The organism is Comamonas sp. F1-6, from assembly GCF_039581415.1.
Taxonomy (GTDB): domain Bacteria; phylum Pseudomonadota; class Gammaproteobacteria; order Burkholderiales; family Burkholderiaceae_C; genus Comamonas; species Comamonas thiooxydans.
Genome location: NZ_JBCPWN010000021.1, coordinates 1 through 57,671, shown reverse-complemented (window position 1 = coordinate 57,671; position 57,671 = coordinate 1). Strand labels below are relative to the sequence as shown.

The 57,671-nt window shown below is 61.8% G+C and carries 49 protein-coding genes and 1 pseudogene (1 of these 50 running past the window's edge); 11 read left to right on the top strand and 39 right to left on the bottom strand.

Annotated elements, in window-relative coordinates; genetic code table 11:
• From AAIL66_RS19065 to arsC, 7 genes are all read right to left on the bottom strand, one after another.
• Positions 1-468, bottom strand: the start of a protein-coding gene (locus AAIL66_RS19065; RefSeq protein ID WP_034378160.1) for a sensor domain-containing diguanylate cyclase. It extends 555 nt beyond the left edge of the window; the window shows 468 of its 1,023 coding nt (coding positions 1-468); the start codon lies at positions 466-468; its stop codon lies off the left edge, out of view.
• Positions 469-624: 156 nt separating this feature from the next.
• Positions 625-1,992, bottom strand: a complete 1,368-nt coding sequence (locus tag AAIL66_RS19060; RefSeq protein ID WP_343497459.1) for an ATP-binding protein — start codon at positions 1,990-1,992, stop codon at positions 625-627.
• Positions 1,989-2,648, bottom strand: a complete 660-nt coding sequence (locus AAIL66_RS19055) for a response regulator transcription factor (protein ID WP_034378164.1) — start codon at positions 2,646-2,648, stop codon at positions 1,989-1,991. The genes AAIL66_RS19060 and AAIL66_RS19055 overlap by 4 nt, the downstream gene beginning before the upstream one ends.
• A 146-nt stretch (positions 2,649-2,794) precedes the next feature.
• Entirely contained in the window at positions 2,795-3,199 is a 405-nt protein-coding gene (locus AAIL66_RS19050; RefSeq protein WP_063664748.1) for a hypothetical protein, read from the bottom strand.
• An 85-nt stretch (positions 3,200-3,284) separates the two neighbouring features.
• The gene (locus AAIL66_RS19045) at positions 3,285-4,868 is read right to left on the bottom strand and encodes an ATP-binding cassette domain-containing protein (RefSeq protein ID WP_343497458.1); all 1,584 of its coding nucleotides are present in this window, start codon (positions 4,866-4,868) and stop codon (positions 3,285-3,287) included.
• A 283-nt stretch (positions 4,869-5,151) separates the two neighbouring features.
• Entirely contained in the window at positions 5,152-6,693 is a 1,542-nt protein-coding gene (locus tag AAIL66_RS19040; protein ID WP_034378226.1) for a Do family serine endopeptidase, read from the bottom strand.
• A 171-nt stretch (positions 6,694-6,864) separates the two neighbouring features.
• Positions 6,865-7,245 carry an arsenate reductase (glutaredoxin) gene (gene arsC / locus AAIL66_RS19035; protein WP_343497457.1) on the bottom strand — a complete coding sequence of 127 codons (381 nt, stop codon included), beginning with the start codon at positions 7,243-7,245 and terminating at the stop codon, positions 6,865-6,867.
• Positions 7,246-7,378: 133 nt separating this feature from the next.
• On the opposite strand from arsC, the gene AAIL66_RS19030 reads away from it, so the two are divergent.
• On the top strand, positions 7,379-8,389 hold the full coding sequence (locus AAIL66_RS19030) for a tripartite tricarboxylate transporter substrate binding protein (protein WP_343497456.1): 1,011 nt from the start codon (positions 7,379-7,381) through the stop codon (positions 8,387-8,389).
• Between the two features lie 18 nt (positions 8,390-8,407).
• Here AAIL66_RS19030 and AAIL66_RS19025 read toward each other — a convergent pair whose 3' ends face one another.
• The 9 genes and pseudogenes from AAIL66_RS19025 to AAIL66_RS18985 all read right to left on the bottom strand — a co-directional run bounded on the left by AAIL66_RS19025 (position 8,408) and on the right by AAIL66_RS18985 (position 17,550).
• Positions 8,408-9,763 carry a nucleobase:cation symporter-2 family protein gene (locus AAIL66_RS19025; protein ID WP_034353916.1) on the bottom strand — a complete coding sequence of 452 codons (1,356 nt, stop codon included), beginning with the start codon at positions 9,761-9,763 and terminating at the stop codon, positions 8,408-8,410.
• 286 nt (positions 9,764-10,049) lie between these two features.
• Positions 10,050-11,438, bottom strand: a complete 1,389-nt coding sequence (locus tag AAIL66_RS19020; RefSeq protein WP_343497455.1) for an 8-oxoguanine deaminase — start codon at positions 11,436-11,438, stop codon at positions 10,050-10,052.
• A gap of 103 nt (positions 11,439-11,541) precedes the next feature.
• Positions 11,542-12,450 (bottom strand): LysR family transcriptional regulator, encoded by a 909-nt coding sequence (locus AAIL66_RS19015; protein WP_343497454.1) that lies wholly within the window; start codon positions 12,448-12,450, stop codon positions 11,542-11,544.
• Between the two features lie 50 nt (positions 12,451-12,500).
• The gene (locus AAIL66_RS19010) at positions 12,501-13,262 is read right to left on the bottom strand and encodes a lysophospholipid acyltransferase family protein (RefSeq protein ID WP_052053008.1); all 762 of its coding nucleotides are present in this window, start codon (positions 13,260-13,262) and stop codon (positions 12,501-12,503) included.
• A 187-nt stretch (positions 13,263-13,449) separates the two neighbouring features.
• A complete protein-coding gene (locus AAIL66_RS19005) occupies positions 13,450-14,742 on the bottom strand; it encodes a dihydroorotase (protein WP_343497453.1) in 1,293 nt (430 codons plus the stop codon).
• A gap of 207 nt (positions 14,743-14,949) precedes the next feature.
• Positions 14,950-15,903: pseudogene (locus AAIL66_RS19000) on the bottom strand (aspartate carbamoyltransferase catalytic subunit); the annotation flags it as partial.
• Between the two features lie 11 nt (positions 15,904-15,914).
• A complete protein-coding gene (gene pyrR / locus AAIL66_RS18995) occupies positions 15,915-16,445 on the bottom strand; it encodes a bifunctional pyr operon transcriptional regulator/uracil phosphoribosyltransferase PyrR (protein WP_003071172.1) in 531 nt (176 codons plus the stop codon).
• The gene (gene ruvX, locus AAIL66_RS18990) at positions 16,442-16,954 is read right to left on the bottom strand and encodes a Holliday junction resolvase RuvX (protein WP_343484345.1); all 513 of its coding nucleotides are present in this window, start codon (positions 16,952-16,954) and stop codon (positions 16,442-16,444) included. Before ruvX ends, pyrR begins: the two co-directional genes overlap by 4 nt.
• Entirely contained in the window at positions 16,951-17,550 is a 600-nt protein-coding gene (locus tag AAIL66_RS18985; protein WP_003051525.1) for a YqgE/AlgH family protein, read from the bottom strand. The genes ruvX and AAIL66_RS18985 overlap by 4 nt, the downstream gene beginning before the upstream one ends.
• Before the next feature lie 22 nt (positions 17,551-17,572).
• Here AAIL66_RS18985 and AAIL66_RS18980 point away from each other — a divergent pair, with 22 nt between their 5' ends.
• Positions 17,573-19,063 carry a deoxyribodipyrimidine photo-lyase gene (locus tag AAIL66_RS18980; protein ID WP_343497452.1) on the top strand — a complete coding sequence of 497 codons (1,491 nt, stop codon included), beginning with the start codon at positions 17,573-17,575 and terminating at the stop codon, positions 19,061-19,063.
• 180 nt (positions 19,064-19,243) lie between these two features.
• Here the strand turns inward: AAIL66_RS18980 and AAIL66_RS18975 are convergent, their stop codons facing one another.
• The 6 genes from AAIL66_RS18975 to AAIL66_RS18950 are packed head-to-tail and all read right to left on the bottom strand — an operon-like array spanning position 19,244 to position 29,684.
• A complete protein-coding gene (locus tag AAIL66_RS18975; RefSeq protein WP_343497451.1) occupies positions 19,244-25,849 on the bottom strand; it encodes an Hpt domain-containing protein in 6,606 nt (2,201 codons plus the stop codon).
• 59 nt (positions 25,850-25,908) lie between these two features.
• A complete protein-coding gene (locus AAIL66_RS18970) occupies positions 25,909-28,152 on the bottom strand; it encodes a methyl-accepting chemotaxis protein (protein ID WP_034353939.1) in 2,244 nt (747 codons plus the stop codon).
• 19 nt (positions 28,153-28,171) lie between these two features.
• Complete coding sequence (locus AAIL66_RS18965; protein ID WP_034353942.1) at positions 28,172-28,699, bottom strand: chemotaxis protein CheW; 528 nt, start codon at positions 28,697-28,699, stop codon at positions 28,172-28,174.
• Positions 28,700-28,714: 15 nt separating this feature from the next.
• Positions 28,715-29,077, bottom strand: a complete 363-nt coding sequence (locus tag AAIL66_RS18960) for a response regulator (protein ID WP_003071159.1) — start codon at positions 29,075-29,077, stop codon at positions 28,715-28,717.
• Positions 29,077-29,481: a response regulator gene (locus tag AAIL66_RS18955; RefSeq protein ID WP_003071158.1), complete on the bottom strand. Its 405-nt coding sequence runs from the start codon at positions 29,479-29,481 to the stop codon at positions 29,077-29,079. Before AAIL66_RS18955 ends, AAIL66_RS18960 begins: the two co-directional genes overlap by 1 nt.
• Before the next feature lie 50 nt (positions 29,482-29,531).
• Positions 29,532-29,684 carry a rubredoxin gene (locus AAIL66_RS18950; protein ID WP_034399566.1) on the bottom strand — a complete coding sequence of 51 codons (153 nt, stop codon included), beginning with the start codon at positions 29,682-29,684 and terminating at the stop codon, positions 29,532-29,534.
• Between the two features lie 115 nt (positions 29,685-29,799).
• Here AAIL66_RS18950 and AAIL66_RS18945 point away from each other — a divergent pair, with 115 nt between their 5' ends.
• From AAIL66_RS18945 to AAIL66_RS18935, 3 genes are all read left to right on the top strand, one after another.
• A complete protein-coding gene (locus AAIL66_RS18945) occupies positions 29,800-30,768 on the top strand; it encodes a bifunctional hydroxymethylpyrimidine kinase/phosphomethylpyrimidine kinase (RefSeq protein WP_012839730.1) in 969 nt (322 codons plus the stop codon).
• Positions 30,752-32,056: a glutamate-1-semialdehyde 2,1-aminomutase gene (gene hemL / locus AAIL66_RS18940; protein ID WP_034353945.1), complete on the top strand. Its 1,305-nt coding sequence runs from the start codon at positions 30,752-30,754 to the stop codon at positions 32,054-32,056. Before AAIL66_RS18945 ends, hemL begins: the two co-directional genes overlap by 17 nt.
• Positions 32,057-32,218: 162 nt before the next feature.
• Entirely contained in the window at positions 32,219-33,991 is a 1,773-nt protein-coding gene (locus tag AAIL66_RS18935; protein WP_045838679.1) for an alkaline phosphatase D family protein, read from the top strand.
• 33 nt (positions 33,992-34,024) lie between these two features.
• Here AAIL66_RS18935 and AAIL66_RS18930 read toward each other — a convergent pair whose 3' ends face one another.
• The 8 genes from AAIL66_RS18930 to AAIL66_RS18895 all read right to left on the bottom strand — a co-directional run bounded on the left by AAIL66_RS18930 (position 34,025) and on the right by AAIL66_RS18895 (position 41,826).
• Positions 34,025-34,660, bottom strand: a complete 636-nt coding sequence (locus AAIL66_RS18930) for a DNA-3-methyladenine glycosylase I (protein WP_034378230.1) — start codon at positions 34,658-34,660, stop codon at positions 34,025-34,027.
• A 138-nt stretch (positions 34,661-34,798) separates the two neighbouring features.
• Positions 34,799-36,283, bottom strand: a complete 1,485-nt coding sequence (locus AAIL66_RS18925; protein ID WP_045838641.1) for an amino acid permease — start codon at positions 36,281-36,283, stop codon at positions 34,799-34,801.
• Positions 36,284-36,593: 310 nt separating this feature from the next.
• Positions 36,594-37,289 (bottom strand): hypothetical protein, encoded by a 696-nt coding sequence (locus AAIL66_RS18920; protein WP_343497449.1) that lies wholly within the window; start codon positions 37,287-37,289, stop codon positions 36,594-36,596.
• A gap of 113 nt (positions 37,290-37,402) precedes the next feature.
• Positions 37,403-37,855 carry a c-type cytochrome gene (locus AAIL66_RS18915; RefSeq protein WP_343497448.1) on the bottom strand — a complete coding sequence of 151 codons (453 nt, stop codon included), beginning with the start codon at positions 37,853-37,855 and terminating at the stop codon, positions 37,403-37,405.
• Positions 37,856-38,037: 182 nt separating this feature from the next.
• Positions 38,038-39,636: a bifunctional phosphoribosylaminoimidazolecarboxamide formyltransferase/IMP cyclohydrolase gene (gene purH / locus AAIL66_RS18910; protein ID WP_343497447.1), complete on the bottom strand. Its 1,599-nt coding sequence runs from the start codon at positions 39,634-39,636 to the stop codon at positions 38,038-38,040.
• A gap of 87 nt (positions 39,637-39,723) precedes the next feature.
• Positions 39,724-39,957, bottom strand: coding sequence for a Fis family transcriptional regulator (locus AAIL66_RS18905; protein WP_003071135.1), 234 nt, complete (start codon positions 39,955-39,957; stop codon positions 39,724-39,726).
• A complete protein-coding gene (gene dusB / locus AAIL66_RS18900) occupies positions 39,954-41,018 on the bottom strand; it encodes a tRNA dihydrouridine synthase DusB (protein WP_343497446.1) in 1,065 nt (354 codons plus the stop codon). Before dusB ends, AAIL66_RS18905 begins: the two co-directional genes overlap by 4 nt.
• A gap of 154 nt (positions 41,019-41,172) precedes the next feature.
• Positions 41,173-41,826: a M15 family metallopeptidase gene (locus AAIL66_RS18895; protein WP_034353957.1), complete on the bottom strand. Its 654-nt coding sequence runs from the start codon at positions 41,824-41,826 to the stop codon at positions 41,173-41,175.
• Between the two features lie 290 nt (positions 41,827-42,116).
• Between AAIL66_RS18895 and AAIL66_RS18890 the strand changes: the two genes are divergently transcribed.
• Complete coding sequence (locus tag AAIL66_RS18890; protein WP_042437679.1) at positions 42,117-42,638, top strand: YqaA family protein; 522 nt, start codon at positions 42,117-42,119, stop codon at positions 42,636-42,638.
• Positions 42,639-42,645: 7 nt separating this feature from the next.
• On the opposite strand, the gene AAIL66_RS18885 is transcribed toward AAIL66_RS18890, so the two are convergent.
• The 5 genes from AAIL66_RS18885 to AAIL66_RS18865 all read right to left on the bottom strand — a co-directional run bounded on the left by AAIL66_RS18885 (position 42,646) and on the right by AAIL66_RS18865 (position 48,094).
• Positions 42,646-43,338, bottom strand: a complete 693-nt coding sequence (locus AAIL66_RS18885; protein ID WP_045838645.1) for a hypothetical protein — start codon at positions 43,336-43,338, stop codon at positions 42,646-42,648.
• Positions 43,339-43,598: 260 nt separating this feature from the next.
• The gene (locus tag AAIL66_RS18880) at positions 43,599-44,597 is read right to left on the bottom strand and encodes a tripartite tricarboxylate transporter substrate binding protein (protein ID WP_343497445.1); all 999 of its coding nucleotides are present in this window, start codon (positions 44,595-44,597) and stop codon (positions 43,599-43,601) included.
• A gap of 103 nt (positions 44,598-44,700) precedes the next feature.
• A complete protein-coding gene (nadC, locus tag AAIL66_RS18875) occupies positions 44,701-45,570 on the bottom strand; it encodes a carboxylating nicotinate-nucleotide diphosphorylase (protein ID WP_034353963.1) in 870 nt (289 codons plus the stop codon).
• Positions 45,571-45,720: 150 nt separating this feature from the next.
• A complete protein-coding gene (locus AAIL66_RS18870) occupies positions 45,721-46,659 on the bottom strand; it encodes a hypothetical protein (RefSeq protein WP_343497444.1) in 939 nt (312 codons plus the stop codon).
• Between the two features lie 46 nt (positions 46,660-46,705).
• Positions 46,706-48,094: a diguanylate cyclase gene (locus AAIL66_RS18865; protein WP_343497443.1), complete on the bottom strand. Its 1,389-nt coding sequence runs from the start codon at positions 48,092-48,094 to the stop codon at positions 46,706-46,708.
• Between the two features lie 1,278 nt (positions 48,095-49,372).
• Here AAIL66_RS18865 and AAIL66_RS18860 point away from each other — a divergent pair.
• From AAIL66_RS18860 to AAIL66_RS18850, 3 genes are all read left to right on the top strand, one after another.
• Positions 49,373-49,762, top strand: a complete 390-nt coding sequence (locus AAIL66_RS18860) for a hypothetical protein (protein WP_045838649.1) — start codon at positions 49,373-49,375, stop codon at positions 49,760-49,762.
• A 34-nt stretch (positions 49,763-49,796) separates the two neighbouring features.
• Positions 49,797-50,795: a catalase family peroxidase gene (locus AAIL66_RS18855; protein ID WP_343497442.1), complete on the top strand. Its 999-nt coding sequence runs from the start codon at positions 49,797-49,799 to the stop codon at positions 50,793-50,795.
• Between the two features lie 204 nt (positions 50,796-50,999).
• A complete protein-coding gene (locus AAIL66_RS18850; protein ID WP_343497441.1) occupies positions 51,000-51,593 on the top strand; it encodes an HD domain-containing protein in 594 nt (197 codons plus the stop codon).
• Between the two features lie 499 nt (positions 51,594-52,092).
• Here the strand turns inward: AAIL66_RS18850 and AAIL66_RS18845 are convergent, their stop codons facing one another.
• The 3 genes from AAIL66_RS18845 to AAIL66_RS18835 form a co-directional block, all read right to left on the bottom strand.
• Entirely contained in the window at positions 52,093-53,010 is a 918-nt protein-coding gene (locus AAIL66_RS18845; protein ID WP_343497440.1) for a nitroreductase, read from the bottom strand.
• A gap of 195 nt (positions 53,011-53,205) precedes the next feature.
• On the bottom strand, positions 53,206-53,490 hold the full coding sequence (locus AAIL66_RS18840) for a hypothetical protein (RefSeq protein WP_012839761.1): 285 nt from the start codon (positions 53,488-53,490) through the stop codon (positions 53,206-53,208).
• A gap of 379 nt (positions 53,491-53,869) precedes the next feature.
• A complete protein-coding gene (locus tag AAIL66_RS18835) occupies positions 53,870-54,187 on the bottom strand; it encodes a LysR family transcriptional regulator (RefSeq protein WP_003071090.1) in 318 nt (105 codons plus the stop codon).
• A gap of 844 nt (positions 54,188-55,031) precedes the next feature.
• On the opposite strand from AAIL66_RS18835, the gene AAIL66_RS18830 reads away from it, so the two are divergent.
• Positions 55,032-55,493 (top strand): cupin domain-containing protein, encoded by a 462-nt coding sequence (locus AAIL66_RS18830; RefSeq protein ID WP_034378205.1) that lies wholly within the window; start codon positions 55,032-55,034, stop codon positions 55,491-55,493.
• Between the two features lie 185 nt (positions 55,494-55,678).
• Complete coding sequence (locus tag AAIL66_RS18825) at positions 55,679-55,984, top strand: heavy-metal-associated domain-containing protein (protein WP_072248220.1); 306 nt, start codon at positions 55,679-55,681, stop codon at positions 55,982-55,984.
• A gap of 270 nt (positions 55,985-56,254) precedes the next feature.
• Here AAIL66_RS18825 and AAIL66_RS18820 read toward each other — a convergent pair whose 3' ends face one another.
• Positions 56,255-57,487, bottom strand: a complete 1,233-nt coding sequence (locus tag AAIL66_RS18820; RefSeq protein ID WP_034404913.1) for a DUF4382 domain-containing protein — start codon at positions 57,485-57,487, stop codon at positions 56,255-56,257.
• Positions 57,488-57,671: the final 184 nt, after the last annotated feature.

Below are 57,671 nucleotides of genomic sequence, written 5' to 3'. Positions count from 1 at the left end.
CTCGCGCTCGGCAAAGCCTGCAATGATCTTGGCAAACAGGCGCAGCAGATCCTCGGCCTCCGCTGCCAGCGCGACTGAATGGTCGCTGGCTGCACACAAAGTGCCGAACAGCGCACCATTGGAAAAACGCACGGGCGTGCTCACATAAGTCTGGATACCCAGTTGACGCGCTGCATCCGAGTCGCCCCAGCACTCGCCAACGTTGTCAGTAAAGGTACGCCCTTCGTCGAGCGACCGTTTGCACAAGGTGTCGTGCCAGGGCACCTCCAGCCCTTCGGGGATCTTCATCTCTCCCGTATTGAGGGAATACAGAACATTCTGAATACCGCGCGCCTCATCCACGGTGGTGAGATAGGCCGACTCCAGATCAGTCACTTCCACCATGATTTCCAGAAGAGGTCGCGTGAAGCTGGGCAGATTCTGAGATGCGGAGACGGTCTGGGAAAGGCGTTGAATAATTGATGGCATGGTGCAATTTGGGGGTACGGCCGCACGACCAGTGCGGCAGCTCAAGCAAAGCCTAAAGCCTAGGCATCATCACTTTCATTCGACTGAGACTATCGTTCAATCATGCAATGAAAGCCAGATCCCAACGTCTGTATTTTCAAGCAATCGATTGTCAGACTATGACTGAGGCCACAGGACCCTGACACGCAGACCGCCCAGTTGCGGCGACTCGTCAAGCCACAGCTGGGAACCGCTGCTTTGCGCAATGCTTTGCGCAATGGCCAGCCCCAGGCCACTGCCGCCGGCCATGCCACCAGCCCCCTGACCGCGAACAAAGCGCTGCAGGACGCGTTGGCGCTCGGCCGGTGCAATGCCTGGACCCGAATCCTCCACCACCAGTGCACGTCCGTGCTCGTCCTGCAACCAGCCCACATCAACTCGCCCCCCGGCGGGCACGTATTTGATGGCGTTGTCCAACAGATTGCGCAGCAGCACCGCCAATGCCTCGGCGTCTGCGGCCACGCTGAATGCGGACTGCTGCTGCGGGTCTTCACTAAGACCCATGTCCAGCCCCTTGGCCTGGGCAGCCGGCGCGGCATCAGCCAGGGCCTGCTCGACCAGCACGCGCAAGTCAGCCAGCGGCGCATCTTCAGTCTGCGGCCTGGCTTCCTGCCTGGCCAATGCAAGCAACTGCTCCACCAGTCGCCCGGCGCGCTCGATTCCTTGCGCCAGACGGGCCTGCGCTGACTCGCGCTCGGAGCTGTCCGTCGCTTTGCGCAGCAGTTGCAATTGCAGCTGCAACGCGGCCAGCGGCGAGCGCAGCTCATGCGCAGCATCTGCCACGAAATTCTGCTGTGCCTCAAAAGCCTGCCGTACGCGCTGCAGCAGGCTGTTGAGCTCCTCTACCAGCGGGCGCATCTCATCCGGCAGATCATGCTCCGCAACGGGTGCCAGATCCTGAGGCTGACGCATGGCCAGCTCCCTGCGCACCCGCTGCACGGGAGTCAGTGAATGGCGAATCACCCACCACACGGCCAGCGCCAGCAGCGGCAACAGCAGCACCACAGGCAGCAAGCTGCTCCAGGCGGCTTCACGCGCGAGGATCTGACGCACGCGCATGTCCTGAGCAATCTGAATCACCTGAGAGCGTGTCTGCAGTGAAAACACACGGTAGGTCGTGCCACGCGCAGGCACATCGGCAAAGCCCAGCACTGCCATCTGGGGCAAGGCATCACCCAGAGCCGACTCGAAAATTCTCAGTCCCTCATTGGTCCAGACCTGGACGATGAACTCGTTGTTTTCATCTTCGGGAGGCGTTCCCTGCGGTCTGCCTTTGGCATCGACCGGCAGACCCGCCCGCAGTGCAAACGCCGTCTGCTGCATCTGGTAGTCGAACAGGGTATCTGTCTGCGCCAGTGCATTGCGATAGGCAAACACCCCTTGCAGCACGGCCACCAGCAAAATCGCCATGCCGATGAAAAGCAACAGACGCCCGCCCAGCGAGCCGGGCAGCCTCAGCCGCTGCAATGCTTGGTTTTCGCTCATGGCCTGGGCACCATATAACCAAGACCGCGCACATTGAGCACTGCGGCAGCGCCGAGCTTTTTACGCAACCCGTGGATATAGACCTCCACGGCATTGCTGCTGACCTCGTCGCCCCAGCCATAGAGTTTGTCTTCGATTTGCTGACGTGACAGCGTGGCCCCCGGCCTTGCCAGCAATGCCTGCAGCACCGCCCATTCACGACCAGACAGAGTGACCGGCTGGCCATTCACGCTGGCCTCGCGAGTATTGGGGTTGAGCATGATTCCCTCATGCTCGTACACCGCATCCAGATGCCCTGCCGCACGCCGCGTTAGCGCGCGAATGCGGGCCAGCAGCTCATCCATGTCATAGGGTTTGATAACATAGTCATCGGCCCCGGCGTCCAGCCCCGCAATGCGGTCACGCACGGCATCCCTGGCGGTCGCCACCAGCACCGGCGTGGCATCCTTGCGCGCACGCAACTGGCGCAGCACCTGCAAGCCATCAAGCTTGGGCAAGCCCAAGTCGAGCAGCACCAGATCGTACTGGTGGCCATGCAAGGCTGTATCGGCCTGGGCGCCATCCTGAACCCAGTCCACCACATAGCCTTCACCGCGCAGCAGCGCCAGCACGGCCTGGCCGATCATGGTGTCATCTTCAACGAGCAGTAAACGCATGGAGCAAGGATAGCGCCGCTACAGCGGGAATGCCCAGCACCAGAAACAAAGGATGCATCGCACGCAGCCTGCATGCCCGCAAGGCGGCAAGCGAGGCAGCTCCACCCCAAGCGGGCAAGCCGCCACCTCACATGAAGGGCTGCCGATTACACCGCAGCTTCAATGCCCGGCATCGCCATACGTGCCTTGGTCAATGCCATGCCCAGGTTGACGGTACGGCGGCAGACAAAGACTGCCACATAGTCGGGCACTGCCTTGCTACGCAGAAAGACGTGAATCAGGTTGTCACTGTTGACGATGATTTCCTGAAAATAGTGGTGACCATCATCGCTGAGGCCGCGCGAACGCTTGAACATGGTCTCGATCATGGAGACATTGGGGCCGTTGAACAGGTCGGCCGTAGCAGCCGCCACCAGATCAATCACCTCACGCGGATGGGAATCCACGGTACGGATCGACAGCAACATGCCCGAAGCAGCATCCACATAACCAGCGGCCAGGCACTCGGGGACCGAAGCCACGGCCTGCGTCAACACGGTATCCAAACTCATTACGCTCTCACTTTCCTATTGCTAATCTTTCGCGTCATGGCCGTTTGCAGTCCGCAGCGCCCATGCTTTGGTGGTCTTGAAAACATCACGCCATCTTTTGCAGCAATGCGTTTTCGAATTGATAAAGAAGCGCTTCCTGTGCCTCGGATTGCACATACTGAGCGTCAATCAATCGCACACGGCGCAGCGCCTCTTCGGCAGTCAGGCCCTCGCGTACCAGCCAGGCGGCAAGCACGGTTCCGGTACGGCCCAATCCTGCAAGGCAGTGCACGGCAAGCACCTCTCCACGGCGCAGGGCGACCGACATGCGTGCCAGCAGCATCTGCATCTGTGCCACTGTCGGTGGCTCGTGGTCATAGACCGGCAGGTGAAAGTTCTTGAGCCCATTGCGGGCCAAGGCATCCTGCGGGAAGTCCTTTTCCGTCAACGTGATCAGCATGGTGACGCCGCAACGATTCAAGGCCTTGAGGTCGGCGTCCATGTCATGGACCACGCCCGGCCAGGGCGTACCTGCCAGCCTCCCTGGCACCAGCCAGGAAAATCCGTTCGGGCCGCGGCTGGCTGGCATGGCATTTTCAGCAGCCAGCAGTGGCTGCATTTCCATCAGCACAGCCGCATTCACGGTGCGAGGCTGGTAGCTGGTTGCAGAGTACAGGCCAGATGCCGCGACCGCTGCCGGTTGCGACAGTGCAGGTGCAGGTGCAGGTGCAGGTGCAGGTGCAGACGCAGAGACCGACGTTGGCACAGGCAGCACGGGCTCCAATTTGAAGGGAGCCACGACCTCACTCACTGCGGCCGAAGATGCAGGCAGGTCGGAAAATTCGGCAATGGCCGCCAAGGCGGCGTCAGGCAAGGGAGGTGGCGGCAGCACATCGTCAGCCAGCTCACTCAAAGGCGTACCCGGCATGGGGACAGCGCAGCTGCCAGTACGCAGGAATTGCTGACCGGCGGCACTGAGCGGCCGCTGAGTGAACGCAGCCATTGCTGCGGCTTCCTGGATCCGCCCGCCTGCGAGCAACAGCATCTGCTGCGCAGCAGCCTGGGCATGCTGCTGCTGGTGCGTGATCAGCAGCACACTGCGCTGCTGACCGATCTGCTTGATCACGTCCAGCAGCAAAAATGCCTCATAGCCTTCCAGATCAGCCGTGGGCTCATCGATCATCAACACCGCCGGCTTGGCCCAGGCCTCGCGCAAAATGGCCACGGCGCGTTGCTGCACCGCGCTCAACAGCATGGTGGACTTGTCCAGAGCCTGGGCCAGCTCGGCAAAGCCATAGTGCTGCAGCTGTTCAGTCACCCACTGACGCCACTCCAGTGGCGCACGTGACTCGCTCTGGCGCGCCCTCTCGATCAGTGCATCCAGGGTGTTGGCGCGCATGAGCCGGGCATGCTGCTGTACCAGGCGCGGCAAGACCTGCACGCCATCGGCGCTCAAAGGCATACGCAATGGATGAGCGCAATAGACCACCTGCCCCCAGCTGCGAAAACGCGGATTGACCGCATTCAGTCCGGCCAGCGTGCGCAGCAGCGTGGATTTTCCTGTACCCGCAGGGCCCAGCAATGCGGTTACGCCTGATTGCGGAAGTGTGAAATCCACTTCGGCCAAAACCACGCGTGGACCATATGAAGCGCCCAGGCCTTGCACCTGCAGACTGTGTTGCTGATCCAAAAAATCTTCCCCTCGCAGCGCCTGCTCCGAGGGCCGTCACGATGTATTTGCGGTCACGCCAAATCGCCACCAAACGGCGTCAAAAAGACGAATGAATGCTTTGGCCCGGCAGTCTATGGCATTACTTCTCCTGAAACTCGTCACTTCTTGAAATATGACAACATTATGTTGAAATTCATAGAATATTCGTTCATTCAGATATTTTTGTTTTAAATCAATGAAAGCAGATAAAGAAAAACCGCAACCCGGAAGGTTGCGGTTTTCTACGTAGTCAGGGCGTCAGTCAGCCCAGGCGCACCGGCACAAAGATTTTGTTGCCATCGCGCCAGATCAGCACGGCCACGGTCTTGTCCGCTTTGGCGACTGCGGCCCGCACCTCATCGATATTTCCGGCAGGTGCACCATTGATGGACAGCAGCACGTCTCCCTGGCTGATACCTGCTGCTGCTGCCGGACCGCTGGCCTGAGCCACCAGCAGGCCGGAGTCCACGCCAATCTGCTTTTTTTCCTCAGGCTGCAGGGGGCGCAAAGCCAGCCCCAGCTTTCCCTTGTCAGCGTCCGAAGAGGACTTGGCCACCTTCGCAGCCTTGTCACTGGCATCGCCAAGGGTCGCACTCAGAGTCTTGGATTCACCCTTGCGCCAGACTTCCAGCGTCACTTTCTGCCCCGGCAAGGCCTGGCCGATAAAGGCTGGCAGATCGCCCGAACCAACAACGGGTTTGCCATCCACCTTGCGCACCACATCGCCCGGTTCCAGTCCGGCCTTGGCGGCAGGGCCATTCTTTTCGACACTGGCCACCAATGCACCTTCGGGCTTATCCAGCTTGAAGGAATCGGCAAAGGCCTGATTGACCTCCTGCACACTCACGCCCAGCTTGGCATGCTGGGCCTTGCCCGTTGCCTGAATCTGCTGTTGCACACGGGTTGCCAGCTCAATGGGAATCGCAAACGACACCCCTTGATACCCGCCCGAGCGGGTGTAGATCTGGCTGTTGATGCCCACGACCTCGCCCTGTGCGTTGAACAGCGGGCCACCGGAGTTGCCGGGGTTGATCGCCACATCCGTCTGCAGGAAGGGAACAAAGGAATCATCGGGCAGAGAACGCCCCTTGGCACTCACCACGCCAGCCGTCACGCTGTTCTCAAAGCCGAAGGGCGAGCCGATCGCCAGCACCCAGTCGCCCACACGCAACTGGCTGGTCTGGCCCAGCTTGACCGTGGGCAGCCCGGCAGCGTCAATCTTGAGTACCGCCACATCGGTCTTGGGGTCGGCTCCCAGCACCTTGGCCCTGAACTCGCGACGGTCGTTGAGCTTGACCGTCACTTCCTTGGCGCCATGCACCACATGGGCATTGGTCAGAATCACGCCGTCGCTGGAGACGATAAAGCCCGAGCCCTGGCCGCGCATGGGTGTATCAGGCTGCTGCGCACGTGGCCCCATGCCCTGCCCGCCCGGCATTCCAGGAAAGCCGAACTGGCGGAAGAACTCAAGGAAGGGGTCATCGGGGCTGATGCCCTGACCCTGTGGCTGACGTTCGCTGGTCTGGTCGCCTTCATCGTCGCTCATGGCGCGAGAGGAGCCCACCACGCTGATATTGACCACGGCCGCGCCGTTGCGCGCCGTGATATCTGCAAAATTGGGAGCATTTACCGCAGGCAGGTTAAGGGCTGCAGGTTGCGCAACCGCCGCAGATTGCGTCACCTGCGCCTGGGCCGCGCTGCGGGTTCCCACCAGGCCGGCGCCGGTGGCGCCCAGTGCGCCGATCGCACCAGCGGCCACCAGGGCCATGACCAATCGGCGGGGTGTGGAGAGAATTGTGTTCATGGTCATCCTTTCAAAAAAGCACCGGATCGGTGTCGTTGAAGGGAAGTTTGAACGTCCACACTTAGGCGAGACTTAGGCGCTTGCGGTATTCACCAATGCGCCTGAACCAGAAGCTGCTTGCATCGGCAGCTCAAGGAGTTCAGGCCATTTTCAATCTGCAACCCACCTCGCTCAGATGAGATCCAGCACCAGCTCCGGCGGGCGACAAAGCTTGGCCCCCTTGGGGGTGACCACAATGGGTCGATTGAGCAGCACCGGATTCGCAGCCACGGCCTGAATCAGCTGGACATCGCTGACCGCTGCGTTGTCCAGACCCAGTTCCTTGAACTGAGCCTCCTTGGTACGCAGCAAGTCACGCACCGGAACGCCCAGGTGTGCCATCAGCTCTGCCAACTCTGGCGCCGTCAGCGGCGTGGCGATGTAATCGACGATATTGGGCTCGATGCCATGCTCGCGCAGCAGCGCCAGCGCGCCGCGCGAATTGCTGCAGCGGCTGTTGTGAAAAATGGTGATGTCAGGGCGATTCACGGGGGTGTCTGTACTTGTAGTCATGACTGCAGTGTAGCGAGCCTGTGCCTGTCCAAGGCTTGGCAGGCAGTCACTGCATAGCAGCTATGCCGGCTGCGCCAGAGCCAGGCAGAGCGCCATCTCATAGACTGCCTGCAAAACATCATGAGGAGACAATATGCCCGCTTTCACCGCATGCGATCCCTTCACTCTGAACCGCCGCCAATGGAGCCAATGGGCTGCGGCCACCGCCTTGGGCGGTCTGACCGGCACAGCTCTGGCACAGGACTCGAGGTACCCCAGCAAGGCCATACGCATGGTCATTCCGTTCACGCCCGGCGGCTCCGCCGACATTCTGGGTCGCGCCATAGGTCATGAGCTGACGACCGCCTGGGGCCAGAGCGTGGTGCCGGAAAACGTTGCCGGCGCAGGCGGCAGCATCGGCGCGGACCGCGTGGCAAAGGCCAGTGCCGATGGCTACACCCTGCTCATGGGTCATGTGGGCACGCTGGCCGTTACACCCACGCTCTACCCCAAGCTGCCTTACGACCCTATCAAGAGCTTTACGCCTCTGGCCTGGGTGGCGCGTGTGCCCAACGTGCTGGTCGTGCATCCATCGCTGCCGGTCAATGATCTGGCATCGTTCATCAGCTACGCCAAGGCCAACCCGGGCGCAGTGAACTTCAGTTCGGGCGGCAACGGCAGCGCCGCGCATATGACCATGGCCTATCTGAGCCTGCAAGCAGGGCTGAAGATGCAGCATGTGCCCTACAAGGGCACGGCCCCGGCCGTCAATGATCTGGTGGCCGGTCAGGTTCAGGCCCTGTTCACCGACATTCCCGCCGTGCTTGCGCAGATCCGCGCAGGCCAGATCAAGGCCATCGCCGTTTCATCACCTCAGCGCATCCCTGCACTACCCAATGTGCCTACCGTGGCCGAAGCAGGCTTGCCCGGCTTTGAGGCCGACCAATGGTATGGCGTGGTCGGCCCTGCCAATATGCCCGCCGACGTGGTCGCCAGGATCAATCAGCAGATCAATGCCTCGCTGCGAAGCCCCGCCATCCTCGAGCGTCTGCAAAGCGAAGGCGCCCAGCCCATGCCCAGCACGCCCAAGGTCTTTGCCGATCTCATCGTCAAGGACCTCGCGCGCTGGCGCAAGGTCATCATCGACAGCAAGATGACGTTTTAAGCGCCCAGGGCCTGCGCTTCAGGCTGCGGCGGAACTGGTTGCAACCGGGGCTGCCGTTGCGGACTCCAGCTCTTCCTCGTGGGCATCGAACTCGCGCCCCGGCAGCAGCAGATTCAGGCCCACGGCCACCAGCGCACCCACGGTAATACCCGAGCCGAACACCTCGCGCACAAAGGCAGGCATCTTGGAGAGCAGATCGGGGCGCACCGTCACGGCCAGGCCGCAGCCCAGCGAGACTGCAATGATCAGGCCGCTGCGACGCGTCTGCTCTGCACCGCTGAGCATGCGGATGCCCGCCAGGATGATCATGGCAAACATCATCAGGCCCGCACCGCCGAGCACTGGCTGGGGAATCGTCACTACCAGCGCGCCAAGCACCGGAAACAGTCCGGCCAGCAGCAGCATCACGCCGGTCAGCATCACCACATGGCGGCTGGCCACGCCCGTGAGCGAGACCACGCCCACGTTCTGCGCGAAGGTGGAAACCGGCGGGCTCGACATCACGGCGGCAAAGGCCGAACCCACGCCGTCGCACAGCATGCCGCTGGCCAGGCGCTTGCCGCGGATCGGCGTCCGCGTTGCCGCCCCCAGGGCCATGAAAGTGCCCGTGGTCTCGACAATGGTTACGAGAAAGGCGATGGACATGGCGACGATGCCCGATACCGGAAAGCTCATGCCGAAATGCAGTGGCTGCGGAATCGCGAAGATCGGCGCCTCGCGCACCTGGGTGAAGTCGATCAGACCCAGGGCCAGGCACAGCAGATAGCCGCAGGCAATGCCCAGCACCACGGCCGATGCCGAGATCACGCCCTTGCCCCATTGCACAAAGCCGATCACCAGCGCCAGCACAAAGCCCGCAATCGCCAGATTGCCCACGGCGCCGTAGCTGCCGCTGCCCACGCCGCCGGCGGCCCAGTCCACGGCGACGGGCGTGAGCGACAGCCCGATCATGGTCACAACCACGCTGGTCACGGTATGCGGAAAGAAGCGACGGATCACCGGCATGAAAAAGCTGCCGACGATCATCACCAGCGAGCCCACGAGCGAAGAGCCCAGGATGCCGGGCACACCATGCTCCAGTCCCACGCTGATGCCCGCGCCGACAAAGGCGAAGCTGGTACCCATCACGCAGGGCAGGCGTATGCCGACAGGTCCCACGCCACGGCACTGGATGATGGTGACGACGCCCGAGCCCAGCAGCGCCGCATTGACCAGGGCCACGATCTGGTCGGCCGGCAGCTTGAGCGCGCCGCCGAACACCAGCGGCACGGCGATGATGCCGCCCAGCGCGGCGAGCAGATGCTGCAGCGAAAGCAGCGTGGTGGTGATGAGGCTGGGCGGACGGTCTTCCACCCCGTAAAGCAGCTTTTCCATGGTCTTGTCTCCTGTTTTTTAGGTATGCAATCGCCGGGGAATAGGCTTCCCCGCGAAGGCCACAAGACTAAGCACGCAACCGGGAGCTCTCATATGCCGTTGCCGATACAGCCCATGCGCGGCGCCGTATAGCTTGTCCAGCATCGAGAAAGAATTTCTGGCACTCCAAGTCACCTGACACCAGTCCCGAGCCCACTTTTCTTCCAGTGCCACAAAGGCTTGGAATCTCTCTCACACCGATGTCCAGCCATCGCAATGGACCAGCGATGACCGTCACCGAAAAGTCTCAATGTCCTGCTGTGGCTCGCTCGAACAGGCTGCGCGCGAGATTGCGGTGCTGGCCCAGCACCACCGGCAGGTCGGCGGTCAGCAGACGCCCGTCCTCGACCACCACACGCCCGTTGATGACGCTGCTGGACACATTGGCCGGCGTGCAGAACACCAGTGCTGCCACGGGGTCGTGGCCAGCACCCGCATAGCCAACGTCTTCCATGTCGAAGGCCACGAAGTCGGCAGACATGCCGGGAGCCAGTGCGCCGATGTCGTCGCGGTTGAGCACGCGCGCACCGCCCAGCGTGGCGATCTCCAGCGCCTCTCGGGCACTCATGGCCGCCGGGCCGTAGCCCACGCGCTGCAGCAGCATGGCCTGGCGCGCCTCGCCCAGCATGTGGGCACCGTCGTTCGATGCACTGCCGTCCACACCCAGGGCCACGGACACGCCGGCATCGCGCATGCTGCGGATGGGTGCGATGCCCGATGCCAGGCGCATGTTGGAGCATGGACAGTGCGCCACACCGGTGCCGGTGCGCGCAAACAGCGCAATGCCTTCGGGATCGAGCTTGACGCAATGCGCATGCCAGACGTCGCGCCCCACCCAGCCCAGGTCCTCGGCGTATTGCGCCGGGGTCAGGCCGAACTTCTCGCGCGAGAAGGCCACGTCGTTGTCGTTCTCGGCCAGATGGGTGTGCAGCGAGACACCGTGCGCACGCGCAAGCACCGCCGATTCGCGCATCAGATTACGCGTCACCGAGAACGGCGAACATGGGGCCAGAACCACGCGCAGCATGGAGTGACGCGAGCCGTCGTGGTATTGCTGGATCAGGCGCAGGCTGTCGCGCAAGATGGCCTCTTCCTCCTCCACCACCACATCGGGCGGCAGGCCGCCCTTGCTGCGGCCCAGGCTCATGGAGCCGCGCGCGGCGTGAAAGCGCATACCCATCTGCTGCGCAGCCACAATGGAATCGTCCAGGCGCGAGCCATTGGGAAACAGGTACAGATGGTCGCTGGTCGTGGTGCAGCCCGACAGCATGAGCTCGGCCATGGCGGTCTGGGTCGAGACATGGATCATCTCGGGCGTCAGGTGCGACCACAGCATGTAGAGGTTCTGCAGCCACGAGAACAGCTCGGCATCCTGGGCGGCCGGCACGGCACGCGTCAGGCTCTGGTACATGTGATGGTGGGTGTTGACCAGGCCCGGCGTCACGACCTTGCCGCGCATGTGCAGCACGCGCGCCTGGCCCTCGTCGGCCATGCGGCGGTATTGCGCCGGCAACTCGGCCGTTGCGCCCACCCACAGCAGGGCCGGGCCGTCCGCCACCAGCGCACCGTCCTTGATCTCGCGGCGTTGCGCATCCATGGTGACCAGTACGTCGGCATTCAGGGCAATCAGGGTCATGGGTTTCTTCCTCTCTAAACAAGAAGCGCAAGTCTAGAGAGGCACCCAAGCGCGCGATAGCGCTGAATTCAGCCAAGCATGTCCACAAAATGTGGACAGTGAATCAGTGTTTTCTGGCGTAGAGCCGCGCCAGCGCGGATTCGATGCTTGCCGCCATGAGTGCAGCAGCGGCACTCAACTCCGCGCCCTTGCGCACGAACAGCATCAGGGTCTGGCGCTGCAGATGTGCGTCGCGCAGAGGCACGAAGCTCAGCGAGCCGCGATCCAGCTCCTCCAGCACATCCAGAGCGTTGAGCAAGGCAATGCCCTCGCCAAGCATGACCAGGCGCTGTATCAAGGCCATGGAGGTGGACTCGGCCACCGGCGTCACCTCGATGGCACTGCGCGCGAAGGCTTCGTTGAGCAGACTGCGTATGGTCAGAGCCGGTGCAGGCAGAATCAGCGGATGACCCACGCATTCGCTGAGCAGCAGCGACGAATGATGGGCCAGCGGGTGCTTGATAGGCAGGACGGCTCCAATCTGCCATTCGCTGGCCGCCAGCATGCGCAAACCGGGTCTGGGCGTGAGATCGTAGGCAAGGCCCAGGTCCACCTCCCCGGCTTCCACGGCAGACACAATGGCCTGCGTGGGCAAGTCGATGACACGCACGACCATCCCCGGGTGGCTGCTGCGAAAGTCATGCACCAGCGATGGCAGCAAGGAGCCCGCCAGACCCGACGTCGCCGCCACAGTGATCTCGCCACGCCGCATGCCCTTGAAGTCGGCAATGCGCTCGCGCAGCGCTGCATGTTCGCGCAAGGTGCTTCGCACATGGGTCAGCACCATTTCGCCCAGAGGCGTAAGACGCAGGCGGTTGTGGATGCGGTCGAACAGCGGCGCTCCCAGTTCGGCCTCCAGGTCGAGAATCTGCCGGTTCACGGCCGTGGGAGCCACATGCAGGTGCTCGGCCGCCTTGCGGATGGAGCCGCGGCGAACCACTTCATCGAGATAGCGCAAAACTCTGGCGTGCATGCGCGCAGCCTACAGGGTTTGACTGGGCGCGCAAAGCGCCGGCACAGCACCTAGTTCTGGCGCAGCCTGTCCACCTCGGTGTGCAAGTCCTTGGCCCATGCGCGGCGGTCGCGCCCTTGTGCGCTCTGCGCCTCGCCATAGTGCACCACGGCAATCAGCTGCTCCGAACAAAGCACGCGCCAGATGGAGCCCAGCAAGGTCTCGTCCCCGACATAGGTCGCGGCATAGCTGGTGCTGCCTGTCTTGCCATCGACAAAGCGCAGCCCCACGGGCTGTACCGGCGCATCGCATTGCACGGCGGCTTCGAGCAGATTGGAGTGAAACGAGAGCAGGCTGCGTCCATCGCCCGTCGTCCCTTCAGGAAAGACGGCAAGGATTTCGCCGCGCTTGAAGGCCTCTTCCATGGCTCCCACCATGCGCACCGCATCGCGGCGCGAGCTGCGCTGGATGTAGAGCGTGCCTGCGGCCGTCGCCAGCGTGCCGATGATGGGCCAGCCCTTGACGTCGGATTTGGAGATGAAACGGCAATGGCGCGCCGCGTGCAGCAGCGGAATATCGAGCCAGGAGATATGGTTGCTGACCATGAGTACCGGCCCTTTGGCCGGTGGCTGCCCCTTGACCTGCAGTTGCACCCCGGCCCGCAGCAGCAGCGTTGCAGCCCAGGCCTGCACATGCTCGTGCTGCTGCAGGTAGTGCAGCTGCGGAAAGCGAAACGCCACGATCCAGGCGCCCTTGGCCACATGGGCCAGCAGACGCAGTCCGCGCCATACCGCACGCGAGCCGGTTTTGATTTTGTGCAAGCCGTTTGCCATGATTCTCAAACAGTGTAGCGGCTCGTTGTGACTCAGTTGCTGCAACTTGAAACCGGCAAGCGCCTAAGACTGGCGCAATGCAAAGTCAGAGGCACCGAGGAAGCGCCGCCGCGCACCGAGGGTGTCGTCCCCCTCCCGATGCAACGCATCGAGAGAGGGGGAGGCGGCAAAGCCGCTCAGGGGGAGCCTATCGTTGATAAGCGACAGCGCCGTCGACGATAGTCGTTACCACGCGCGCAGGCAGCTCATAGCCGTTGAACGGCGTGCTCTTGCCCTGGCTTTGCAGCGCCTTGGGATCGACCGTCCACTCCGCCTCGGGGTCGACGATGCACAGATCTGCCACGCCGCCCACCTTGAGCTGCCCCAGCAGGGACTGCTGCTCGCCCAGGGCGCTACCCAGCACGGCCACGGGAGCCGAAGTCACGACAGCCAGTGCGCGGTTCAGCGGCACCTTGTAGTCGCGGCTCCACTTCACGGCAATGGACAGCAGCAGCTCCACGCCGGTCGCACCGGGTTCGGCTTCGGCAAAAGGCAGCACCTTGGCGTCTTCGTCCACCGGGCAGTGATCGGAAACCAGCGCATCGATGGTGCCGTCAGCCAGCGCGGCAGACAGCGCATCGCGGTCGCGCTGCTGGCGCAGCACGGGCACCACACGGGCGCTGCTGTCGAAGTAGCCGATGTCGTTCTCGGTCAGCAGCAGCGAGTTGATGGACACGTCGGCAGTCACATTCAGGCCTTCGGCCTTGGCTCGGCGCACCAGCTCCACGCCGGCGGCGCTGGAGATGCGGCACAGGTGAACCCGGGTCTGCGAGCCACGGATCAGCTCGAAGATGGTGTGCAGCGCAATCGTCTCTGCCGCCACGGACACCCCGGCCAGACCCATGCGGGTGGCCAGCGCGCCGCTGGCGGCCACGCCCCTGCCCAGATCCTTGTCCTGCGGGCGCAGCCACACGGCATAGCCAAAGGTGTTGGCGTAGCTCAGCGCACGACTCAACGTGGTGATGCTGGACAGCGGCACATCCGCCTGGCCGAAGGCCACGCAGCCGGACTCGGTCAGCTCGGCCATCTCGGTCAGCGTTTCACCCTTGAGTCCCACGGTCAGCGCGCCCATGGGGAACAGACGCGACTTGTGCTGCTTCTCGGCACGGAACTTGAGCATTTCCACCAGGCCTTGCTCGTCGAGCACGGGCTCGGTATCGGGCGGGCAGACCAGGCTGGTCACGCCACCGGCCACGGCAGCCGCCATCTCGGACTGCAGCATGCCTTCATGCTCGTGACCGGGCTCGCGCAGGCGCACGGCCAGGTCCACCAGACCGGGCAGCACCCACTGGCCGGAGGCGTCGATTTCACGCTCGGCCACAAAACCTTCGGGCACCGTGCCGATCGCGGCGATCACGCTGCCATCGACGGCGATATCGGCCTGCTGGTCAAAACCTCGTGCCGGGTCCATCACCCGGCCATTGCGAATCAAAATCTTCATGGTTTGGCACCAAATTGGCTTCCAGCCCTTGCCACACAAGCGCTAGCAGCTATAAAAATATCTCTAAAAACCGTCACCACCAGCAACTGCAGTTTGCTTCGTCGACTTTCGCATGGGACACCAAGCTAGGGCCGCCCCGACGCGAGGGTGTCGTCCCCCTCCCGCATCGCGAGAGAGGGGGAAGCGGCGCAGCCGCTCAGGGGGTGTTCAAGCCTCATTCCCCGCGACGATCGACATGACAGCCATGCGCACGGCGATACCGAAGGTCACCTGAGACAGGATCACGGCCTGCGGGCCGTCCACCACGGCGGAGTCGATCTCCACACCGCGGTTGATGGGGCCGGGGTGCATGACGATGGCATCGGGCTTGGCCAGTTCCAGGCGCTTTTCGGTCAGGCCGAAGCTCTTGAAGTATTCCTGGCTCGAAGGCAGCAGCGCCCCGCTCATGCGCTCGTTCTGCAGGCGCAGCATGATGATGACGTCGCAGTCCTTGATGCCTTCCTCCAGATTGTGGAAGACGCGCACGCCCATACTGGCCATGTCCGAGGGCACCAGGGTACGCGGGCCGACCACGCGCACCTCGGCAGCGCCGAGCGTGGTCAGGGCGTGGATGTCCGAGCGCGCCACGCGCGAGTGCAGCACGTCGCCCACGATGGCCACGCGCAGATTGGAGAAGTCCTGCTTGTAGTGGCGGATGGTGTACATGTCCAGCAGGCCCTGTGTGGGGTGGGCATGGCGACCGTCGCCGGCATTGACCACATGCACATGGGGCGCCACATGTTTGGCGATCAGATAGGGGGCGCCCGACTCGCTGTGGCGCACGACAAAGATGTCGGCCGCCATGGCCGAGAGGTTGTCGATGGTGTCCAGCAGGGTCTCGCCCTTGCTGGCCGAGCTGCGCGCGATGTCCAGGTTGAAGACGTCGGCCGACAGGCGCTTGGCCGCAATCTCGAAGGTGGTGCGGGTGCGCGTGCTGTTCTCGAAGAACAGATTGAACACGCTTTTGCCGCGCAGCAGAGGCACCTTCTTGACTTCACGGTCGTTGACGCTGACGAAGTTGCTGGCCGTGTCGAGAATCTGGGTCAGGATGTCCTTGGACAGGCCTTCGGTGGAGAGCAGGTGGATCAGCTCGCCGTTCTTGTTGAGTTGGGGGTTGCGCTTGTACAGCACGATCAGGCCTCTTGAATGCGGAAGTGGAAAACACCGCCCTCGTCGCGCGCCAGCGCCAGGGAACGGTCGGCCGGCAGCGCCACGCGCGCTGCGGCAAAGTCGGCCTGGATGGGCAGCTCGCGCCCTCCCCGGTCCACCAGGACGGCCAGTCGCACGCTAGCGGGACGGCCGTAGTCATAGAGTTCGTTGAGCACGGCGCGCACGGTGCGGCCGGTGTAGAGCACATCATCGAGCACCAGCACATCGGCGCCGTTCACATCGAAGGCGATCTGGGTCTGGGCGCTGGAAGCCATGCCGCGCTGGGCAAAATCGTCGCGGTGCAGCGAGGAAGACAGCACGCTGGGCTTGCCCTTGAGGTTCAGATCCTTGTGCAGGCGCTCGACCAGCCAGGCGCCGCCCGAGGTGATGCCCGCCAGACGGGTATTGGGGCCCATGATGCGCTGCACGCCGCGCAGCAGCTCGCTATACAGGGCTTCGGCGTCCAGGATCAGGCTGCCTTGTCCCGGCTGGTTTCCTGCAATGGTTTCACTCATGGGAGACTCCTCAAAAACTGTTCAAGAATGATGCAGGCCGAAGCCGCGTCGGCGTCGCGTGCGCCACCCGCCAGGGCTTCGGTCGTGCTGTAGCGTTCGTCCACCTCGTACACCGGCAGCTTGAAGCGGCTTCTGAGCTGGCGGCCGAATTTCAGGGCCCGGGCCGTGTTCTCGTGTGCCGCGCCATCGGGGTGGTAGGGCACGCCTATCACCAGGGCGTTGGGCTGCCACTCGCGGATCAGCTTTTCCACCGCGGCCAGGCGTGCATCCGCCGCTTCGGCCTTGATGGTGGGCAGCGGGTTGGCGCCGCCCAGCACGCGGTTGCCCGAGGCGCAGCCCGTGCGCTTGATGCCGAAGTCAAAGCCCAGGAACTGCTGGAAATGGGCCGGCACCTCGGGCTTTTGCGGTGCGGGCGCCGATGCAGGCCTGGCAGCCGCATTTTCGGCCGAGGAAAAAGTCGAGGAAAAGGCCGCATCGGCGGCCTTGTTGGAAGAGGAAATATCGTTCATGCGCGACCCGACTCTGGGGACAACATCCAACGCTGCAAACCCAGCAGGCCCAGAGCGCGGTCATAGCGCTCGTCCACCGGGGTGCTGAAGATCACCTCGGGGTCGGCTTCCACAGTCAGCCAGGCGTTTTCGCCGATCTCGGATTCGAGCTGGCCTTCATCCCAGGAGGAATAGCCCAGCGTGACCAGCACGCGCTTGGGGCCGGCACCGTCAGACAGGGCTTCGAGCACATCCTTGGACGTGGTCATCTCCAGACCGCCTGGAATGGTCATGGTCGAGGCATAGGCCGATTCGTTCTCGGGTGCGCCTTCGATGACCATGGGCTCATGCAGCACAAAGCCGCGATCGGTCTGCACCGGGCCACCGGTGAAGACCTGCTGATCGCGCAAATCATCGCGCTTGAGACCCAAATCCACTTTTTGCAGCAGGCCTTGCAGGCTGAGCTTGGAGGGCTTGTTGATAATCAGACCGAGCGCGCCACGCTCGCTATGCTCGCACAGGTAGACAACGCTGCGCGAAAACGACTCATCTTCCAGGCCGGGCATGGCAATCAGGAAGTGGTGCGTCAAGTTGATAGGCGCAGATTCTGCAGACATGCAGCGATTTTACTGGCGATCCATGACTCCTTCTTACCCTGTGGGCTTGATCTGGCTGCGGCGCGACCTGCGTCTGGCCGATAACGCGGCCCTTTATCACGCATTGCAGCAATGTGAAAAGCTGTATTGCGTCTTTGTCTTCGACGACAGCATTCTTGCCGCCCTGCCCCGCGCCGACCGCCGCGTGGAGTTCATTTGCCAGAGTCTGACCGAGCTGGATGCCGCCCTGCGCGAGACCGCGGGACGTCCGCAGACCGGGCTGATCACGCGGCGCGGCCTGCCCCAGGACCTCATCCCTGCCCTGGCCCGGCAGCTGGGCGCGGGCGCCGTCTTCTGCAACGACGACGACGAACCTGCGGCCATCGCCCGCGACGCCCAGGTGGCGCGCAGCCTCAAGACCCAGGGGCAGTTGCTGCTGCGCTTCAAGGACCACCGCATCTTTGCGCGCGACGAGGTACTGACCCAGAGCCTGTCGCCATTTTCGGTCTTCACGCCCTACAAGAACGCCTGGCTGCGGAAAATCACACCGTTCTATCTCTCGGCCTACCCCAGCGAGCGCGATCTGGCGAGCAAGCTGGCCGATCTGCCGGACACCGAGCGCCGCCCGATTCCCACGGCCGCCGAGCTGGGCTTTGCCCCGGACACGCTGGCCGGCCTGCGCCTACCCACCGGCGTCAGCGGCGCGCGCCAGCTGCTGGCCGACTTTCTGCCACGCCTGCCGCAGTACAAGACGGCACGCGACTTTCCGGCCCTCAAGGGGCCCAGCTATCTCAGCGTACATCTGCGCTTTGGCACTGTGTCGATACGCGAGCTGGCCCGCCTCGCCCATGAGGCGGCCCACAACGAGGACTGGTCTGCCGCGGCACGCGAAGGGGCGGCCACCTGGCTCAGCGAGCTGATCTGGCGCGACTTCTACTTCCAGATCCTGGCCCACCAGCCTTATGTGGTGGAGCGCAGCTTCAAGCCGGCGTATGACGCCATCGAATGGGAGACGGGAGCCGAGGCCGACACCCTCTTCGCCGCCTGGTGCGAAGGCCGCACCGGCTACCCGCTGGTCGATGCCGCCATGCGCCAGCTCAATACCAGCGGCTATATGCACAACCGGCTGCGCATGGTCACGGCCAGCTTTCTGGTCAAGGACCTGGGTCTGGACTGGCGCCGGGGCGAAGCCTATTTCGCCGAAAAGCTCAATGACTTCGATCTGGCGGCCAATAACGGCGGCTGGCAATGGGCGGCCTCCACGGGCTGCGATGCCCAGCCCTGGTTCCGCATCTTCAACCCGGTGACCCAGAGCGAGAAGTTCGATCCGGACGGCAAGTTCATCGTGCGCTACGTCCCCGAGCTGACGCCCTTGCCGGCCAAACTGCGGCATGCCCCCTGGCTGGCCAAGCCGCTGGAACTGGCCGAAGCAGGCATCGCACTGGGGCGCGACTATCCCTTGCCCGTCGTGGATCATGCGGCGGCGCGGGAGAAAACCCTGGCGCGCTACGGAATCCTCAAGAAAGAAACTTGAGCTTTCCTGGCTCCAGGCCCTGCGGAGCTCCACATCCGGGTGTACTCGGCTGCCAGCCGTCCAATAGGCTGTCACTCAAAAAAGAAGCGGCTTGCGCACGGCCTTCATGTATTTCAGATCAATATCAATCTGAAATGCAATCTGGATCAGCGCAAGCCGCTCTGTTATGAGGAGCAAACCTTATTCGACAGCCACTCCCGACTCCTCGGCCGCAAACCCGTTGAGCGGGCTGCGCTCAGGCGCGGGGCCGCTGCGCTGCAAAGCGTAATGCTGGATCAGCCCCAGCAGTTCCTCATCGGAATAAGGCTTGCCCAGATAGTGATTGGCTCCCAGATCGCGGGCCATTTCGCGATGCTTCTGGGCAATGCGCGAAGTGATCATGACCACCGGCATGCCTTCGAGCGTCTGATCGGCGCGGATATTGCGCAACAGATCAAAGCCGTCCATGCGCGGCATTTCGATGTCCGACAGCACCAGGGTCGGGCGCTCGTCCTGCAGACGCTCCATGGCTTGCAGCCCGTCAGCGGCCAGCGTGACGCGGTAGCCTTCGCGCTGCAGCAGACGCTGGGTGACGCGGCGCACGGTGATGGAGTCATCCACCACCAGCACCAGCGGCACCGTGGTCTGCGAAGCTTCGGCGCCCAGCAGATCGGCACCGCCTGAGAGAGCCTGCAGTTCGCCATCGGCTGCGGCCTGCTCGGCCCTGGCCAGCATGGCACGCACCTGCTCGCCATGGACGTTGGCCAGCGCCACCGGGTTGTAGATCTGCACCACGGCCCCCGAGGGCAGCACGGACATGCCGGTAAGGCCTGGCAGACGCGACAACTGCGGGCCCAGGTTCTTGATCACCACTTCCTGGTTGCCCAGCACTTCGTCCACATGCAGCGCCACACGCTGCGAGGCACTGCGCACAATCACCACGGGGCGCGTGCGACCGAGGTTTTCCTCGCTGCGCAGCGAGTTTTGCCACAGCGCGCCGGCCCAATAGAAAGGCATGACTTCGCTGCCGTCCTGGAACTCCTGCTTGCGGTAGCTCTCCTCCAGCACATCGACGGGCACGCGACGCACGATTTCCACCAGGTTGGCGGGCACGCCCATGGACACGGCGCCCATGCGCAGCATCACCACCTGGGTCACGGCCGTGGTCAACGGCACAACCAGACGGAAGGCGCTGCCGCGGCCTGGCTCGGTATGGGTTTCGATACGACCGCCCAGGGCGTTGACTTCGGAACGCACCACATCCATGCCGATGCCGCGGCCGGCAACACCCGTCACCTCGGCGGCCGTGCTGAAGCCCGGCTCGAAGATCAGGCGCCCCGCGTCTTCCAGCGTCATATGACGCTCGTCGGTCCACAGCTTGAGGCTGATGGCCTTGGCGCGAATCCGTTCCAGGTTCAGACCGGCCCCGTCGTCTTCCACGGACAGCGCCACGTCGTTGCGCTCCTGACTCAGCACGATCTCGATGGTGCCGACAGCCGGCTTGCCCAGCTCCTGGCGCCGCTCGGGCGACTCGATGCCATGAGCCACGCAGTTGCGCAGCAGATGCTCGAAGGCCGGCATCATGCGCTCCAGCATGCCGCGGTCCATTTCGATGGTGCCGCCCAGGATGTTCAGGCGCACCTGCTTGCCCATTTCCTTGGACGTCTGGCGCACCACGGCGTACAGACGCTCGGCAAAGGAGTCGAACTCCACCATGCGCGTGCGCAGCAGATCTCGCTGCAGATCACGTGCCTGCCGGCCCTGGGCCACCAGATCGTCTTCGGCAGCGGCCAGATCCCGCTGCAGATTGCGCTGCACGGTGGCCACGTCGTTGACCGATTCGGCCATCATGCGCGTGAGTTCCTGCACGCGGGTGAAACGGTCGAACTCCAGCGGATCGAAACCGGCTGCCGTGTCCTTGGACAGGGCCAGACGCGACTGCATCTGACTTTCGGCCTGCACCTCAATGTCGCGTAGCTGCGTGCGCAGTCGCTCCAGGTTGCCCGTCAAGTCATTGAGCGCCGAACGCGCCTGCGACAGCCGCGCATCGACACGCGAGCGGGCAATCAGCACTTCACCGGTCTGGGAAATCAAGCGGTCCAGCAGCTGCGCCCGCACACGCACGGTCTGCTGCGACGCAGGACGCGGCACCACCGGCGCCGGCAGCTCAATGGCCTGCTCAAAATCTGCGGCAGTCTTTTCTCCGGCTTGAGCATCCGCTGCTTGCTCTACAGCAGACTCCGCCGCACTCAGATGCAGAGGCGCCTGAGCAAGAAGATCGTCCAGTTGAGCCAGCGGCTGCTCGGGCTCCTGCTCACCGGCCATGCGCAGCACATCGAAGCTGGCTTGCAAAGCGTCAAAGCTGCTCAGCAGCGGCTCGATCGCTTCGGCTGCGGGACGCTCCTGGTCAATACGCTCCACCGCCGACTCCAGGCGGTGGGCCATCTCACCCATGCGCATGGCGCCCGCCAGGCGGGCACTGCCCTTGATAGTGTGCAAAGCGCGCAGGGCTTCGTTGCGAGCCTCATCCAGCGTCGGGCGCCCATGCCAGCGGCGCAGTGCAGCACCGAGCTTGGGCAGCAGGTCGATGGCCTCTTCCTCGAAAATGGGAAACAGGTCGGCATCGACCTGATCGAGCACATCGATATCGTCTTCGTCATCACCGGCATGCACCGCCAGCGCGATGGCTTCATCGATGCGGCGCTGCAGTTCGGCCTCATGCTCCACGCTGCCTGCGGCAGGCACCATGGAATACGGTGCCTGATCTGCGGCTTTTAACACGGCATCCAGCAACGGGTCGGCTACCGATGCTCCCGCGTCTTCTTCGGCCACATCCTTGAGTCCATCACCCGCAAGCTCGGGCAAGGCCCCATCCTGCGAAAGCTCTGCAGCAAAGTCCAGAGGCAAGTCCTTGGGATCTGCAGGCGGCTGCAGCGCCTGCACCTCGGGCCACTCGGCCTCATCCAGCTCGGCCAGATCGGACAGCTCAAGATCGGCAGTTTCAGCTGCTGCACCGGCATCGATCGGAGTATTCAGGATTTCACGCAGCGCGTCTTCGACAGCGGGTAAAGCGTCCTTGAGGAAGCCTGCCGCAAACTGATGCAGCAAGCGGCGCACTTCATCGGATGCGGTCACGCATTGCTGAATCTGCAGCGCGCCGGCATAGCCCTGAGGCTGGAGATGCAGCAGTGCATGCTCGAGCAAACGCGCCAGCTCCGACAAGGCCTTGAAGCCCACGGTGCCGGAGCTGCCTGCCAGGGAATGCGCCAGCGCGATCGCGTCGTCGGGAATGACGGCAGTTGGCTCTTGCGACCACTGCTGCAACACCTCACCCAGTCGCTCTGACCACTCGTCTGCTTCGTTGAGATAGACGTTGTACAGCGCTGCGCTGATGCGCAGCCCGTCTATATTGCGATAGCCGTCGTCCGGCTCACCTGTCTGTTCGGTCTGTTCGGTCTGTTCGAGCACCGGCTCAATCGCCGAGACTTCGGGCTCCGGCAGCTGAGCGGGTTCTTCGGCCACGACGGGATCGGGCACGCCATCCAGCAAGGCTTCAATGGCCTCCAGCTCGATCGCAGCCTCTGCAGACGGCAGCTCGAGCGCCATCTCCACAGCGGCCGGCACCCCGGTAGCTGCGTCCATGGCGGGGGGCTCCACGGCAGTCTGCATGTCTATGGCAGCCTGCTCGCTTTCACGCATGGCCGCTTCGAAGGCGGCAAAATCCAGCTCCTGCACCTCTTCTGCCGCAGTGATTTCCTGCAGCGAAGGCTGAACCTCCCCGGCGCCCTCTTCTATCCACTCGGGCTCTGCCGCCGACTCCAGAGCAGGCAATGCGGACACGTCAAGCGCATCGGGTGCCTGAAGCTGATGCAGCAGATCGTCAGGAATATCCAGTTCCGGCAAGGCAAAGTCGGCTGCTGCCGCCTCCAGCTCAGCCACCGGCTCCTGATCTGGCTGCGCAGACAGCTCTTCTTGCGGGAACTCCAGCTCAGGCATCGCAAATACGGGCTCTGCGGCCACGGTCTGTGGCTCCAGTGGCCACTGCAGCTCGGCGATCGGCTCGGACGCTACAGGCAGCTCCAGCACGGGCGCATCCGCAGCGGCTGCCGCCTCGGCCGACTCCAGGCGCTGGGCGCGCTCGCCACGACGCGGAACCAGGGCCACCTCGGCACGCTCGCCCTGCAGACGCATGGCGTCGGCGGCGGCACGGAAGGCCGTGGCCGACCAGTTCTGCGCCTGCTGGTTCTCGATATCCTGTGCCCAGACGGCAAAGGCCTTCAGGGCATCCTGAGCCAGCTGCTGCATGGCCTGCGGCATGGGTCGCTGCTCTGCCAGCCATGCATTGAGCATCTGCTCCATGGCCCAGCCGGCTTCACCAAACTCATCCAGCCCCACCATGCGCGAGCTGCCTTTGAGCGTGTGGAACGCACGGCGCAGCGTGGTCTGCTCGCTCAGATTGCCGGGCTCCTCCGCCAAAACCTTGAGGGCCTGCAAGCCGTTATCCACGACTTCGCGGGCTTCCTCCAGAAAGATGGACAGAAGCTCATCGTCGCCGTCCAGATCTACAGTGTTCAGTTCGGCTGCCGGCACCGTAGCAGCCGCAGGCACGACCTCCGGAGCTGCGACTGCCGCTGCCAGATCCCGAGCGCCCCCCGCCTCGTCAGTTGCCTGCTTGCCCGATTGCATGCCCGCAAACACCTGAGCCATGGCATCGGCCAGGGCATCGGAGCCAACGCCGGCCGACTCTGCCACGGCTGGTGCGGGTGCTGCCTCAAACTCGGGCAAGGCACCTGGCTCGGTCACTGCCCACGGCGGGGTGTCCTCGTCCTCGATGTGCCTGACTTGCAGCTGCTCTGGCTGCGCCACAGCAACGGGAACTGGTCTCACTTCGACAGGCGGTGGCGGTGCGGCGACCGAGGGCTCCACTGCCAAAGCAGCAATCACGGCAGCCGACGCGACCGGAGTCTGTCCAGAAGACGGTACGCCATCCATGGGAATATCCACGGTGGGACGGAAGGCTTCGGGGCCGCGACTGCGGCTATGACCCATGACGATGCGCAGTTCGTCCTTTTCCTCGTCATAGACGAACAGCTTGCGCGCCATATTGCGCTGGTAGCTGAGCATGTCGATGAGAAAGCCCATGGCGCCGAGACTGCTGCCCAGCTTCTCGAAGATGCGAGGCTGATTCTCGACCGTCACCTCACCGAGCATCAGGTGCTCGACGGTGTCACGCATGCGCTGCATGGCGGTCGCGGCCTGCTCGAATCCCAGCACCGACAGCACACCACGCATTTGCGCCATCTGGCCCGGTACCGAGGCCAGCACCGATGTGTCCGCGGGATTGCGAAAGAACAGATCCAGCTGCTTCTCTGCCTCGCCAAGGGTGATGCGCAGCTCTCCAACCACCGATCCCATGGTCTGCTGGTCGCTGGCCTGACGGTAGAGCTCCTCCATCCAGATTTCCAGCGGCTCGGACTGCGCGCCATGCAAAGCCGCATCCAGACGCTGGACCAGCACGCTGGACTGGGCGGCCTGTATTTCGTCGTCATGCCCGGCCGTCATGAAGCTGGCCTGCAGATACAGCACCGCAGTCGCCACCTCCATGGCCAGCTCGGCTGGTGGCGGCTCGCCAATGCGCTCCACCGTCTCCGCCACACGAATCAGCGCGCGCGCCAGCCCGTGGCTGACAGGCTGCAGCTTGACCAGCGACTCGGACACCAGTCCGAACTGCTCGGCCATGGATCTGATCTTGCTGCGGTCGCCGCCGGCGACCGCTGACCAGGTCTCGGCGGCGGCCGCAATGCGCTTGCGCGCCTGCACCAGCACCGAGGGATCGAAGCGGCCATAGCGCGCCACGTGGTAGTCCACCACCGGCATCTGCTCCATGGCATAGGCCTCGTGTACGGCCTTCAGACTCTCACCGGCCTGCTCGCGGGGCTTGGCCTGCGCGCAAAAGAACATCAGGTCCTGCAGCAGGCGTGCGGGTGGCAGGCTGTCGCCCTTGGCCATGCTGGCGTACTGCATGAGCACGCGCGAAGCCATGCGCTTGACGTAGATATCGGCAGTGATGAGTCCACGTGCCAGGCCGTCGAAGAAGGCCGCAGCAATCTTCCAGAAACTGCGCGCCGCCACATCTTCGGACTGAGCTGCCGCAAAGCGCCGGCAAAGCTCGCACATCTGGGCTGCCGCCTCGCGGTCGTCGCTTTTGACCATGCGCAGCACCACGCCGTCCAGCATGGCACGTGCATGTGGACCATAGGCCAGCGGCTCCGGCATGGTCCCGGTCCAGCGGGGCTCGCGTGCACGGCGCTCGGCAGGCCATAGGTCAGCCGGGTGGGCCTTGTCATTGCCGGCCAGCACCTGGGTCTCACGATACTGGGGGAACAGGGCTACGGCCGAGACCTGCTGACCGGCCAGAACGGCCTCCAGAAATTCCATCAGCGCGAAGTGCGTGCGCTCCAGCGTGGTCGCGGCTTCCTGCGTGCAGTATTCGGGACGCTGTACAAAGCGGTTGACCGCAGCTTCCATGCTGCGCAGCACCTGAGCCGGGGCGGTGACCCCCACCATCTCCAGAGCGCCGCAGGCCTGATGCAGCTGCTGGCGTGCAATGCGCAGTGCAGATGTATCCAACTCCTCTAGATCAGACAAACGGGCCGCATCCGCATCGCGCATGAAACGGCTCACAGCCTTGGTCGCTGCCTCCAGCGACTTGCGCACTTCATCGAGCACCCAGGCCAGCGGGCCCAGATCCTGCTCTGCAGTTGCAGACATGGCTGTACGTATTGGCGAGTCGTCAACCACTGACATGCTCTAGTTCCTTAACCCTCAAGGGTCGTGCTTTTTTATGAGAGAAAGAGCCAGTCAAATCAGGCAATCTTGAATCGGGAAACAGACTGACGCAGCTCTTCAGCCATGTGGGAGAGCTCTCGCACCTGCTGCGCGGTGGTGCGGGTTCCCTCACCGGTTTGCTCGGTCACGGCAAAAATGTGCTGAATGTTTTCCGCCACGCCGTTGGCCATGTTGGCTTCACGTGATGTGGAGTTGGAAATCTGCTCGATCAGCTCGGCCAGTCGGCGCGACACGCTGTCGATTTCAGACAGTGCAGTACCAGCAGAGTCGGACAGACGAGCCCCTTCCACCACGCCCTGGGTAGAGCGCTCCATGGCGGCCACCGCATCCTGAGTGTCGGTCTGAATGGCCTTCACCAGCGCGGCAATCTGTCGCGTGGCGTCTGCGGAACGTTCGGCAAGGCGCTGCACTTCTTCCGCCACCACCGAGAAGCCGCGACCTGCTTCACCTGCAGACGCAGCCTGAATGGCGGCGTTCAATGCGAGCACGTTGGTCTGCTCGGTAATGTCCGAAATCAGTTCTGTAATTTCACCGATCTCCTGGGACGACTCACCGAGACGCTTGATTCGCTTGGAGGTATCCTGAATCTGGTCGCGGATGGAGTTCATGCCGCCAATGGCGTTCTGCACCGCCTTGAGACCCGAGTCCGCAGCCTGCAGCGATTGACGGGCCACCTGGGCCGATTCCTGCGCCTGAGCCGAGACATTGTTGATACGGCCGGCCATGTCCAGAATCGACTTGCCGGTTTCGCGAATTTCATGCAGCTGCTCGTTCGATGCAGCCAGCAGCTCGGTCGAGGTGACGTCCACCTGCTCGGTGGTCTGGGCCACGCGGGTCACCGTGTTCTGCACCGATCCCACCAGAGCGCGCAGCTCTTCCACCGTGTAGTTCACCGAGTCGGCAATCGCGCCCGTGATGTCCTCGGTCACGGTGGCTTCCTGCGTCAGATCGCCCTCGGCCACCGATTGCAACTCGTTCATCAAACGCAAAATAGCCGCCTGGTTCGCGTCGTTGATGCGCTTGGCTTCCTGCTCCTGCAAACGGGCATCGACCTGGTGACGCTCGGCTTCCTGCTGGCGCGCCCGGCTGTCCAGCAGTTGCACGCGCGAGATGCCGATACCGCTCAGAACCGCGGTCAAAATGGCGATGGCCAGCAGCGCCAGCTGCAGCATGCTGGCCCCGCCCAGCCCCTGCAGCGCCGTCTGCAACTGCTCCAGCTGCTGACGCAGCGGTTCGCTGTCATTGTTGATGCTGGTCTGCGCTTCCCGGGCCGACACCAGCCCTTGCAGATTGCCCAGAATGGCACTGGCCTGGGTACGCGTATCGTCGTATTGCTTGATCAGCGTCTCCAGCTGTTCACGCACCTGAGGATCACGTGCAGCCGACAGCCGCATTTCAGCGCTGCCGTTGAGCAGACCTTCGGAGATTTCCTTGAAGGAATTCAAGTCCTTGCCCAGCAGGAAAACGGCCTCGGGACTCACGCCCTCCAGGGTCTGGAATTCGTTGGCAGACTTGGCAATACGCTGAGTCAACATCACCAGCTGACCGGCAGCAGAGATCTCGGCTGCGCCAGCGCCTTGCTGCAGCTTCAGCGAAGAAATGGTTTCCGCAGTTTCCAGCAGATCGGAGGACTGACGGTTGATGGTGCGCAGCGCGTCGCCCACTTGAGTCAGAGTCTTTTGCTGTCCGAGAATCAGCCCGGCGCTCTTTTCCGCTCGCTCCATCAGGGTGCTGATGGAGCTGAGCTCGTCCTGCAAACCACCACCCAGCGCGTTCACGCCCAGATCGGAATCGCCGGCAGCCAACGCTCGCACGTTACGCGCCAAAACACCGGCGCTGTCCTTGACGTCGGCAAACGCAGGAGCGGCTCCCGTCATGGCGATGGAGACCGACTTGGCCAGACGTTGCGACTGCATCAATGCCTGGCCGGTCGCCGCCAGTTGCTGGTTGGAGTTGCCTGCTTCGCGCAGCATCCATGCCGACAGCACCACCAGCACCAGCACCGAGCCACCCAGCAAGGTAAACAAGGTGCGCTGATGCTTGGCAGTCGTGGCCGTACCAAGAATAGGCAGGCTCACCAGTTCGTCCGCGCGACTGGCCTCCTCGACGCCGAAGACGGAAGGGGCCCCCTGCACGCTATTGAGCGATCCGTCGTACATATCCTGTACGACCGTATCTCCCATCATGCCGCTATCACCACTGACGGCAGCCGCGATGGGCTTGCGTCGGAACAACTGATTTATTTTCTGTGCAAAGGACATAGCGCTGTATCCAGGAACCTCAAGCACGAATGCTCAAAAATTTGGCGGTTTGAGACAGGGACTGCAATTTCAGCTCCTGCCAGCGGCGGCCGCTCGCATCGATATGGACGGCTCCGAAGAAACTCGGGGAACGCTCAGGCGCAGGCTCGGCCTTGGAAAACGCGTCTGCGGCACGCAGGCCCAGCAGACGATCGGCCAGCAGGGCCGCGTTGACCTCCAAGGCAGGGTTGAAGGCCAGCAGGCTGCAGTCCATCAGTTCCTGCTCATTGCGGACACTTCCATGCCCCAGCAATTGAGCCAGGTCCACCACCCCCATCAAAGCACCGCGCAGATTGGCGATGCCCAGAAACCAGGCCTGTGTGTATGGGACGGGCTGAACGCCGGTCCAGGGAAAGATTTCTCCTGCCTGATTCAGCGGCAGCAAATAATCCCGCCCGCCAGCCTGCACTGCCAGCCAGGTAGCAACGCTGACGCCTTCGCTGCGTGCTGCCTGCAGGCGCCCGGCCAGACGGGATTGAAGATCTCGGAGGGCTTCACGGTTCGCCATAAGCAGCGCGGCTCGTTATAGCGCTGCGATCTTGGCTTGGAGCTCGGCGGCATCCACGGGCTTGGTGATATAGCCACGTGCGCCCTGACGCATGCCCCAGACCCGGTCGGTTTCCTGATTCTTGCTGGTGCACATGATGATGGGCACATCGGCATACAGGGGATCGCGAGAAATGGCGCGGGTCAGCTGAAAGCCGTTCTGTCCAGGCATGACCACATCCATCAGGATCAGGTCGGGTTTGTCTTCGGCCAGGCGCTTCATGGCTTCCTCGCCATTTTCCGCGGTACGCACCTGCATGCCCTGCTTTTGCAAAATATCGCTCAGAGCCATCAGCTCCGTCTTGGAATCGTCAACGACCAGAACTTTTTGAATTGTCATCATGCAGCTCCCACATCTGCAGCTTGCAGCGCGAATTGTTGTACGGCTTGCAGCAATTGATCTTTGGTAAACGGTTTGGTCAGATAGTCCTGGCAGCCCACCATGCGACCGCGAGCCTTGTCGAATACACCGTCCTTGGATGACAGCATCACGACGGGCGTATTGGCAAAGCGAGCATTGCGCTTGATGATGGCGCAGGTCTGATAGCCATCGAGTTTGGGCATCAGAATGTCGCAGAAGATGAGCTGGGGCTGGTAGTCATTGACCTTGGACAGGGCATCGAAGCCATCGTCGGCAAGAAGAACTTCGTGACCACCTTGCTTGAGGAAAATTTCAGCGCTGCGGCGGATGGTGTTGCTGTCATCCACGACCAGAACGCGCAAAGGCGCACCAGATGCTGTCACGGTGAAATTCCTCCCAATTCGGTCGTTGATGGAGTGAGCGACTCTTGCACTCAGATTTCCACCATTTCAAAATCTTCTTTGCGTGCACCGCATTCCGGGCATGTCCAGTTCATGGGCACATCTTCCCAGCGGGTGTTTGGAGCAATTCCATGTTCGGGGCAGCCTTGGGCTTCGTCATAAAGCCAGCCACAGGTCAAACACATCCAGGTTTTAGGGTCAGTCACAGCTTAAAGGGGCTTCACATAGAATGCAACGATTGTATCTAGTCACAACCCCGGCTCCCACCCTTGCATTCCCGGGTGCAAACTGGGGTGCGCCATGGCATTGAACCCCATCTCCTCCACTCCCCCTCGCCGCACCCGCCAGGAAGAAGCGACAGAATCAGCACCCGTCTGCGTGCTGTCTTTCAACAGCAGTGACCCCAGCGGAGCCAGCGGGCTCTCGGCCGACATCGCCACCATCTCCTCCATCGGCGGTCACGCACTGCCCGTGGCCTGCGGCGCCTACGCCAGAGACACGGCCCGCATCTACGAGCACTTTGCACTCGACGATGACGCGGTGACCGAGCAGGCGCGCATGGTGCTGGAGGACATTGCCGTCACCGCCATCAAGGTCGGCTTTGTAGGCAGCCCTGCCAACCTGGCCGCCATTGCCACTATCTCATCGGACTACCCCGACATTCCCATCATCAGCTACATGCCGGACCTGTCCTGGTGGGAGGACGACAAGCAGGATCAGTACCTGGATGCGTTCAAGGAGCTTGTCCTGCCTCAAACCTCGGTGTTGGTTGGAAACCACAACACGCTGTGGCGCTGGTTGCTGCCAGAATGGGAAAACAGCCGTGCGCCCACGGCGCGCGACATCGCCATGGCCGCCGAGGCGCTGGAAGTGCCTTATGTGCTGGTGACCGGCATCCCCCTGCCCGACCAGTTCGTGGACAACGTGCTGACCACGGCCCAGTCCGTATTGGGCAACAGCAAGTACGAGATGTTTGACGCCACGTTCACAGGTGCCGGTGATACGCTGTCCGCTGCGATTACGGCCCTGCTGGCCACCGGCAACGATCTGGGCGCCGCGACGCTGGAAGCGCTGGAATACCTGGACCACAGCCTGGATGCCGGCTTTCGCCCCGGCATGGGCCACTATCTGCCCGATCGCCTGTTCTGGGCCCAGCCCACCGAGGACGAGGAGTCCGAAGACGAGCAGGCCGAAGACGCCACCGATGACGAACCCGACTCCAAGCCGATTGAAGGCTTTGTGATTCCCTCTCATGACACAAAACACTGATCTGAATACTGCATTGTTCGAGCGCGCCAAGGGCGTGATCCCCGGCGGCGTGAACTCGCCCGTGCGCGCTTTCGCCGCCGTGGGCGGCACGCCCCGCTTCGTGAAACGTGCGCAAGGAGCTTATTTCTGGGACCAGAACGATCAGCAGTTCACCGACTACATCGGCAGCTGGGGCCCCATGATCCTGGGCCACGGCCACCCCGAAGTGGTCGAGGCCGTGCAGGCCGCCGTGCTCGAAGGCTTCAGCTTCGGCGCCCCCACCGAGCGCGAAGTCGTGCTGGCCGAGAAGATCCGCGCCCTCATGCCCAGCATGGACATGGTGCGCCTGGTCAGCTCCGGCACCGAAGCCGGCATGAGCGCGCTGCGCCTGGCGCGCGGCTACACGGGCCGCAACAAGATCATCAAGTTCAACGGCTGCTACCACGGCCATGCGGATGCCCTGCTGGTCAAGGCCGGCTCGGGTCTGGCCACCTTCGGCGCCTCTTCCTCGGCAGGCGTGCCTGCCGATGTGGCCAAGGACACCATCGTGCTGGAGTACAACGACGTTGCTCAGCTCGAAGAGGCCTTTGCCAAGATGGGCAGCGACATTGCCTGCGTCATCATGGAGCCGATTGCCGGCAATATGAACTTTGTGCGCGCCTCGGTGGACTTCACCCGTCGCATCTCCGAGCTGACCCGCGAGCATGGCGCGCTGCTGATCTATGACGAAGTCATGACGGGCTTCCGCGTCGCCCTGGGCAGCGCACAAAGCCTGTATGCCAAGGAAATCGAAGGCTTTGCGCCCGACATCACCGTGATGGGCAAGGTCATCGGCGGCGGCATGCCCATGGCTGCCTTCGGTGCCCGCCGCGAGATCATGGAAAAGCTCTCGCCGCTGGGCCCCGTCTACCAGGCCGGCACGCTGTCGGGCAACCCCATTGCCACGGCCTGCGGCCTGAAGACGCTGGAGCTGATCAGCCGCCCCGGCTTCCACGCCGAGCTGCACCTCAAGACCGGCCACCTGATGCAGGGCCTGAAGGCCGAAGCCAATGCCGCCGGCATTCCCTTCAGCGTGGACTGGCAAGGCGGACTGTTCGGCTTCTATTTCCTGCCCGAGCTGCCAACGCACTACGCCCAGGTCATGAAGACCGACGGCAAGGTCTTCAACAAGTTCTACCACGGCATGCTGGAGCGCGGTCATTACTTTGCCCCGGCGCTGTATGAGGCAGGCTTTGTCAGCGCGGCGCACAGCGACGAAGATATCGACCGCACCATAGAAGCGGCCCGCGAAGTGTTCAAGACACTGTAAATCCCTGCCCGCCCAACAGGCCCCGCAGACCATGTCTGCAGGGCTTTTTCATTGGTGGCGGCGGACTGCGCCTGCACCGGCTTCAGCCGCAGCGGCTCGGCGTTTCACAGCCACGTCATGGACGCTTGCCACGCTCGCGTTTTTGTCAGCAATGAAAGCACCATGACCGACGAATCCAGCAAGCCGACGCTGCACAACCTGCTCAAAGACACTGCCGCCGAAGCCAGTGACCTGAACCGCCGCCGCTTTGTGCGCCAGATGGCCTGGAGCGCCGGCGCTATGTCCGTTCTGCCGCTCGCGGCCTGCGGCGGCGGCGATGACAGCCAGACAGAGGCCAAGCCGGCCGACCCCGAAGTCCGCTTCGTCCATGGCCTGGCCAGCGGCGATCCGCTGTCCGACCGCGTGATGCTCTGGACCCGCGTCACCCCGCCCGCCGGCCACCAGGCAGACATTCCCGTGCAATGGGAGCTGGCCAGCGACGCGGCGTTCGTCTCCATCGTGGCGCGTGGCGAGAGCAGCGCCACCGCCGCCAGGGACTTCACGGTCAAGATCGATGCAGCCGGCCTCAAGCCAGCCACGGCCTACCACTTCCGCTTCCGCGCCTATGGCGTGACTTCGGCGGCAGCACGCACGCGCACCTTGCCCACCGGCTCGGTGGCCCAGGTCAGACTGGCTGTCTTCTCCTGCGCCAACTACCCGGCCGGCTACTTCAATGTATACGCCGATGCCGCCAGGCGCAGCGACCTGGACGCCACGGTACACCTGGGCGACTACATCTATGAATACGCGCGCGGCGGTTATGCCTCGGCCCAGGCCGAGGCTATGGGCCGCCTGGTCAATCCTGCCGGAGAAATTCTCTCGCTGGCCGACTACCGTGAGCGTCATGCCCAGTACAAGAGCGATGCCGACCTGCAGGCCCTGCATGCCGCCGCGCCCATGATTGCCATCTGGGACGACCACGAATTTGCCAACGACACCTGGAGTGCGGGAGCCGAGAATCACCAGCCCGGCGAGGGCGACTTCGCCATGCGCAAGGCGGCTGCCATGCAGGCCTACCACGAGTGGATGCCCACGCGTACCGCGAGCGCCGAGCTGATCTACCGCAGCTTCGACTTTGGCGATCTGGTCTCGCTGCACATGCTGGACACCCGCGTGATAGGCCGCGACAAGCAGCTGGACTATGCGGATTTCATGACCTCTGCCGGCATCGACTCGGCGGGCTTCGCCACGGCCATGGCCAACCCGTCGCGTCAGCTGCTGGGTCAGACCCAGACACAGTGGTTGCAGCAGCAGATGGCGGCCTCCCGTGCCATCTGGCAGGTGCTGGGCCAGCAGGTGCTGATGGGACGCATGAACATTCCCGCGCCCATACTCATGGAGACCATTCAAGCCGGTGCAGGCGTATCGGTCTCGCAGTACGCAGCGCTGGTTGCCAAGGCGCAGACCGCGCCGGCCACACTCACGCCTCAGGAGCAGGCCATCCTGGCCCAGCCCTCGATTCCCTACAACCTGGACGCCTGGGACGGATACCAGGCCGCGCGCGAGACCGTTCTGGGCTCCGCGCGTCAGCTCGGCAAGAAGCTGGTGGTGCTGGCCGGCGACACGCACAACGCCTGGGCCAGCGAGCTGCAGGACATGAACGGCAAGGCCGTGGGCGTGGAGTTTGCGACCTCCTCGGTCAGCTCGCCGGGCTTTGAGGAATACCTGCCGGGCGAAGACCCCGCTACGCTGGCCGCTGCGCTGCAGCAGCTCATCAAGCCGCTCAAATACTGCGACACCTCGCGCCGCGGCTATATGCTGGTGACGGCCACGGCAGATGCCTGCCGCGCCGACTGGGTATATGTGAACACCATCAGCAACCGCCAGTTCACCGCCAGCACCGAAGCCTCCATGAAAGTTCTGGCCAGCGCGCCGGGGCTGCTGGTCAAGGCCTGATCCCCGGGCCGGCAAGGCGGAACAAGCCCGCCCTCAGGGCCGCTGAAAAGCGGCTCTGGCGCGCTCCACTTCAGCTCTGGTGATGCAGCCCGGTGCATGGTCGTTGACCATGCCCATGGCCTGCATCAGCGCATACATGGTGGTCGGCCCGACAAACTTCCAGCCGCGCTTCTTGAGCTCCTTGGACAGGGTTTGCGACTCCGGCGTCTGGGCCTGAATGGTCGTGCCTGTCGATGGCACAGCAGGCTGATAGCGCCAGAAGAACGCGGCCAGAGAGCCTTCGGCCTGGACCATTTCGATGGCCCGCTGGGCGTTGTTGATCACGGCTTCGATCTTGCCGCGGTGGCGCACGATACCCGCGTCCTGCAACAGGCGCTGCACATCGGCCTCGCCGAACTGCGCCACGCGATGAAAATCGAAACCCGCAAAGGCCGCGCGAAAGTTCTCGCGCTTGTTGAGAATGGTCAGCCAGCTCAGGCCGGACTGAAAGCCTTCCAGACAGAGTTTCTCGAACAGGCGCTGATCGCTGCCCACCGGAAATCCCCATTCGCGGTCGTGATAGTGCACATAGCCCGGCGTGGCCAGACACCAGCGGCAGCGCTGCTGGCCGTCTTCGGCGGACTGGGTGGGGGAGCGGGTCGGCGTGGTCTCGATGGGTTCGGTACTCATGCCCAGCACTCTAACCAATGCAAAAGCCCTGCAGAGCGTTCCCTGCAGGGCTTTTATTTTGATAGCTTCTTGCGCTTGACATCAAATGATTTCAGATATTAAACATATTGAAATCAATGAATATCAAGCGCTAACAGCTCACTTTTTATCTGCCTGGGCCAGGCGCGAATGGCGCATGCCATAGGCCATATAGATCACCGCACCAAGCGCCATCCAGCCCACAAAGCGCAACCAGGTCAGCGTGGTCAGATTCAGCATCAGATAAAAGCACAGCAGAGCCGAGAGCACTGGCAGCACAGGCACAAAAGGCACGCGGTAGCCGGCTCCGGCGTCGGGACGCTTTTTGCGCAGCACCAGCACGCCGATGCTGACCAGCACAAAGGCCGACAGCGTGCCGATGTTGATCATCTCCTCCAGCAGCTCCACCTTGGTAAAGCCTGCCAGCAGCGCCACGATCACGCCCACAGCCAGTTGCAGGCGAACCGGCGTCTTGCGCCTGGCCGATGTCACACCCCAGCTGCGCGGCAGCAGGCCGTCGCGGCACAAGGCCAGCAAGACGCGCGAGCTGCCCATCAGCAGCACCATGACCACGGTGGTCATGCCGATCAGCACGCCGACCGAGATGACCTGCGCCGCCCAGCCGGCGCCCACGGCAATGAATGCAGTGGCCAGCGACGGGTTCTCGGCCCTGGCCAGTGCCGTATAGGGCACCATGCCGGTCAGCGCCAGCGTGACCAGGATGTAGAGCACCGTCACCAGCACCAGCCCGCCGAGAATGCCGCGTGGCAGCGTGCGCTGCGGGTCCTTGACCTCTTCGGCCGAGGTTGCCACCACATCAAAGCCCAGGAAGGCGAAGAACACCAGCGATGCGCCCGAGATCACACCCAGCCAGCCATACTGGCTGGGCTCGGCACCGAACAACCAGGCCAGCATGGGCTGCCCCCACAGGTCACCGCTTACGCCATGAGCCACCACGGGCGGCTGTGCACTGGGTACAAAAGGCCTGAAGTTGTCGGTGTTCATATAGGTGAAGCCGACGACGATCACAAACACGGTGATCGCCAGCTTGATGACGGTGAACAGGTTGTTGACCTTGGCCGAGACCTGGGTGCCTGCAATCAGCAGGGCCGTGAACACGGCCACGATGAAGAACGGCCCCCAGTTCAGCGAGAAGCCGCCGACCTCGACACTCTGCGCGATCTCCAGCCCTGCCGTGGAGAACACGGCCGACAGATAGATGCCCCAGTACTTGGCCAGCACGGCAGCAGCCGAGATCATCTCCAGCAGCAGATTCCAGCCAATGATCCAGGCCAGGCCCTCACCCAGCGTCAGATAGGTATAGGTATAGGCGCTACCCGTGACGGGCACGGTGGAGGCGAACTCCGCATAGCACATGATGGCCAGCGCGCAGGTCGCCGCCGCCAGAATGAAGGAGAAAATCACGGCCGGCCCGGCAAAGCTGCCGGCTGCGCGAGCCCCCACCGAGAAGATCCCCGCGCCCACGGCCACGGCCAGGCCCAGAATCATCAGATCGAAAACACCCAGCGTGCGCTGGAGCTGCCGGCCCGGCTCGTCGGAATCGGCCAGCGCCTGTTCAATGGTTTTGGTTTTCAGCCACTGCATGCATATCCCCGGGCTTTGAGAACGTAAACACGTTCTTAGCCACGCTTTTGGCGCGGCGTCTTCGGCCCGGTCCTTTTTGTCAAAAAGGCATCCTAGGGATTTCACCAGTGATGCGCAGATTCCCTGCTGCATCACCAGTCCATCTGCATGTTTTGTGCAGGCCCGGCTGCACACCCATCTCAAAACAGACTAGTCAGGCCCGCGCTTCACGAAGCCTGCACCGCGCTCAAAAATCGCGCTGCAGTCCTGCATGCAAGCGAGCACTGACGCAGGATTCAAAAAGACCCGCGGCAGAGCAATCCTGCCCGGCTCAGATACGCGGAGGCTGTGGCGGCACATCGGCCGGGCGAATCAGCAGGCAGAGCACTGGCACCAGCAGCAGCGCAGTGACCACATCCAGCACATGGTGCTGATGCACCAGCATGGTTGAGGCACAGATTGCCGCGCTCCATAGCGCAATCAGCAGACACAGCCCCCAACGACCACGCTGCCATTGCGCCTGGCAGATGGCCAGACAGGTCAGCGCCGTGTAGACGATGTGCAAAGAGGGCAGCAGGTTGTGCGGCTTGTCCACCAAGAACATGGTCGCAAAAATGCTGCGATAGGGCTCGAATTCGGGAATCGCGCGCTCGAAGGCCAAATTTGCCGGAAACAGCACAAAAATCAGACCGCAGATCAGCGTACCCAACACCTGGCGCTTGCCCAGCGCCGCCGTACCGGGCTGCCCCACCAGCCAGAACGGCAGGGCCAGAAACGGGAAAAACGAGAAATAGACAAAGATGAATTCCGGCACCAGCGGAATCATGGCGTCCCAGCGCGTGATGAAGTCATAGCGCTGGTCGCGCAGGCTGGCCAGCCAGTTGGCCGTGGGATAGATCGCGTAGGTGGCGATGTTCACCCATATGGCCCAGAAGACAAAGCCACGCTGGCGAGCCGGACCAGCCCCGGATCCGTGGACTGCCTGATCGGCGGGACGAAGAGCGGGAGCACGCGCGGGTTTTGCCATGAGCGGATTATGAAAGCAAGGCCGGCCACCCTGCGTAGGCTGCAAAACAAAAAAGGCTAGCAGCGCAAAGCGCTGGCAGCCTTGGAATTCACGAAGGATCTCAGCAACCGTGCTTATTGAGCCGCAGCCGATGGCACCTGAGCCGACAGCACCCAACGGGCCATCTGCATAGAATCGGCCTCGCTGATTTGCGGGTGGCGCGGCATGATCACATTACCCCAGACACCCACGCTGCCGCTGCGAATCTTGTCTGCCAGATAGCTCTGGGCATCGGCTTGCAAGCCGTACTTCTGCGCGATCTCCGTAAAGCCAGGGCCCACAAATTTGCGGTCCAGACCATGGCAGCGCATGCAATCTGCGCCCTCCACCAGCTTTCGGGCCGCCGCCAGCTCGGGCTTGGCAGCCACCAACGCATCCGCCGCCTTCTCGGCCGTGCTGACCCGCATGATGCGCCAGCCGATATTGGCCACGCCCAGGGCCGACGCCAGCATGACCAGCCCGATCAGCCAGCCAATCCAGCGCGGCCTGGGCGGATAGTTTTCTTCGTCGTCGATGGGATCTGTCATACCAAGCACCAGATTCAAAAAAAGAATGGCCAGCAAATGCCGGCCACAGAGCACAAAGCACAAAACTGGCGCACCCTAAAACCAGAGACACCAAGGAAGCGCCGTCGCGCACCGAGGGTGTCGTCCCCCTCCAGCGCAAAGCGAGAGAGGGGGAAGGCGCGATAGCGCCTCAGGGGGAGCAATTAGTGCCTGAAATGGCGCACGCCGGTGAAGACCATGGCCACGCCACGCTCGTTGGCAGCATCGATCACTTCCTGATCGCGCATGGAGCCGCCAGGCTGGGCCACGCAGGTAGCGCCTGCATCGACCACCACGTCCAGGCCGTCGCGGAAGGGGAAGAAGGCATCCGACGCCACGACGGTGTTCTGCAGCGACAGCTTGGCGGCTTCGGCCTTGATGGAGGCAATGCGGGCCGAATCCAGGCGCGACATCTGACCTGCGCCCACGCCCATGGTCATGCCGTTCTTGCAGAAGACGATGGCATTGGACTTGACGAACTTGGCCACGTTCCAGGCGAACAGCAGGTCCTGAAGCTCTTCGGGGGTAGGCTGCTTGACGGTCACGACCTTGAGGTCGGCCAGCTTGAGCTCATGGTTGTCCGAGGTCTGCAGCAGCAGGCCCGAGCCGATGCGCTTGGACTCGATGGCGTTGCGGCCGTTGTCCCAGTCGGTTGCGCCGCCGGCGGGCAGAGCGATCTTCATCAGGCGCACATTGACCTTGGCCTTGAAGATTTCCAGGGCTTCGGCGCTGAACTCGGGAGCCATCAGCACTTCGACAAACTGCTTGGACACGGCTTCGGCAGCGGCCTTGTCCACAGCGCGGTTGAAGGCGATGATGCCGCCAAACGCGCTGGTGGGGTCGGTCTGGAAAGCCTTGGAATAGGCTTCGAAGGCATTCGCGCCCACGGCCACGCCGCAGGGGTTGGCATGCTTGACGATCACGCAGGCAGGGGTGTCAAAGCTCTTGACGCATTCCCAGGCCGCATCGGCGTCGGCGATATTGTTGTAGCTCAGTTCCTTGCCCTGCAGCTGCACGCCCGTGGCCAGCGAGCCAGGAGCGGGGTACAGATCGCGGTACCAGGCGGCTTGCTGGTGGCTGTTTTCACCGTAGCGCAGATCCTGCACCTTGATGAAATGGCCGTTGGACTGGCCGCCGAACAAGGCGCGCTCGGGCACATATTCTTCGCTGAGCTTTTCGTCTTCGAACTTGACGCTAGACAGGTAGTCGCTGATCGCTCCGTCGTACTGGGCAATGCGGTTGAAGGCCGCCACGGACAACGCAAAACGCAGCTTGTCGGACAGCTTGCCGTTCGCCTTGAGTTCGGCCAGCACGGCTTCGTACTGGTCGGCGGCGGTCAGAACGCCCACATCCTTCCAGTTCTTGGCAGCGGAACGCACCATGGCGGGGCCCCCGATATCGATGTTCTCGATGGCGTCGGCCAGGGTGCAGCCGGCCTTGGCCACGGTAGCTTCGAAGGGGTAGAGATTGACCACCAGCAGGTCGATGGTCTCGATGCCATGCTCCTTCAAAGCAGCCATGTGCTCGGGCAGTTCGCGGCGAGCCAGCAGACCACCGTGCACCATGGGGTGCAGGGTCTTGACGCGGCCGTCCAGCATCTCGGGGAACTTGGTGACTTCGGCGACTTCGGTCACGGGCAGGCCCTTGTCGGCCAGCAGCTTGGCGGTGCCACCGGTGGACAGCAGTTGCACGCCAAGAGCGTGCAGGGCTTGCGCAAATTCGACGATACCGGTCTTGTCAGAGACGGAGATCAGAGCTTTCATGGGCGTCAATTCAAAGTTTGGATAAAAACAAGCTGCAAGTGCAGATATATCAAGCGCTTGCAGCTATGGATTTGGTAGCTTCGTCGTTCAGAGCAATTCGTGATCGACGAGCTTTTTGCGCAGGGTGTTGCGATTCAGGCCCAGCCATTCGGCGGCGCGCGACTGGTTGTTGTCGGCCTGGCCCATCACCACTTCCAGCAGCGGTTTTTCGACAAGACGAATCACCATGTCGTAGACATTGGCCGGTGTTTCGCCCTCGAGATCGCGGAAATAGCCCTCCAGGCTATCGCGAACGACTTGTTCTAAATTCTGATTGCTCATGCAGCCATTTCTGCCGGTTCGTCCAGCTCGCTGCTTGCTTCAGCAGCGGCCGTGGCCGCCGGGATCCGCTCCATCTGCTGCCCCAAGACATCCAGATAGTCGGCCACGGCCTGCCATTGCACCGCACAGTCCTCAATAGTGTTGATGTGTTTTCTGAACTCTTCCCCGCCCGGCAGAGCTCGCAGATACCACGCAATATGCTTGCGGGCGCTGCGCACGCCGACTCCCTCGCCATACAGGCTGTAGTGATCTTGCAAATGTTCGAGCAGCAGACGACGCAGCTCGGCCACCAGAGGAGGAGCCAGATGCTCGCCGGTGGCCAGAAAGTGCGCGATCTCGCGAAAGATCCACGGCCTGCCCTGGGCTGCACGGCCGACCATGATGGCGTCCGCCCCCGTATAGGCCAGCACATCGCGGGCCTTTTCGGGACTGTTGACATCGCCATTGGCCACCACGGGCACTTTGACGGCCTGCTTGACGGCCGCAATCGTGTCGTACTCGGCAAAGCCCTTGTAGCCCTGCTCGCGCGTGCGGCCGTGCACGGTCAGCATCTGGATGCCGACATCTTCAAACTGGCGCGCCAGCAGAACTGCGTTCTTGTGCGTATCGCACCAGCCTGTGCGCATCTTCAGGGTGACGGGCACGTTGTAAGGACGTGCGGCCTCCACCACGGCCTGGGCAATTTCCACGGCCAGCGGCTCGTTCTGCATCAGGGCGGAACCCGCCCATTTGTTGCAGACCTTCTTGGCCGGACAGCCCATGTTGATATCGATGATCTGCGCGCCGCGCTCGATGTTGTAGATGGCAGCCTCGGCCATCATGGGCGCTTCGGTGCCGGCAATCTGGACCGAGATCGGCCCAGGCTCGCCTTCATGGTTGGCACGGCGACTGGTCTTGAGACTGTTCCACAAGTCCTTGCGGCTGGTCACCATCTCGCTGACCGCGTAACCGGCCCCCAGTGCCTTGCACAGCTGACGAAACGGCCGGTCCGTCACACCCGCCATGGGAGCGACAAACAGACGATTTGCCAATGGAATATGACCAATGTGCAGGGCGGGCATGGAGAGAATTTGGTTTCTGCGGCAGGCAATGTCTGGCACAGACCGGGCGCTGGAAAAGAGGGGGCAATTATACCTGCTCAAATTTTCAGCAAAACCAAACTCCATGCATCACCCTGCGAGGCGAGTCACTATCGGGCAATGCAGCACCGGCGTCTCAGTTTTTACGCACCGGCATGTCAAAGTACTGCTCGGGATAGGGCTCGCTGACCAGCGTGTAATGCCACCACTCCTCTGGCAGGTTCTTCCATCCGTTGCGCTGCATCAGGCTGCGCAGCCAGCGGCGGTTGTGCTGCACATCCGGCGATTGCTGGGCATTGTCGGTATGCGACTGCTCGTCAAATAGATCGAAGGGCGTTCCCATGTCCACTTCGATACCGTCGGCCAGCGGGCCACGCACCAGCTTTCTGGCGCGCTTGGCATCCACTACCAGCAGCGTCATGTCCACGGTGCTGGCACGGCTGTGACCCGATTTCTCGGCGATGTAGCCACGCTTGAAGAGCTCGCTCTTGGGCACGCGCGGGTAATACATGTCCTTGTTTTTCTGATCGGCCATATCGCGACCCCAGCGCACAAAGTCGTCGACGGCCGCCTGGGGTCGGTAACAGTCATAGACCTTCAGAGCCAGCCCCTGTCCAGCCAGTTCCTCTTGAACAGCTGCCAGAGATTCGGCAGCCACGCGGCTGAGCCAGCAAACCCCGGCTTCATAGCCAGCCACGGGGCGGCCCATGAAGTTGTGCTTGGAGACATAGCGCATGTCCTGCTTGATGCCGGGCGCCAGCGTCGCCAGCGGCACCAGATCGGCAGTCACGGTGACCGCTGGTCTGGCATCAGACGGCGCGATGGTCTTTATGTTCGGTGCGCAACCAGCTATCAAAAGCAAAGCGACTGCCAGGGCTGCTGCCTGACTCGATCGCATCATTTTTTTTAGAGGGCTGAAAGCCATTCCTACTCCCATTGATCTGGCGTTACCGGATAACACCTGTGTACGCATTTGGATAAGAAACCATATATCAACAGCCTGCAACTATGGCCGATGACTGAGAAATGACAGGATGCAAAGTTCAGGGAATTGAGCGACCCGCCTAAACTAGCCGCCCTATGGAAGCGTGGATACATCAGTTGCTGCAATGGCTGGCCCTGCCGGAGCTGGGCCTTAGCACCGTGTTTGTCGTGGCCCTGGTCTCGGCCACCCTGCTGCCGCTGGGCTCTGAGCCCGTGGTGGCCGCACTGGTCTCAGCCAACCCCGATCTGTTCTGGCCCGCCATTGTGGTCGCCACGGCGGGCAACACGCTGGGTGGGGCCATCAGCTGGTGGATGGGACTGGCCGCCAACCAGGCCTGGAACAAGGCCAAAAAGCTGCGCCGACATGGAGAGCCGCCGCCCCAGAACATGCACCACAAGTCACGCTGGAACCGCATCGCCCGTTACTGGCTGCGCAAATACGGCGCCAAGGCCTGCCTGCTGAGCTGGCTGCCCGTCGTCGGCGACCCGCTATGCGCGGTCGCCGGCTGGGTGCGCCTGCCTTTCTGGCCCTGCGTCGCCTATATGGCAGTTGGAAAATTCCTGCGCTATACCTTGATGACGGCAGGCCTGCACCAGATCATTCAGCGCTTTTTTTAGATCCAGCTCAAGGCAGAAACGAGGGCGTCAGCAGACGCAATCCCAGCGAAAACCAGCGCTGATTGCCTTCGCCAATGCGGTTGCCGTATGTGGCATCAATCTGCACCCTGTCCGGCACGACCCAGTAACGCATGCCCACCTGCACCAAAGGCTTGCCCGAGCCCTGTCCATAAGTCTCGGCAATCAGCCAGGTGCGCTCCCGCAACTGGGTCTCGCTGCCCAAGCCCCAGGTCAGATGATTGCTGCGCGTACCCTGCTCGCGCAGCCAGCCCAAATTGGTGTGCAACACCACTTTGTCATCAGCCAGCGACCAGCTGACGGGCACATAGGCATACATATCGTGACCGCCACCCGCATCGCGACGCGGGTCGCGCGACATGCCTGCAGCCAGCCCCCAACCCCAGCCATTGGTCTCCAGCGTCTTGAACAGTGTCTTGCCCTGAAGCATCTGTGCGCTGCCACGCGTGCTGCCGCTTTCACGGCTCAAAGCCCCTCCCATGGTCAATTCCAGGTTGCCGGTGAAATTGCAGGCCGGCTGCGCCCAGAACTCGGTATGTCCTTTGGGGCTTTTGACCCAGCTCTCAAGCTGGCAGGCTTTGGCATCGACGATGCGTGCATCATCAGTATTCATAGGGCGGGCCGCGTAGGCCGCCGTGGCCAGAGTTGCAACCGCTACCGGCAGCAGCTTGTGTAAAAACATGAGTTCCCTCCCTGCTATGTGCTTTATTCAGAGGCGTGGCTCTGCGGCAATCAACCGCTTGGCAGAAGATTAGCGCAGCACTGTGACACAGCTTGGGCAGCCCGACAATCCAAGTGTTTTTCTGACTTAGTCCTTGTACGACAAGTACATGAAGCTATTGATTGATGAGCAACAAAAATAGCCCGCAGCATTCGCGCGCATTCCGATGACCGTTTCCGCGGTCTGCTCCACCGGCAGCCCCCTAAGACAGACATGCGGGCTCAATCCACCTTCAGACCAAGACTCCGGGTCACCACGGCATAGCGGTCCATGTCCGCAAGAATCTGTGCCCCGAATTGAGCCGGAGACTGCTGCACCAGCGTATAGCCCTGCTTCTGCAGAGACTCCTGCATCTGGGGATCGGCCTGAATCTGCACCAACACTGCGTGCAACTTTTTCACAATCGGCTCCGGCGTGGCTGCCGGCGCCAGCACTCCATGCCACTGCTCCACGGCAAAAGCCTTGACGCCTTGCTCCGCCACCGTGGGCACGTCGGGCAGTTGAGCCACACGCTCCGGCGCAGTGACGGCAATGGCACGCACCCGCCCCGAGCCCATCAAAGCGACGGCACTGCTGGCCGTCACCACACCCAGCGGGACCTGATCGGCAGCCACTGCGGTAATGGCAGGACCGCAGCCCTTGAACGGAATATGCTGCAACCGCACGTGCGCTGCCTGCCCCAGCATCTCACCCGCCATATGCTGGGGCGTGCCATTGCCGCAACTGGCAAAGGCCAGAGGTCGCTCCTCCGATGCCTGCGCCAATGCATCCGCAAGGCTATGAATGCTGCTGTGCTCCGGCACCACAAGCACTGAAGCAATAGTGCCGGCATTGAAAACCGCCTTGAAGTCCTGGCGTGGATCAAAGTCCAGCTGCTGATACACACCAGGGTTGATGGCAAACGAGCTGTTGGCCATGAGCAGCGTGGCGCCGTCGGGTGCTGCCTCGGCCACTGCGCTCGCGCCGATATTGCCGCTGGCGCCGGGCCGGTTCTCCACCACCACGGACTGGCCCAAACGCTGCTGCATGGCTGCGCCCAGACGGCGCGCCAACAGGTCCGTGCCACCGCCTGGCGGAAAGGTCACAACGATGGTGATGGGCTTTTCAAAACGGACTACCGCCGTGCCCGCACGGGCATGCCAAATCCCCGCAGCCGTCCCCGCCAGCGCTGCAGCAACCAGTACCGGCCAGCTGCGGCGCCACTTCAGCATGGCCTTCATCAATGCCCCCCTAAAACAAGGGGCCGCAAGCAAGCGCCGCTGCGAAGCGAGGCTGCCCCTCTCCCATGGAGGGAAGCGGCAAAGCCGCTCAGGAGGTAGGCCATCAAGCGTCCAGACCTATATCGAGCACGCGCGCACTGTGCGTGAGCCAGCCCACGGCAATCTGATCCACGCCCGTGGCAGCCACGGCAGCTGCGGTTTCGGGGGTAATACGCCCCGAGGCTTCGGTGATGGCCCGGCCCTTGCACATACCGACCGCAGTGCGCAAATCATCCAGGCCCATATTGTCCAGCAGCACGACATCCACGCCCAGTTGCAGCGCAACATCCAGCTGGGCCAGCGTATCCACTTCCAGCTCGATCTTGACCATATGTCCCACGCCGGCACGAGCACGCCCCACAGCCGTGGCGACATCGCCGGCCAGTGCAATATGGTTGTCCTTGATGAGTACGGCGTCGTCCAGGCCAAAACGGTGGTTGCTGCCGCCACCGACACGCACGGCGTACTTCTGCAAGGCTCGCAGGCCCGGCATGGTCTTGCGCGTACAGGTCACTCGGGTGCCGAAGGGCTTGATGGCCTCGGCAATCGAATGCGTGGCGCTGGCCACGCCGCTGAGATGGCAAAGGTAGTTGAGCGCCGTACGCTCGGCCGTGAGAATGGCTCGGCTTTTGCCACGAATGCGGGCGATCTCCATGCCTGGCTGCAGCAGCGTGCCGTCTGCGCAGCGGACGTCAAACTCCATGCGAGCATCCATCAGCACAAAGGCCAGACGTGCCAGATCAAGGCCGGCCAAGATGCCATCCTGCCTGGCCACCAGACGCAACTCGCCCATCGCATCGGCAGGAACAATGGTGTCGGTGGTCAAGTCTGCGGCGCGTCCCAGATCTTCCAGCAAGGCCATGCGTACCAGCGGCTCCAGCATTACATCGGGCAGGGGTGGGACGGGCAAGGCTGCAACTTTATTAATGCTCATTTTGAGTATTTTTAGTTCAATAAAAAACGCAAAGACTTCCGGATCGCTTTCAGGCCTTACGCAAACGGACTTATGCTAAGTCTGAGCATTATTTAAGTCAAGCCGCTCCCGCAGTTAAAACAGTACTCCATCCCAAGAGTGGTTCAGGGGCTAATGACTTCTCGCCAGCGGCAGCTTGTTGCCAGCAATGGCGCGCTCCAGCATTACATTGCGTCGGAAGCGGAACAGCTTGGCCGGGCGGCCCGCACCTACGGCCGTCATCTGGCCTGTTTCCTCAACCAGCGCCTGCTGCTCGATCAGGCGCCGGAAGTTCTGCTTGTGCAAGCCGCGCCCCGCCAACGCCTCCACCGTCTGTTGCAACTGCAGCAGCGAGAATTCCTCGGGCATCAGCTCAAACACCACGGGCCGATATTTGATCTTGGCGCGCAAACGGGCCATGCCGGTAGCCAGAATGCGGCGGTGATCATTACTCATGGCGGCACCGGGCAGCAATTCGGCCGCGCGTGCCTCATCATCCTCGCCCCAGGCTTCGGGCACCACACCTGCCTCAAACAGCAGCTCGTAGCGCTGCAGAACCAGCTCCTCGTTCCATTCGTGCTCATCAAGGCCAAAAGTCATTGAAGCTCTTTGCCAGCGTGCGCTTCTAGCTACACTATCTGAAGCAGCTTCGCTCCAGACATGCAGCGCTGGCGCAATGCGCTCGGCAATCACGCCGGGCATCCCGTCGCGCCAGTCCTCCCAGGGAAAGTAGCGATACCAGTCCTGCCAGCCCGGCTGTGCGGCACCGGCCTCATCCAGTTCCTGAGTCAGCGCCAGATAGCTGATGGAGATGACATGCATGCCCAGCTGCTGCGAGCGCTCCCGGTCCGCGAAGGTGTAGAGCTGCTCCACAAAGCCCAGAGGATGGTGGGTCTGCTTCTCCACCCAGGCACGCAAGCTGGCCTGCAGCGAGCGGTGGTTGCTGGTAAAAGGCCCGGCAGGCAAGGCTTGCCCGGACCCGGTGGTCAGGATACGGGGCTGGCCACCCGTGACGGCAACCAGCACTGCCACCAGATCGGCCTGCACGGAATGCAGTTCGGAATTGTTCAAACCACTCAAAAGCTATGAAGACGAGGACAGGGAGGAAGAGCAAATTCTAAGGTGAGGCAGCCCCTGTCCACGGCTTATCCGGACTCTTCCCCGAAAAGGTCAAGGAATCGCCCTGCGAGAGCAACTCGGGCGCTTGCACCAAAGGCATGTTCATCGACCCCGTGGCGATGGCCACCTGATTGCGCCCCCTATGCTTGGCCCTGTAGAGCGCCGCATCTGCGCGCTTGAGCAGATCGTCCTCGGTTTCGCCCGGCTCCCAGAGCCCGACCCCTAGAGAAATGGTGAAACGCCCGACCTCGGGATCAGCGCATTCCGCCACGGCACAACGAATGCGCTCTGCCAGGCCCGCGGCCACACTGAGGCTGGCATCCGAGAGGACGATCAGGAACTCCTCTCCGCCCCAGCGCACTGCATGGTCATAGCGACGAACCTTGCCGGAAAGCACATGTGCCACCATCTTGAGCACGCGATCTCCGGCGACATGACCAAAGCGGTCGTTGACCTGCTTGAAAAGATCGATATCGCCCAATATCACGCCATAAGGTCGCAGCTGGTTCTGAGCCTGGAGCTGGTTGCGCTTGAGCTCGGTCTCGCCTGCATGGCGGTTGAGCAAGCCCGTCAGCTTGTCGCGGTTTGCGCGCTCGCGCAACTCCATCTCTCGCTGCACCATGCGACTGATGTCCTTGGATGCCCCTACATAGTGGCTGATCTGCCCTGACTCGTCGCGCAGAGCTGCAATGCTCTGCTCGGCGTAGTACACGCCGCCGCTTTTGTGACGGTTGATGAAGGTGGCGCGAAAATTGTGGCCAAGACTCAATGCTTCCTGCAACTGGGCATAGAACTCCGGCTCATGCAGGCCCGAGCGCAGCATCTCGGTGGGTTGGCCCAGCAGTTCCGCCGCGCTATAGCCCGTGAGAGCTTCAAAAGCCTGGTTGACAAAGACGATGGTGGAGTCGCGATCCGTGATCAAGATGCCGTCATTGGCCGCATTCAATGCCCTGGCGAGCAGCGCGCGCTCCTGCTCGGCCCGCACACGCTCCGAAATATCGCGCTGCACCGCCACAAAATGCCGAATGACGCCCTTCTCATCACGCACGGGGGAAATATTCCACTCCACGTGGTAGGTGCTGCCGTCCTTGCGGTAGTTCACCACACTGCCCTGAAATGGCAGGCCTTGCTCCAGAGACTCATGCAAACGCAGCAACACCAGTTGATCCGTCAGCGGCCCCTGCAACATGCGCGGCGAGCGGCCCAGAAGCTCTGCTTCGGTGTATCCAGTCATCTCGCACATGGCTGCATTGCAGTACTCGATGACAGCGCCCTCTCCAGCCAATCTGGCATCGGTAATCATCACTGCGCAAAAGGACTGAGCCATGGCGATCTCCAGCAACTGGCCGGTGATCGTTCGCTTTGCGATGGCATTGGCACGAATCATGTTTGAACCTCGAGCGCGCTGCAGTCGTGAAGGCTCATTATTCGTTACTTTGCGTCACTTGCGTATACCAAAAACACAGCATCTCAGCTTGTCCACGCCGAGCTGCCCTCAGCGGTGCAGCCACCAGGTCATAAACCGGAAATTTCCGGGCTTTTCCCGCGGGCTGAGCTGCCCGCGCCCGCCCCCCCGCGCATCACCCATGGTCAGGGACATCAGCAGCTCAAACTGCAATCAGATGGCAGCTGTCAGCCTCGGGCCGACCGCAATGGCTACAGCCCTGATCGCCTGAATCACCAGTAAGAATGCTGGTGATGATTGGCACCTGCTACGGCTAGTACAGATGCCGGCCCTCGAACTTCGGACTCCAGCCCTCCAGCGCATGAACGAGCTGGCTATCTTTCAGGACAGCACGGCTCGTCTTCCGGCCGCGTCGTGACAGCCCAGCCCTGCCAGGGCGGCCCGGCCAGGGTGGCCCGGACCGGGTGGTCCGCGCGTTGTGATTGCAGGAACAAAATGAGCTTGATGCTGTGTCAGCAGCGGACGCAGCACCTGCAGCTCAATCTACAAAAATCGAGCATGGTGGGGCGTCGGGAGCGACAAGACGTCGAGATGGCTATTGCCGCTGCCTTGCTTGCTATTTGCCCATGGCGCCTTTCGACATTCCTTCCTTATCCATGGCGTCCTTGCTCATCTTGTCCTTGCCCATGTGGTCCCTGGAGGATTCTCCATGCTTCAGGGCAGTTGCAGCACAGCCAAGACCATAGGCTTTCAGCCTGTTTCTCGAGGGTTCACAGTCCCTCTTCTTGAACGACAAGACTGTCGAGGATTCACAACTGAACAAAGCTGCAGCTTCCAAGCCTGCGAAGGCTGACTGGCCGGCCACTCTGCTTCCAGCAACTGGGCTCGCTTAGACGACGGCATCAGAAACGCCTGGTTAGGCGAGCGCTTCAGGCTTGAGCGGGTAAAGGCGGATTGTTCAGATTGCCATCAGCTTCGCGATCAATGATTACCCGACAACCGTGGTGCAAACCTGTATCGCTTTTGGGGCGATGCAGCTCATTCATAAGCTGCTTGACCCGGCTGCGCACTGGTTTTCCTCGACAGCTGCGAGCCGCAGAGATCGGCCCCAGAGACATGTCTATTGGGTGACGCGGCCTGAGCTACGCATGGCCGGCATCGTTGACATCAATAGAGATTGAAAACCACGTAGTTACAGCTCTGCTTGGAATAAACCGCTTCGTTGAACTGTTTACAGCAAGTCAACCAAAAGGAGATTCCATGACCCGCCTCGTTTTCCTTGCCGCCCTGAACTCGGTGCTGCTGGCGGCCTGTGCCATGACATCCGGGACCCAGGCACAGATGCCAGCCTCCGCCATCAATGGTGTGCTCGCTGGCCCCAATCAGATGACGCTCTATGTCTTCGACAAGGATGCCGCAGGTTCCGGAAAAAGCGTGTGCAACGGCGTCTGCGCCACGAACTGGCCTCCGTTGATGGTGGCCTCAGGCAGCGCTGCTAGTGGCGACTGGAGCGTCGTGATCCGCGACAGCGGCGACAAACAATGGGCCTACAAAGGCCGTCCGCTCTACTACTGGTCCAAAGATGCCAAGCCAGGAGACAAGACGGGAGATGGCTTTCTCAACAACGCCTGGCACACAGCCCGACCCTAAGAGTCCAAGGTCCGAGCATTGAAAGGAAGAAACAATGAACCGCAGAAAAATAAAGCTCGCAGCGGCTTGCATCATGGCGCTGCCCCCGGTGTTCCTCCAGGCTGCAGAACCTGAAGTGACGGCACCCGAGGTGGTCCAGGCTCTGGAGGGCACCTTTGGCGTGCACCAGGGACAGCGCCGCAATCACATCAAAGGAAGCTGCGCGATCGGCGAATTCGTCGGCACCTCTGAGGCGGCCGGCTACTCGCGCTCCATCTTGTTCACAGGCAAAGTCGTTCCGGTAATCGCCCGCTTCTCTCTGGCAGGCGGCAATCCCAAGGCCCCTGATGCCGCCAGGAGCGCACGTGGCATGGCGCTGCAATTCAAGCTACCGCAGGGGCAGTTGCAGCAGATGTCCATGTTGAACACCCCCATGTTCGGTGCATCCAGCCCCAGGACTTTCCTGGATCTGACTTTGGCCCAGCGCCCGGATCCCGCCACCGGCAAGCCAGATCCGGAATCGCTCAGCGCATTCAAGGCGTCCCATCCCGACAATCATGCCCAGGCGCAATATTTGGCCAGCCACAACCCGCCGGATAGCTACACCCACAGCGCATTCTTTGGAATTCACACCTTCAAGTTCATCAACGCACAAGACAAGGTGACGCCGGTGCGCTGGCGCTTCGTGCCGCAGGAGGGTGAGAAGTCTCTGAGCAACGAAGCATTGAAGACGGCAGATGCCGACTTCCTGGAGAAAGCCTTGATCGACAGCACGGCGCAAAAGCCGGCTCGCTGGGACATGCTGGTGACTATAGGGCAGCCAGGCGATCCACAGGACGACCCTACGCAGCCCTGGCCCGCACAGCGGCCCGAGTTCAAGGCCGGTACATTGACGATCACCAGTGCTTCGCCTCAAAAAGCATCCATGTGCGAGTCGATCAACTTTGACCCGATGGTCATGGCCGACGGCATTGCGCCGACCAATGATCCCGTGCTCCGCTTTCGCTCCCAGGCCTATGCTGTGTCATTTGGCAAGCGCTTGAGCGGTCAATGAATTCCAGGGTCACCTCGAACGGATCAAGACATCCGGGCATCCGAGACTGCGGCCGGCAGACCTTGCAGTTCGCGGCCGAACCAGCCTGTGTGCTCTGCGCTGCGTACATCCGGCAGAGTGCATAGGGCGAATGCTCGTCTCCTGGCCTCCCTGGCTTTTCAGCATGCGACGACCGAGAACATATGGGTCTTTATAGAATCGGGCATGGATATCGACAAGATCAAGGGCCGTCTGGCCTTTCTGCAAGAAGCGGAAAAGCTCAAGAGCGTGCTCCGAAGCGCGCGCACATCGACAGGCAGGACGGAGAGCACCGCCGAACATACTTGGCGTCTGTGCCTGATGGCGATGACATTCGAGGACGAACTGGCCGGCATGGACATGCTCAAGCTGCTGAAAATGTGCCTTGTGCATGATTTGGGCGAAGCGATTCACGGAGACATTCCTGCCATCGAGAAAGACCAGCATCCTGACAAAAGCGAGCAGGAAAAGGCCGATCTCCTGCATCTCACACGCTCGCTCGATAAGTCGCACCAAGCCGAGATCCTTGCGCTTTGGCAGGAGTATGAGGATGCCGCATCGCCCGAAGCCAAAGCCGTGAAGGCACTGGACAAGCTGGAGACCATTCTTCAGCACAACCAGGGAGCCAACCCGGCCGACTTCGACTACGGGTTCAATCTGACCTACGGTCAGAAGCACACCAGCGCCGAACCTCTGTTTTCATTGATGCGCAAAATCCTCGACGAAGGCACACGCCAGAGAATTGCCGAAGCCTCCCGCAATCCTGGCCAGTCGCTCTAGGCCACCGTCAAGCGACTGCCAGCAAGGCATTTCTTGTCTGAGAGTGAGTGTTGCAAAGCAGCCCTTGCTCGTCGCAATCGAGCTGCTGCATCGTGCCCGGATGAGCAGCAGCGTACGGGAATCGACGATCACAGAAGTTGGAATGGTTTGACTGCTCCCCAAAACCTGACTCTTTGATTTTTCATGCGACGTCGGTCGAGCACAGCCGCGGCTTTGAGCCAGAAGCTTGCGGCCGCAAACCTCAGCCTCTGGACAGATATGCAGCAGCACCATCGAATCGAAACGTCAGCAGCACTCCTACCTGGTAAACGCATGATCTTTGTGGGCTTCGAGCCGTCCGTCGAAGTGAAGACCTGACGCCAGCCTTCGGGCCTCGCTGCCCGTGACCCGCTCAAGCATGCCGGTCATCTCCTTGCTCAAACTTGGCCAGACAAGAGCAGCGCTCGCAGCTTGCCTGCAGAAAGCATGCCGCCTGCGTCTGGCGAAGATGTCGCATAACTTAGCGGGGAACCTGTGATTCGGAGATTGCATTGCTGGCCGCCGAATCAAGGCAGACTTGGCTTTTCGCAGGAGTCTCAGCACTCGGCTCACCGGAATGCCAGAAGGCTCTCACAGTATCGAGCATGGCGGGCTTTCGCTGCGGCGGCGCTGCCGTGATGCTGCCAAGGCTGATGAATCCGGCCAGATACTCGGTGGACTCTATCCCCAGTTCAGCACAAAGTAAAACGTCGAAGCAGCGCTCTCCGCTGAGCATGATGGCACCAAAGCCGAGTTGATGCGCGGCATTCAGCAGGTTGCCCAGTGCTGAGCCGGCTGCCAGCCATTGTTCACGCTCCGGCACCCGCATGCGCAGCTTGGGCGACATGATGAAAGCGAGCAAAGTCGGGCTGCGTGTAGCGTGCTCACGCGCACGCCTGAGGTCCTCAGTGGAGGCTAGAGGGTCGCGGCGCAATTTCTCCTGTTCGAATAAATCTGCCAGCCGCGCTCGAGAATCCGCGGGAAACACCAGCACACGCCAAGGATGTAGACCACCATGATCTGGTGCGCTCAACGCCGCCTCGATCATCAGGTCGATCTCCTGGCTGTCCGCTCCCGGAGCCTCAAGTCGCTTCGGTGAGACGGAGCGTCGATCCAGAAGAGGGGCAATCGCCTTTCTACTGTTCGAAACCGCAAATACATGCTTGAGGGTGGAAATGGCCTCCGACAAGCCTTGGGCCCAGACAACGACCTTCTCGCCTTCAGTCGTGAACCCCCGAAAGACTGTCCCGGTTTTCACCAGGGAACAGCCGTACTCGCGTTCGGCTTCTGCCACAGCTTTCTTCAGCTGCGCTTGAGAGATTTGACATGCAATTGCTGCTGCCGCCCAGTCCTGCTCCCGATGGAGGGACAACAGGTAGGAAATGTGATCTTGCTTCACTAAAGCCCTCTACTAAACATGATCGTCGCGAAGTACGAACAAGGCATTGATTATTCGAACCAGCTTATGAGCGGTGATCTGGGCGAGCCGTGTTCGTCATGTCTTTGCACATAGAGCGCACACCTTCTTAAATCGATGTCTGTCCTTGCAAAGCCGCGCCTGCTTGCGCAAATCTTTGAGGGGAAGATGGGACGTTCAGTCTGCAGCCCCTGAATATCGAACCAAGGGACGCAGCATGGGTTTGAGCGGATCAGGCGTGTTGTCCAATTCGGACAGCGCATCCGCCTGTTCATACAAAGCAGCAGTCACGCCCGGTGAGTACGCCTGGTGCAGGTTGGCCACTTCAAGGCGGGTATACAGAGCAGACGCGATGGCCTTGCGGTGCTCTGGCCGCTCGAGATGGAGCCCCCAGATTGACTCCTCCAACAGTATTTCCAGCACTTGCAGCCGCTCTTCAACGTTGAGCTTTTCGCTTCCCATATAGGTCTCAATTCACATAAGCACAAGAGTTCGGGAGACAGTGGCAGATGGAAGCAGGAGGAGCCGCTGCGCGCCAACTAGACGAAGTCTGCCATGCCAGCCTTCGTTATATTTAAGTATATATTACGAAGAGATGAGCCACCCACTGAATATGGTGGGTGAGAATTGGGCAGCACTGCTTGCTCATGGTTTGCGAGAAGCAGGCCAGCGTTTCTGACGGAATTGATGCGATGCCTTCAGCGCCCTGCCCTCGTGGTGACGGGGAGGCGATGAGCGTTAAGCGATGAAACCCGTACTTGAGCCGCAGCACGAAGCTCAATGCCATGAGAGATTCTTTGCACTACGCCACTGCGTGCAAGTGCCTGTGCCGTCAGCCTACCTAGCTGCTATGGACCAAGGCGACCAGCTTGTCCAGATCGGCTTGACATGCCCTAAGAGCATGTTGCTCGATACGCCTATACAGAGCAATCACCAGATGCCCCGTTTCAGTGAGCTCCGTACCACCTCCATGAGAGCCGCCCGTCGATGTGATCACCGCCGGCTTATTCAGCGCATGATTGATGCCATCGACCAGCAACCAGGCCCGGCGGTAGGACATGCCCAGGGATTTGGCTGCCGCAGCAATGGATTTGGTTTCGTTAATGGTCTCCAGGAGTTCGATTTTCCCAGGGCCGATGGCAATGATGTCACCGGCCATAACACGCATGCGCAGCTTCACTTGTGGTGAAGCGAGATTGGAGCGTGAAGGTGTATTGGACATGTGGTTTGAAAACGCAAGATGTGAAGTTACTGAAGGCTCAGCGTAACCACGTCGCCCTGGGCGGAACTATTTCGGCACAGCACGGATTATGACGATGGCTGAAGCCTCAAGTCCGAAGCATCAGCGTAGTCAACAGGCTCGGTTCATATGGTCGGAGTGCCAAAACCGCTGAACATCGAGGCTGAATGCGCGGCAATAGGCCTTCAGCTCTTTTGCGTGAGCCCTGACCGCGGACTTTGCCGTGAATCATTTGCTCGCTCGTGACTGCGCAGCCCCCGGAGCCGTGGCTCAGCTGAGCGCTGTGAAATGATGGCCGACAGGCCGCGACGTGACCATCAGCAGCTCCAATCGCGGCAAAGCCGTCTCCTGGCACAGGACTGCATTGTGTCGATATGCGACAGCCGCAAAACCAGCCCTTGTTGCCAATCGACTCTGCGATCTGCTGATTCCAGCGCTTCACTCCATATCGGAGCCTGTGACGCCGCATACTGGAGCAAATTGCAGGCTCTGCAACCTCGAGCTTGGCAAACGTGCCTCCCTGGCGCCTTTTGGCTCCAGGTTGTCGAGAACCGGCAGCTACCATGAGCTGCGCACACAGACATTAGCTTTAGCATTGGCATGGCTTGTAAACCCAATCTGCCTGCAATAGGCTTTGATACCTCCTGTCAACATCTGTGAAGTGCGCATGGCGGATCATCACAGCCCAATTCAGGAGGCTCGTCCCTGATGACGCGTGCGATGTCAGCGGCGGTGTGTATGGGTCGCGCGCAAGGAGACTCTGATGTCTCATTTCTCGTTCGCTCGTTCGGCCAGCCTCGTCGCGCTGGCAGTGATTCCTATGGCATCCTGGGCCATCCACGGCACCGAAGGTGTCGAGTGGGGAGCACCGCCTCCGGTTCTCGCCAAAGGAGCCAAGTTCGCGGTACTCCTAGGTGATCCCAATCAACCCGGCCCCTATGTGGTGCGTCTGTCCGTGCCCGCCGGCTATCGCGTCTTGCCGCATTGGCACAGTCAAGCCGAGAACGTGACCGTCATTTCGGGCACGGTCATGATCGGGATGGGCGACAAGTGGGACTCGAAGGCACTCAAAGTCCAAAAAGCCGGCAGCTTCGGTTCGATTCCGGCCAAGGCCAATCACTTCGCCATGTTCAAGGTTCCAACAGTGATCCAGATCCACGGGGAAGGCCCATTCGACCTGAACTACGTCGACCCGGCAGATGATCCGCAGAAGGCGCACAAGTAAATCCAGGTTGCACACCCAGCGTGCTCTCGGCGGAGCCGCTGGCGTGCCCCCTCGCACAGGGCAAGCGCATCAGGAACAGGTTGGCAGATGCCATCGCCCCCGGTCAGCATCGTAGATACAAGGCATTTGACATTCTCATGATGTCAGGGTTGAGACTTGACTCACAACCTTGAAAGGAGCATGCAATGACTGCTTTTCGTGTGACCGACATGACATGCGGTGGCTGCGCGGGGCGCATCAAACGATCAATTGTGGCCATGGATGACAAGGCCTGCATCGAGTTTGAGCTCAAGGAGCGAACCGTGCTTATCTCGGGAACCGCATCTGACGCCGAGTTTGCAGAGGCCATCCAGGATGCGGGTTATACGCCTGAGCTGATTGAACCGCCCCCCGCCCTGGCAGGCAATGCAGGCCCAGATACTGCTCGATGCAAATGTCGGGCGCCACATCCCGGTGTTTCATGCTGCGGTGGCGATGATGCACCCTCATGAGCGGCTCGGGTAACGAGGAGACCGATTGAGCCAGGGATCTCGCCAGAGCGATCGGTTCACCCTCCTGAAGTGCTGGTGCATCCAGCGTGCTCGTCATTTGCTGGAACTCCCGGCGCTTCACACTGCGATTGCAACCCCGGTGATCTCCGATGGATGCAATGAAAGCGGCCTGAAAGCCAGGCTTTCATTTTAGGAAGCAGGCGACAGCACGATCTGGGCATGGATACGGAATGCCACGAGCAGCATTCCGACCCATTGCCCAGTTTTTCCTCAAGGCGCCAGAACCAGATCCTTGGTGGTCACACTGTTGGCGGTTGTCAGCGTCACTGCTGGCGCAGTGGTCTGAGTGGTGTAGCCGGCAGTGCTACCCAAGATGTTGTACTTGCCAGCGGCAGCGGTGTCTGCAGTGAAAACCAAAGGTCCGCTTGCGACGTAAGGCGCCTTGTTGGGCGCCAGCAATGGCAGATTCAGGTTGTAGTTTGCATTGGCGGGATCAACCAAAGTCCATGCAACATCAAGCCTCTGACCTGCACTCAGCACTTGCTGGGCATTCACATCAGCATCTGTCAAAGGCGTATTGGATGTGTTTGTCACCTTGCCCGCAACAGTCGCCGAAGCAGATGCAGGCAGCGGAATGGGGGCCGTCGATGCGTTGAGCGTGGTAGTGCCTGCAGCGATAGAGACAGGAACGCCAGTCACTGCGGCGGTGGTCAGGTTCTGGCCTGCAACGACGACGGTGTAGTTGGTGTTCTCCGGCAGGTAGGCCAGTACGAACTTGCCTGTGGTGGCGTTGGGCACGGTGGCGCGCAGGTTGTTGTCCGGGTCACGTGTGGACACCACGACGCTGGAGGCCAGAGCGGGATCCACATAGCCCACAATTGCTGTAGTCAACCGCTTGATGACGGCCACCACGGGTTTGAGGTTGTAGTTGCCGGAGTTACCTGCCTTGACAATGGACTTGCAGGCATCGAAGTCCAGAACCATATCGGCGACCTGGCCGCCGGTGACATTGAAGTTGGCCTTCAGCTTGAAGCCGCTTTGTTGGCCGCTGGGAGTGGTCAGCGCGATCTCGTTGGTCGAACCCGACAGCACCAGTGCATTGGCCAGCGGATTGGCAGATGTCGGGTTGGAAGGATTGTCAGCCAGCACCAATCGGACCTGCTGGTAGTTGCCGGCTGGCAGCGGAAGCGAGCCCAGCTCTTGCAGTACACCATTGGTCAAACCGAGCAGGTCAATGCGCTGGGCAGGAATCGTCAACTCGCTCCAGCCAGAATCGGTGGTACCTGCCGTGGCGCTCTGATGCACGCGGATTTTGGTGACAGTGACATAGACATGGTCATAGCCACACGCCGGAGCGTCGGTCATGGCCAGCTTGAGCGTGCCTTGCTGTGGGGTGCTATCGCCACCACCACCGCCGCCACATGCTGCCAGGCCGGCAGCAATCAAACCCAAACCCGTCCAGCACAAGGCCTTGGCAGATCGGAATCCATGCAAGTTGCTCATACCTTACCTTTTTGAAAATAAAGACAGCGCAATGCTAGGAGTGCCCTTGGATACAGTGTTACGACTCGTAGACCCCGCATTCGAGCCAATCTCTGAGCAGATCCAATCATGCTCTACCTTCGGTAACAAAGCCATGGAAACCTGCCTCCATATGCCACAGTCATCGCCGAAAATAGAACATGGC

What these genes read in the sequence shown, in the direction of transcription:
- AAIL66_RS19060 (WP_343497459.1), bottom strand. Translation starts at nt 1,992, where the DNA reads ATGAGCGAAAACCAAGCATTGCAGCGGCTGAGGCTGCCCGGCTCGCTG.
- AAIL66_RS19055 (WP_034378164.1), bottom strand. Translation starts at nt 2,648, where the DNA reads ATGCGTTTACTGCTCGTTGAAGATGACACCATGATCGGCCAGGCCGTG.
- AAIL66_RS19050 (WP_063664748.1), bottom strand. Translation starts at nt 3,199, where the DNA reads ATGAGTTTGGATACCGTGTTGACGCAGGCCGTGGCTTCGGTCCCCGAG.
- AAIL66_RS19040 (WP_034378226.1), bottom strand. Translation starts at nt 6,693, where the DNA reads ATGAACACAATTCTCTCCACACCCCGCCGATTGGTCATGGCCCTGGTG.
- arsC (WP_343497457.1), bottom strand. Translation starts at nt 7,245, where the DNA reads ATGACTACAAGTACAGACACCCCCGTGAATCGCCCTGACATCACCATT.
- AAIL66_RS19030 (WP_343497456.1), top strand. Translation starts at nt 7,379, where the DNA reads ATGCCCGCTTTCACCGCATGCGATCCCTTCACTCTGAACCGCCGCCAA.
- AAIL66_RS19025 (WP_034353916.1), bottom strand. Translation starts at nt 9,763, where the DNA reads ATGGAAAAGCTGCTTTACGGGGTGGAAGACCGTCCGCCCAGCCTCATC.
- AAIL66_RS19020 (WP_343497455.1), bottom strand. Translation starts at nt 11,438, where the DNA reads ATGACCCTGATTGCCCTGAATGCCGACGTACTGGTCACCATGGATGCG.
- AAIL66_RS19015 (WP_343497454.1), bottom strand. Translation starts at nt 12,450, where the DNA reads ATGCACGCCAGAGTTTTGCGCTATCTCGATGAAGTGGTTCGCCGCGGC.
- AAIL66_RS19010 (WP_052053008.1), bottom strand. Translation starts at nt 13,262, where the DNA reads ATGGCAAACGGCTTGCACAAAATCAAAACCGGCTCGCGTGCGGTATGG.
- AAIL66_RS19005 (WP_343497453.1), bottom strand. Translation starts at nt 14,742, where the DNA reads ATGAAGATTTTGATTCGCAATGGCCGGGTGATGGACCCGGCACGAGGT.
- pyrR (WP_003071172.1), bottom strand. Translation starts at nt 16,445, where the DNA reads ATGAGTGAAACCATTGCAGGAAACCAGCCGGGACAAGGCAGCCTGATC.
- ruvX (WP_343484345.1), bottom strand. Translation starts at nt 16,954, where the DNA reads ATGAACGATATTTCCTCTTCCAACAAGGCCGCCGATGCGGCCTTTTCC.
- AAIL66_RS18985 (WP_003051525.1), bottom strand. Translation starts at nt 17,550, where the DNA reads ATGTCTGCAGAATCTGCGCCTATCAACTTGACGCACCACTTCCTGATT.
- AAIL66_RS18980 (WP_343497452.1), top strand. Translation starts at nt 17,573, where the DNA reads ATGACTCCTTCTTACCCTGTGGGCTTGATCTGGCTGCGGCGCGACCTG.
- AAIL66_RS18975 (WP_343497451.1), bottom strand. Translation starts at nt 25,849, where the DNA reads ATGTCAGTGGTTGACGACTCGCCAATACGTACAGCCATGTCTGCAACT.
- AAIL66_RS18970 (WP_034353939.1), bottom strand. Translation starts at nt 28,152, where the DNA reads ATGTCCTTTGCACAGAAAATAAATCAGTTGTTCCGACGCAAGCCCATC.
- AAIL66_RS18965 (WP_034353942.1), bottom strand. Translation starts at nt 28,699, where the DNA reads ATGGCGAACCGTGAAGCCCTCCGAGATCTTCAATCCCGTCTGGCCGGG.
- AAIL66_RS18960 (WP_003071159.1), bottom strand. Translation starts at nt 29,077, where the DNA reads ATGACAATTCAAAAAGTTCTGGTCGTTGACGATTCCAAGACGGAGCTG.
- AAIL66_RS18950 (WP_034399566.1), bottom strand. Translation starts at nt 29,684, where the DNA reads ATGTGTTTGACCTGTGGCTGGCTTTATGACGAAGCCCAAGGCTGCCCC.
- AAIL66_RS18945 (WP_012839730.1), top strand. Translation starts at nt 29,800, where the DNA reads ATGGCATTGAACCCCATCTCCTCCACTCCCCCTCGCCGCACCCGCCAG.
- hemL (WP_034353945.1), top strand. Translation starts at nt 30,752, where the DNA reads ATGACACAAAACACTGATCTGAATACTGCATTGTTCGAGCGCGCCAAG.
- AAIL66_RS18935 (WP_045838679.1), top strand. Translation starts at nt 32,219, where the DNA reads ATGACCGACGAATCCAGCAAGCCGACGCTGCACAACCTGCTCAAAGAC.
- AAIL66_RS18930 (WP_034378230.1), bottom strand. Translation starts at nt 34,660, where the DNA reads ATGAGTACCGAACCCATCGAGACCACGCCGACCCGCTCCCCCACCCAG.
- AAIL66_RS18925 (WP_045838641.1), bottom strand. Translation starts at nt 36,283, where the DNA reads ATGCAGTGGCTGAAAACCAAAACCATTGAACAGGCGCTGGCCGATTCC.
- AAIL66_RS18920 (WP_343497449.1), bottom strand. Translation starts at nt 37,289, where the DNA reads ATGGCAAAACCCGCGCGTGCTCCCGCTCTTCGTCCCGCCGATCAGGCA.
- AAIL66_RS18915 (WP_343497448.1), bottom strand. Translation starts at nt 37,855, where the DNA reads ATGACAGATCCCATCGACGACGAAGAAAACTATCCGCCCAGGCCGCGC.
- purH (WP_343497447.1), bottom strand. Translation starts at nt 39,636, where the DNA reads ATGAAAGCTCTGATCTCCGTCTCTGACAAGACCGGTATCGTCGAATTT.
- AAIL66_RS18905 (WP_003071135.1), bottom strand. Translation starts at nt 39,957, where the DNA reads ATGAGCAATCAGAATTTAGAACAAGTCGTTCGCGATAGCCTGGAGGGC.
- dusB (WP_343497446.1), bottom strand. Translation starts at nt 41,018, where the DNA reads ATGCCCGCCCTGCACATTGGTCATATTCCATTGGCAAATCGTCTGTTT.
- AAIL66_RS18890 (WP_042437679.1), top strand. Translation starts at nt 42,117, where the DNA reads ATGGAAGCGTGGATACATCAGTTGCTGCAATGGCTGGCCCTGCCGGAG.
- AAIL66_RS18885 (WP_045838645.1), bottom strand. Translation starts at nt 43,338, where the DNA reads ATGTTTTTACACAAGCTGCTGCCGGTAGCGGTTGCAACTCTGGCCACG.
- AAIL66_RS18880 (WP_343497445.1), bottom strand. Translation starts at nt 44,597, where the DNA reads ATGAAGGCCATGCTGAAGTGGCGCCGCAGCTGGCCGGTACTGGTTGCT.
- nadC (WP_034353963.1), bottom strand. Translation starts at nt 45,570, where the DNA reads ATGAGCATTAATAAAGTTGCAGCCTTGCCCGTCCCACCCCTGCCCGAT.
- AAIL66_RS18865 (WP_343497443.1), bottom strand. Translation starts at nt 48,094, where the DNA reads ATGATTCGTGCCAATGCCATCGCAAAGCGAACGATCACCGGCCAGTTG.
- AAIL66_RS18860 (WP_045838649.1), top strand. Translation starts at nt 49,373, where the DNA reads ATGACCCGCCTCGTTTTCCTTGCCGCCCTGAACTCGGTGCTGCTGGCG.
- AAIL66_RS18855 (WP_343497442.1), top strand. Translation starts at nt 49,797, where the DNA reads ATGAACCGCAGAAAAATAAAGCTCGCAGCGGCTTGCATCATGGCGCTG.
- AAIL66_RS18850 (WP_343497441.1), top strand. Translation starts at nt 51,000, where the DNA reads ATGGATATCGACAAGATCAAGGGCCGTCTGGCCTTTCTGCAAGAAGCG.
- AAIL66_RS18840 (WP_012839761.1), bottom strand. Translation starts at nt 53,490, where the DNA reads ATGGGAAGCGAAAAGCTCAACGTTGAAGAGCGGCTGCAAGTGCTGGAA.
- AAIL66_RS18835 (WP_003071090.1), bottom strand. Translation starts at nt 54,187, where the DNA reads ATGGCCGGTGACATCATTGCCATCGGCCCTGGGAAAATCGAACTCCTG.
- AAIL66_RS18830 (WP_034378205.1), top strand. Translation starts at nt 55,032, where the DNA reads ATGTCTCATTTCTCGTTCGCTCGTTCGGCCAGCCTCGTCGCGCTGGCA.
- AAIL66_RS18825 (WP_072248220.1), top strand. Translation starts at nt 55,679, where the DNA reads ATGACTGCTTTTCGTGTGACCGACATGACATGCGGTGGCTGCGCGGGG.
- AAIL66_RS18820 (WP_034404913.1), bottom strand. Translation starts at nt 57,487, where the DNA reads ATGAGCAACTTGCATGGATTCCGATCTGCCAAGGCCTTGTGCTGGACG.